We start from the raw sequence: 57671 nt of genomic DNA on the forward strand, positions 1-57671 counted from the left end.
GACGATGCGTTGCAGTTTTTGGCCCTCAGGATCGGTGAGTCTGCGGGCTTTGAGGGGTGCGGACACCGCGGCTCCCAGGATCGGCTGCTGGTGTTACGGTCAACCCTGACACCGATCACTCACCCAGGCGAACGTTCCCGGCCACGGCACTACGTGGTCGCGGTGACCGGCCCCAAGATGTACGAGGCCGGCGACGTGAACTGGACCTCCAACGGCGCCGAGGCGCGGGTTCAGGTCACCCATACCCAGACCTTCCAGTCGGTCTCGGTGGACGGCTCCACCCTGGAGTACGTGTCCACCACCGCCGATGGTGAGGTCGTGGACGCCTTCACCATCGACAAGGGCGAGGACGGCAAGTCGGTCACCGACGACCGTTGACCCGTCGGCGCCCATGATGTGCGCCGTGTGCCCGGTCCGGGTGGGTGCGTCGAGGGACGTCTCGGTTCTCCGTCCCGACGCGCCCGCCCGGACCTCGTCGGCCCCGTGAACCGGTGGCCGGCCCGGGCCTGGGTGGCCCCGGGCCGGCGATCCCGGCCCGGGGGTCGTCAGCCGACCAGGGCCTGCCAGGTGATGGGCCCGGCCTGGCCGTCGGAGACCAGACGGTTGGCGCTTTGGAAGTTGCTCACCGCGGTGTGCATGACGGGCCCGAAGTTGCCGTCGACCTCGACCCCGGCGCTTCGCTTGTTCATCACCGTTTGCAGGGCGCGCACGTGCGAGCCGTCGGCCACGCCCTCCTCCAGTTCGTAGACCAGATGCGGCCAGGTCAGGGGGCCGACCTGGCCGTCGTCGACCAGTCCCTGATCGCGTTGGAAGGCCTTGACCTCGGCCACGGAGACGGGCCCGTGATAGCCGTCGACCTCCAGTGAGCTTCCGCGCTGGTTCATCAGGTGCTGGATGGTGCGGACGCGGGCTCCGTTGGATTCGGGGTCGATGCTGGACCATCCTCCGCCCAGGTCGACTCCGCGCGCGGCCATGAACGGGACGGGGTCGGTGTGTGATCCCAAGGACCCGTTGTGGGTTTCGAAGTGCAGGTGGGGTCCGGTGACGTTGCCGGTGGCGCCCATGTCCGCTATGCGTTGCCCGGCCGAGACCGAGGCGTTCAGGGCGACGCGGTAGGCGCTCAGGTGGCCGTAGTAGGTATAGACGCCGCCTCCGTGGTCGAGAACGAGCGCCTCACCGGTGCGTCCGGGCAGGCCGCCACCCCAGGATCGACGGACGACGGTGCCCGCGGCTGCGGCGTAGGCGGCCGTTCCGGTGGAGTTGGTGACGTCCTGGCCCGCGTGGGGGCCGCCGCCGCGTGGGGCACCGTAGTGACCGCCGTTGGGAAAGTATCCGAGTGCGGGGTTGCACCAGGCACCGTTCATGGCCGAGGCCGCGTGGGCCGTGGCGCCGCCGAGGCCGGCCACGGCGACGGTCGCGCCCAGTCCGAGCCCGATGAGCGCGCGTCGGGACCATGGGGCAGGGGATGGGTCAGTACCGCTCGGAGCGGGGGTGGGGGCCGAGCAGGAACCGCACATATGGTCTCCACAAAGATTAGTTTCACATGTAGCATCTGTTGCGTTGGTTTCCTACATACGAGGGAGAATAAGGGCTTCGGACCCGCTTGAACAGGGGGTCACCGCTCCTTTCCTCCGACCCACCGCCCTTGTCCTGGCCGGTCCCCACGCGCCCCACCAAGGGCCATCTCCCCCGAGACCGATACGACACCGGCGCCCCCGCCGCGTGACACCCCCACCACCCCCGCAGGAGTCACAAGGTCAACTACCCGTGGCTGAAGCCCACGGGCTTGCGGGTAGGCGCCCATCTGGTGGATGGATCCTTCCTCCCGCGTCCGACACCCACTCATCTGGTGGGTGCTGGGGCGGTTGACTCGCGCCCCGCAGCCCACGCCGCCTGGCCTCGGTGGGCGAGGTTGCGTGCAGCGTTCACATCGGCGTGCAGCACCACACCACATTGGCGGCACATGAACCGGTTCCGGGTGGGCCGGTTGCGTCTGGAGGTGTGGTCGCACTCCGAGCAGGTCTGAGAGGTGTAGGCCGGATCCACGATCAGGACCGGCACCCCCGTCCTGCGAGCCTTGTAGGCGATGAAGTCCCGCAGTTGCGCGAAACTCCACGAATGCAGCATGGAACGCTGTTGCTTGGCCAGCCGTACCCGGCCACGGATGCCCCGAAGGTCTTCCAGGACGATGCCGTGATCGGTGCGTTCAGCCCGCTCCACGATGCGTTTGGAAATCGTGTGGTTCACATCCCGCGCCCGCCGTGCCTCCCGGCGGCGCAGACGCTTCAACACGCGTTTGGCGCTCTTGGTGTTCTTGGCCTGGAGTTTGGCGCGAAGCTCGTTCTGTTGCCTGCGCTGCCGGTTCAGGTGGCGTCCGGCGAAGCGGTCCCCGGTGGAGGTGGTGGCGATCTCCACGATCCCCAGATCCACCCCTACGAACCCCACCGGATCCGGGTTCTCCTCGGCCTCGGGCACCTCACAGGTGGCCGCAAGGAACCACTGCCCGTCCTGACAGAGCAGGTCGCTCTCACCCTGGCGACACTCGGCCAACAGCTTCAACTGATCAGGCGAAGAGGTGAAGCCCAGATTCTTCATCCGCCCCACCACGGTCCAGATCGAGACGGTGCGCGCGTCCATCTGCCAGGACAGACACCGATCATCGAAGGGTTGCGCCGCATCGGAGCGGAAACAGATCGGGGTGGACTCGATCCGCGCCCGCCGCGCAGAATCCTTCCGGCCCAGGTTTCCGGCTTTCAGGTTCGCGTGCCGGGTGGTGTAGGCGTCCGCGACCTTGCCCAGGACCCGCACCGTGGGCTGCGCCGACAACCCGAACCTGGCTTTCAGCTCGTGGTAGAGGGCCCTTTGCAGGGTGTACTTGTCGCGAGCCCCGGTGGTCTGAGCGATGCGGGAGGCGTGGTCGGCGGCCTCGTTACAGGCGTGCAGGGTCGCCTCAAGCGCCTGCGCCTGTTCCGGCGAAGGCAGCAACTTGACCCGCACCACCAGCTTCATCACCGAACACGCTAACCACCCCGACCAGGAGGTGGGGCCGAATCAGAGAACTTCTCCGCCTTTTCCCGGTCTTCGATGGCCGGGAAGAGTGTGCGGGGGTGTTTCCTCCCGGCCCTGAAGGACCGGGCTTCCACACCCAGAAATCAGGTGAACATGCATGGCCACGTCGGTGACCGCGTCCATGGTCCCCGCGAAGAACAGTCCCGCCATGAAGACGGCGGTGGAGGGCGCCAGACCGGCGGCGATCGACCCGAGACCGGTGAGGACGGTGCCCGCCACGGCCACGTTCGCCGACCCGAGCCGCCGTACCAGTACGGCGGCGACCAGGCCGGCCAGGAACGCCCCCGCCGGAAAGGCCGCCACGGCCACACCGTAGACGGCGTTGTCGATGCCGATGTCGGCCTTGATCTCGGGGAACCGGGGGACGAGGTTGGCGAACAGGGCACCGTTGGTCAGGAACAGAGCGGCGCCCGCGATCCGTGCCCTCCGGTCGACGCGGGCGGCCCGATTCCGTGTGTCGACGCTCACGGGTTCGAACCTATCCGCCGCACGCCCTCGCCGGTGGGACGGGGGCGTGCGGGGACAGGGCCGGTTCGGACCAAGGATCAGGTCAGCGCGGCGACCACCGCCTCCTCCCCATCCCACCGGGCACGCAGCCGCCACCTTCCTCGGGGCTCGGACTCCAGCACGTGCGGGAGCAGGATCCGATCGCCGGGCTCACCGACCTCGGGCTCCGCACCGGCTTCCCTGGTGATCAGCACCTTCTGTGGACGTTGCCCCACCCGACCGCCGTCCTTCCAGATCTCCAGTTCCGCCTGTTCCTGCACACCGTTCAGGGCCCGCCGGAAACAGTCGAGCGCCACCTCGTCGGCGGTGCCGTCGTAAACCCAGCGCCACCCCAGGACGGAGTGGTCCAGGGTGCCCACGAGGTGCTCCTCGTGATCGGTCAGGGGCGCGCCCCGGTAGGTCAACGGGAGGTGGTGCAGGCGGCCGGAGCGTCGCAGCAGGAACACCTCCACCCCGACCTCCCCCTTCGGGTCGTCGAACCGATAGGTGCCCAGGACCTCATCGGGTCCCTCTCCTGCCCACGGCCTACCATCCAGCCAAGAGCCGATCAGGGTCGGTTTGTCCGGTGTCAGAGTCGCGTCGTAGATGATCGCCATGGGGCCAGTATCCGCCCGAGACAGTCCGGCCGCACCCTCCGGTGCGCCACTTCCCCGGAAAGAGGCAGGGTTTCATCGTGGTGGGGAAGCCCTCGGGGCGTATGGCGGCTTCACCCGAGATCCGGTACTCCTTCCCCGGGACCGATTCTTCGTGGAGGTCGGCCTTCGATCGTTGTTCGGGGGTAGGGGTCCCGCTGTGCGCCCGAGCCGGCTCCGATGGCGGAGTGGCGCACCCGGGCCACGACACCTTTCATCCCTAGCGTTGAGGACATGACCCCGACCGAGAGAATCTACTCAGCTCTGCTCAGACGTGATCGGGAGAGCGAGTCCGAGCTGCCCGCCCCCGTGCGCGCCGACGTCGCGCGCAATGGGCTGCGCCTGGTGTCGGCCAACGCTCTGCAGTCCTCCGGTGACCAGACGGTCAACGCCTCGACCGTGCTGCCCTGGCTGTTCCACTCCTTGGGGGTGCCCACGGCGCTCGTGGGGTTGCTCGTGCCCATCCGCGAATCCGGTTCGATGCTGCCGCAGGCGTTGCTGACCCCGCTGATCCTGCGGGTGCGGTATCGCAAGTGGGTGTTCGTCCTCGGTGCCCTGGTCCAAGCGTTGTCGGTGGCGGTGATGGCGGCCACGGCCGCGCTCGCGCGGGGGCTCACCGCCGGTGTGGTCATCGTGGTGGCCCTGGCGTTCTTCTCCCTGGGCCGGTGTCTGTGCTCGATCTCCTCCAAGGACGTCCAAGGTCGCACCGTTCCCAGCGGGGAACGCGGCCAGATCAACGGGCTGGCCACCACCGCCGCCGGGCTCGTGGCCATCACCCTGGGGGTGGCGATCCGAGTGCTGGGTGGGGAGGACCTGGACGCCGGCCGGCTCGCCTGGGTCCTGGCCGGTGGCGCCGTCCTGTGGGTGGGTGTGGCCTGGGTCTACGCGGGGGTTCGGGAACCCGCCGACGCGTCGGCTTCGACGATCGAAGGATCGGGGAGGGCATCCGACGACGAGCCGGTGCGATGGCACGACTGGTTCGTCCAGACCCTTCGTCTGCTGCGCGATGACCGTTCCTTCCGACACTTCGTCACGGTGCGCGGTCTGTTGCTGGTCTCGGCGCTGAGCCCACCGTTCGTGGTCACCCTGGCCACCGACTCGGGCACCACCGGTCTGTCCGGGCTGGGCGGGTACGTCATCGCCTCCGGGGTCGCGGCCCTGGTGGGTGGTCGCCTGTCGGGCCGGCTCGCCGACTGGTCGAGCCGCAGACTGATGACGTTCGGTGCCGCGATCGCCTCGGCCATCATCCTCGTACTGGTGCTGGTGGTGTCGTTGCCCGGTTTCAGCGGGGAGAGCGCGTGGGGGTCGGCCGTGTTCATCGGGGCGTACTTCCTGCTCACGCTGACGCACACGGGAATCAGGGTGGGCCGCAAGACCTACGTCATCGACATGGCCGAAGGCGACCTGCGCACCACCTACGTTGCGGTGTCGAACTCGGCGATGGGACTGATCCTGCTGGTGGTCGGCGGTCTCAGCTCGCTGCTGACGCTCCTCGGCGTGGAGTGGACGCTGCTCTTCCTCGCCACCCTGGGTCTGGCCGGGGTGGTCGGCGGCGGCCGGCTCCCGGAGGTCTCCCGAGGGTCCCGAGGGTAGGGGCCGGCCAAGGTACGGCGAGGGCCGGTTGAGAGCGCGGCTCGCACGAATCCCGGGAACCCCTGAACCTCAGGAACGACTCCGCCTTTCCGCCAAGACCACCCATTATTCGATGCGTGGATCCGACGAAGAGGTGTCCGCCTACCGGAAACGCGATGTCAGGTCCGTGGTCGCAGGAGCGGCATCAACGGGCAGTGGGCCCCGACCATGCGGCACAAAAGCACCACCCCGGCCAGGGACACCACGACCGCCGCCGGGACCGGGCCGAAGGGATCCGGGAGTTCCTGCGTCAGCACGAGCACTCCCATGACCAGCACGAAACCCCCGAAGCCCTTACGCAGTGCGGCCTCGGGCACTCGGGAGGTAAGGAGCGAGCCCACGAGCGACCCCGCGACCGCGGCGGCGGTCACCATCGCCACCAATGCCCAGTCCGGGCTCACGCTCGTCAGGTAGCCGGTGAGTCCGGCGAAGGACTTCATCGCTATCACGAGCAGGGAGGTTCCCACCGCCGCCGGCATGGCCAAGCCACCGAGCAGGGCGAGCGCGGGCACGACGAGGAACCCTCCCCCGGCGCCGACGAGTCCGGTGATCGCCCCGACCGCCACACCGTCCAGGATGATCCGTCGCAGGGGAAGCGCTCCGGACTCCGCGTCCCGATCGGTGCCCCCGGCTCTGGCCCCGAGCATGGTCACGGCGGTGGCGACCATCATCAGGGCGAAGGCGATCATCAACAGGGTGCCCGGCAAGTACCCGCCCGCCAGGCCGCCGAGGAAGGCCCCCGCCATACCGGAGGCTCCGAACACCAGTCCGGTGCGCCAACGGACGTTGCCCGCCCGCGCGTGCGTGAACGTACTGACCAATGAGGTGACACCGACGACGAACAGGGACGCGACGATGGCCTCCTTGGGCTCCATCCCCGCGACGTAGGTCAACAGCGGGACCATCAGGATGGAACCGCCGCCTCCGAGCAGACCGAGCGCGAGCCCGACCACCACCGCGAGGCCCAGGACAAGGACGGGTTGGAACTCCATGTTCGACTTTCTTTTCGAGGACGGGCGACGTGGGCACGACCGACCACCGTCAAGGGAGCGGGGCGGTGCCATTCCCCCTGTCGGACGAGACAGCGGGTCCGGCACCGTCCCGGTCAGGGTGATCAACCGCTGATCGTCTCGGGGGCGGACCGGACTCGCCCCCATTCCGGCCGGTCCGAGTAACCTCCGTCGAGTTCGACGACGTGGTATCCGGCACGACGCAGCGCCCCGGCCGCCACCGAGCTACGCGCACCCGACCGGCAGTAGCTCACGATGGTGCCCTCGCTCGGCAGAGCATCGAGGTTCCACAGGATCCGACCGGCGCTGATCTGCATTGATCCCGGGATGTGTCCTTGGGCGTGTTCGGCCTTGTCGCGCACGTCCAGGACGAGCGCGACGTCGGCCTCGGCGAGCTCATCCGGGGTGACGCGTTCCGGCACGAACGTCGGCAGGCCCTCCATCGTCGTGGTATGACCGGCCACGTGGTCGATGCCGACACGGAGCAGGTGGTCGCGCACCTTCCGGGCGGCGTCCGCGTCGGACGTGAGCAACACCAGGGGCCGGGTCTCGGTCTCGGGGTCATAGGCCCAGGCCCCGAAGGTCGCGGCCTTGTCCGGGCCGGGGATGTTCAGCGCCCCGGCAATGGTTCCCCGGTGGACATCGGTGTGGGATCGGGTGTCGACGAGGACGACCTCGTCCTGGTCCAGGGACCGTCGAATCTCCTCGGCGCCGAGTTCGGGCGGCGGGGTGAGCGGGCCCAGGACCCGCGGTCCTTCCTTGTTCTGACGTTTCATCCGCGCGAAGTAGGCGTGGACGTCGGGTTGGCCGTCGAGCAGTTCCTCGACGAAGCCGTCCATGTCGTCTTCGCGCAGGTACGGACCCCACCAGGCGTTGAGCCGTTCGTAGCCGACCGTGGTGGCCGGGAGCGCGCCGAGGGCCTTACCGCAGGCACTGCCCGCGCCGTGCCCGGGCATGACCTGTACGTGGTCGGGCAGGGTCAAGAACACCTCGCGCAGACTGGTGAAGAGCAGACGTGCGCCCTCGAACCGGGTGTCGACCCCTCCGGCGGCCTCGTCGAGCAGGTCGGGGCGGCCCAGGTCCCCCGCGAAGACGAAGTCGCCGGAGAGCATGTAGCCCGGTTCCTGACTGAAGGCGCCATCGGTGACCAGGAACGACAGGTGTTCGGGTGTGTGTCCGGGTGTGTGGCGTGCCCGCACGGTGACGTTGCCGATGGTGATGGCGTCGCCGTCGCGGAGCCTCCGCGCCTCGAAGCCGTACTGCCAGTCCCGGCCGCCTTCTCCGGAGACGTAGACCGTGGCGCCGGTCGCCGCCGCGAGTTCACGGGTGCCGGAGAGGTAGTCGGCGTGGATGTGGGTCTCGGTCACGGCCACGATCCGCATGCCATGGGCTCGGGCCAGGTCGAGGTGGTCGTCGATGTCTCGGCGGGCATCGATCACGATGGCCTCTCCCCTGGCCTGACAACCGATGAAGTAGCCGGCCTGGGAGAGGTCGTTGTCGTAGACGCGTTCCAGCAACATGGTTACTCCTTGGACGAAGTGTTCGGTGTGGAGGGTTCGATGTGGCGTACTCGCGCGGGTCACATACTCCGGGGAGTATCCGGAAGACAGGGTTCGGCCCTGCCCACGACGCTCAGCGGCGAGCGCCGATCCGCGAGAGGGAGTCCTCGATGTCGACGTCGTTGTAGGGCTGGTTGTAGGGCAGGCGCGCCAGTGCCATGCCCATGGCACAGGTGTCGGTGATGGCGGCGAAGGCCAGTCCGGCACCGACGATCCCGGCGAGGGCCACCGCGGGGGGCCACACCAAGGAGGCGAGTACGGAGGTCAGGACGATGGTGCCGGCCACCAACCGAACCTGGCGTTCGAGCGCCCACTTCTGAGGGCCCCGAACGACGGGGGCACCCTGGGCCGCCCAGGCGTTCATGCCACCGTTCATCACGACCGTGTCGCTCAGCCCGGCCCCGGCCAGCTTGTCCCGGCATTGCCCGGCCCGACCTCCGGACTGACAGACCAGGACGAGGCGGCCGCCGGCCTCGGCGACGATGCGCTCCAGGTGCGCGTCCACGCGCCCCAGGGGCAGGTTGATCGCACCGGAGATGTGGGAACTCTCGTATTCGGCGGGGGTACGCACGTCCACGAGCAGGGTGTGCGGATCGGTTTCGATCAGGTCGCGCACGGCGCGCGGGTCGATGCCGTGGTCGCTCATGGTTTTCCTTCCGTCGTGGTGAATCCGATCCAGATACCCCGGGGAGTATCGGGAGAGCGGATGGGGACCTTGGTGCGGGACAGCGTCGGCCCACCGGGGCCTCCCCCATACCGGGGGGAGTATCCGAAAGCCAGGGATACACCCCGGCCGAGAACAGGTATGTCCCTACAGAGGTCGGCCGCACGGACGCGGACCCGTAAGGTCGTGCGCCCGCGCGGTGTCAGGCCAGGGCCAGGAAGAGCTTCTCCAGCTCCTCCTCGGTGAGCTCGGGTTCCTCACCCCGTTCGCGCGCGGTGTTGCAGTGCCGCATACCACTCGCGACGATCTTGAACCCGGCCCGGTCCAGGGCGCGGGAGACCGCCGCCAACTGCTGGAGGACGGCGGCGCAGTCCTCCCCCTCCTCCATCATGGAGATGACACCGGAGAGTTGGCCTTGGGCGCGCTTGAGTCGCGTGATCGCGTCGCCCACCATTTCAGGCTTCAATGCAGGTCTCCTTTCACCCTGTGGATGACAACATACCCCCGGGTGTATCCATTCCGCCACTCGGGTCACGCACGGCACCAAGGGGTCCACCCCGAGCCCACCTCGTCCTCGGTTCCCCGCCCACACGCGAGTCGACGCGCCGACACGGCGGGCTCACGCGGACCGGTGGCCACCGGTCGTCGTCGACTCGATGGCCACCACCCTGACGAAACGGGATCAGGGCCGGTCCGCCCCGACTCGTTCAGAGGACTCGTCCGAGGCCTTGGTGGGCTGCGGCCGCTCCAGTGCCGCGCCCTCGACATCGACGCCGGGCAGGATCCGGTCGAGCCACTTCGGGAGGTACCAGGCGGCGGGCCCGCACAGGTGCAGTAGGGCGGGCACCAACAGCAGTCGGACCACGAAGGCGTCGATGAGCACACCCACGGTCAACCCCAGTCCCAAGGGAGCCGACATCGGGTCCGGGCTGAACGCGAAACCCGCGAAGATCGACGCCATGATCAGCGCGGCCGCGACGACGACCGAACGTCCCGCGCGCAGACCCTGGCGGACCGCGAGCCGTGGGTCCGATCCCCGGGCATAGGCCTCGCGCATCCCCGAGGCGGTGAAGAGCTGATAATCCATGGCCAGCCCGAAGAGCACACCGACCGCGAGGACCGGCATGAAGGTGAGCACGGGCCCTGGATCACCGAAGGGGAAGAGCCCACCGAACCAGCCCCACTGGTACACCGCGACGACGGCTCCCATCGCCCCGGCGAAGGATCCTACGAAGCCGAGGGTGGCGATCACCGGCAACAACAGGGACCGGAACACCATGATCATCAGCACCAGGGACAGGGCGATGACCAACACCAGGTAGAGCGGTAGCGCGTCGGCGATGATGTCGGAGATGTCGATGTTGGCCGCGGGCCAACCGGCGACCGACAGCTCCGCGTCGTCCAGCCGGGTCCCCTCCAGCGGATCGCCGTCGCGGAACTCGTGCACCAGCGCTTCGGTGGATTCGGCGGTGGGGCCGTCCACGGGGATGATCTGGAAGGCCGCGACCGTCTTCTCGTCGTTGAGGGCGACCGGCATCACCGAAACGATGTCGGGGTGGCGCCCGAGTTCCTCAGCGATGTCGATCCGGTACTGTTCGGCGGTCTCGTCCCCAAGACCACCGGGAAGGTCCGCGACGGCGAGGAAGGGGCCGTTCCAGCCTGCTCCGAAGGCTTCCGCAGTGGCGTGGTAGGCCTGGTAGGGGGCGGTGTCCTCCGGTTGGGCGCTGTTGTCGGGAAGGCCCAGACGCAGGTCGAGGGTGGGCACCGCGAGCACGGCCAGTCCAAGCAGGCTCAGCGCCACGACACCGATCGCCTTGGGGGTGCTCATCGGCCGGTCGATCGCGATTTCGCGCGCGGGTGTCCCGCCGGCGACGGCGTCGTCCCGCACCTCCTCCAGGGCTCTGCGTTCCCTTCGTGCGAGGATCCGCGGGCCGGCCAGGGACAGCAGTGCCGGGGTCATCGTGATCGCCATGAGTACGGCGATGGCCACGCAGAACGCGCCCGCCGTCCCCATCATCCCGAGGAAGGGCAGGCCCGTGACGTTGAGCGCCAGCAGCGCGATGATGACCGTGGCTCCGGCGAACATCACCGCGTTGCCGGCAGTGCCGTTCGCCAGCGGAATGGAGTCCGCCACGCTCATGCCCTGTTTGAGCTGGGTGCGGTGCCGGTACAGGATGAACAGCGCGTAGTCGATGCCCACCGCCAGGCCCAGCATCAGACCGAGGGTCGGCGTGATGGCCATCATGTCCACGAACGCCGAGGCGGACACGGTCAGCAGCACGCCCACTCCGACGCCGAGCAGCGCGTTGAGCAGCGGAAGACCGACGCCGATGAACGTGCCCAGCATGACGAACAGTACGACGGTGGCCACCACGAGGCCGATGACCTCGACGATGCTCATCAGGTGCGGTTCTTGGACCGAGAGTTCCTCACCGGCGAGGAGCTCCACGCCGTCGATGTCGGCTTCGGTGAGCGTGTCGGTGAGTTCGTTGAGACGTTCAGGGTCGACGCCGTCGAGTTCACCGTCGAACCGCAGGGTGATGATGGCGGTGTCTCCGCTGTCGGAGACCAGCGCCGCGTCCTCGACGAGTTCCAGCATCGCCTCGGCGCGCTCCAACTCCGCGCCGCCTTCGGTGTGTTCACGCTCGGCCTGTTCCAGGTCCTGCTCGGCGGCCTCGATCTCGGTGAGGGCCTGGTCGAGCTCTTCTTGGCGCTGTTCGAACTCGGCTGCGGCGGCCTCGCGGGTGCCGTCGTCGCGGGCTTGCTCGATGGCCTCGTCGAGGTCTTCCTGCGCGCCTTCGATCTGTTCCCGCGCGGGTTCGGTCTCCTCTCGTGCGGTGTCGATCTCCGCTCGGGCGGAGTCGAGTTCCTCGCGTCCGGTGTCGATCTCGTCGTATCCGGCGGCGATGTCGGTCTCGGTGGCGAACGGGTCGGCGACCGTGGTGACGGGTTCGTGGTCTTCGAGTCGCTCCATCAGTTGCCTGAGAGCGCTTTCCTGATCCTCGGTGAACGGAGCCTCGTTCGTGGTTCGCACCACCACGTCGGCGCTGCCGCCGGCGAGTTCGGAGTCGGGGAACTCCTCGGCGACGCGGTCCGCCACCTCCAGTGTCTCCAGCTCCGGCAGGGATATCTCGGTGGTCAGCTGCCCGCCGAAGCCGGCAACGGCCGCGAAGGCCAGTAACAGCAGTGCGAACCACGAGGCGATGACGGTCTTGGCCCGGCGCGCGGCCAGGCGACCAAGACGATGGAGTAGTAGTGCCATGCCGGAAATATTAAACGCTACGTAGCGTATCGAATATCAGGGTTCACCCTGACAAACCCCTGAGAACGAGGCCCACGAGATCCTCACACCACTGCTCCGAGGGCCGGGCCCCGGCCAGGATCCGAATCGCCATGGTGTGACTGAGCGAGGCCGCCGCCGCCGAGAAGTCCTCCCTGGGCTCGATGGCACCGCTCTGGGCCGCGCTGTGCAGCCGTCGAACGAGGTGCCGGTCGTCCCACACCCCGACGTAGCCCTCGGTACTGCGTCCCACCGCGTCCAGGTCCGCCGAGAGCACCGCGCGCGCCAGGCTCATGTGACCGGGACCGAACGCCTCCTGTCGCAACCCCAACACCCAGGCGAGCAGATCGGCACGAAGATCTCCGGTGTCCACCACCTCCAGACCACCGACCCGAAGAAACCCGGAAAGGGTCGCCTCGCGCACGATCTCCGCCTTGGAGTTCCACCGCCGGTAGATCGTCGTCTTGGCCACCCCCGACTCGGCGGCGATCCCCTCGATCGTCAGATCGTCATAGGGCTTGGCCCCCACCAACCTCGCGGTCGCCTCCAGAACGGCCCGCCGCGAAGCCTCACTGCGCGGACGCCCACGCCGCACCTTCTCCTCAGTCATGCCCGTCATCCTAGAACCCGCCTCGGTTTCCGGTGGGGAACCGGATGGCACCCCGCCCACACCACCGGGCACGTGCGACCGGACCAGTACTCATCGATCGATCGCCCGGCCATCGTCTCCACCTCGGCCGGTTTCGAAGCCTGGGGCCTTGGCGCGTGAGTGTGCTCTCTACAGTGGCTCCAATGACGCGCACTCCCCTCTCACCACGGACCCTCGGCTCGGTGCTGACCGAAACTCTTCGGGCCACCCGCGAGTTCGACGACGCCCGTACCTGGTTGAACGAAGCGTTCAACGAGCCTATGGCTCCCGTGGCCGCGGAGGTATGGGCGCTCGACCGCGACCACGGTCACGTGTTGCTGATCCGACACCGTTGGCGCGGTTGGGTGCCTCCCGGCGGCAAGGTCGACCCGGGAGAGACACCGATCGAAGCGGCCGCTCGCGAACTCCTGGAGGAAACCGGCGTGGCCGGGGACCTCGATCCCGTGCCCGCCGCCGTCAGTGTGCGTTCCTACCGTTCGGACTGGGATCCCTCACTGGGATTCTCGTACGTGGCGAGCATCGACCGGGAGCTTCCCCTGGACGGAGAGGAGGGCCAACCGGCCGCTTGGATCCCGCTGGAGCAGGACTGGGAAACCGTCTTTCCCGAGGACCGGGACAGGATCCGCGAACACGTACGGTGGTCGGCTTCCCAGACCGGAAGCCGACAGCGCTAGCCAGAGGGTGTCGAGGGCTCAGGGGGACGCGTCGAATGTTTCGTGAGGATCTGGTTATGCTCACCCACGAAAAGTGGCCCGTCCCATGCCTGTTTCGGACGATCTCGGTCACCCGTACCTCGAAACGAAGGAGAGTCGTTGAGCTACGACGTGGTGGCCCTGGTCGGTGGACGCCCCAATGAACAGGCGATCGTCGACGCCTTGCAGTACGTCGACCCAGAGCTGCGCCTACATGTGCACGGAAACACCGACGTCCTACAGATTCGGGATCAGGAGGGCCGGCTGCTGGCCACCCTGGAACCGGGTCAAGAGGTGGAACGACCCGACGACGTGGTCCGCCTGCTCGGCGAGGACGTCGTCGCCGGTCTTCCGGAGACCTACTGGTGGGTGGAGACCCGTGCCCGTCCCGACGAACAGGGCCGTGAGGTCGCGCATCGGTTCTCCGACAGGCTCGCGCTGCGACTCGGCGGGGCGGTGTGGACCTCGGGCAGCGCCGACTTCGATCTGTGGGAGGAACCCGAACACCCGACCACCGAACGGACCGCCGAGCGGGCGCTCCTGGTCGCCCAGGACCGAGACGTGGTGCCGTTCTCCTCCTGGCTCAGCGACGCGGTGGCCACATACGGACGGGAGAAAACGCTACAGGTGCTCACCCCCGCCACCACACGGCTCACCTACGGAGCCCGCACCTTTCTGGCCGGCCCTTTGGGGCGCTGGGTCGTTCAGGGCGAGGATGGTGGACACTTCGACGGCCTCACCGGACTGGCCGTGCACTGGGACGAGACCTACGGTTTCCGGCCGGTCGAGGAACCGGTCGGGCCGAACTGGACCGAGAAGCACCCCGACGCGGCACCGGTCTCCGGGTTCCTCGCCGACTTCGCCGAAACATCGGGGACTCAGCTAGTGGTGGATGTGTCCGTTCTGCACCCAGACCCTTTCACCCCGGAGTTGGGTCGGGCCACGCAGATCATCACCGAGCACCTGACCGGAGCGAAACCATCGGTCTGGGGCCCCCACGAGCCCGCTCTCTTGGCCTGGGACCGTGCGCGGATCATCGAATCGGCTCTTCGCCGCAGGCCCCGACCATGGATTCTGTACCTGTCCGGACCACTGGATCAGGGTCCTGCGTTCTCGGGCCAGTTCCGTCTCTCCTGGCGCGGAAGTCGAGTCCTGGAGCGGATTTCGGTGGTCATCGGGTTCGAGAACGAGAACACGGTGCCTTTCGAGGAACTCCCCACCCTGGTGGAGACCTTGGCCGGGGAGGGGCTCTTGGGAGCGTTGCGGGTGCGCCGGCTTCCCGGTCGCCCCGACCTCACCTACGAACCGGTATGGACGGGACCCGCCGTTCCGGTCGGGCTCGCGATAGGACCTGACCACCTGCTCCGTATCGGGCCTGGCGCCGCCCAGGCCGGACCCATTCCGGGTGTGCTCCTTGGGGAGGGTGACAAGCAGGCGGTTTGGTATCCGGTGTTGGAGGACGCGAGCACCCCCTTGCGCGCACTGGATCTCGCCCAGCGGCAATCGGCCCACCTGTCCGCGTCGACCTGAGGAGAGGCGCGCCCGTTGCAGCCGGCTCGGCGCCCCTGACTCCACCGAAAACCACCAACGAGAAAAAGTGCCGTGCGTCACTTTTTTGAGGGTTTCAGCTTTCTCATCTGCATGTTCTGCGACGAATACCGGTGCGCTGTCTCTTCATTCGTAGCGATGCACCTTTCCCACGAACCATGGCCCTTCATGGAGAGTCACCCCCTATGTGCATACTGCTGAGGCAAGGCCACAGACCCCCGCGGGGTCGGTAAAGGACCGAGGAGGCTTCTGAATGAAATTCGAGATGGTCGAGCCTCCTGAGGGTGTCGACGACGGTGCCGCCTCCGGGTTTGCGCACCCCACGTCCACGGCTGAGCGTCTCAAGGAACCACAGCTCGCCAAGACCGGCAAGGAACGGCTCGGCACCAAACCCATCGGAAAGCGGATGGCCAAGGCCGTCGGCGGTGTCCGCACCTCGTTGAACCGCCTGAGAGCCCACGTCATTGAGCAGGACATGGTCGAGGCCGACCGTATCGCCGCCGGCCAGGTGGAGAGCGACCCCGGAGCGGAGTTCCACCCCCACCGCTTCACCCCTTCCCCCGGCAAGGAGGACCGATGAGCGAATGGAGCATCGACGTCTACGGGGTCTCACTGGTACTGACCGACCTCGGGGACCAGCTCGGTTTGGAAGGAGGAGGTTTCTCCTCCACCATCGACTCCACCTCGGACGGGATCGACATGGCGTTGTCCAATGCCAAGAGCCCACCGGTGGAATCCGCCCTATCCGGATTCTTCGAACACTTCAGCGGCGAAACCGACGCCATGTTCACACGGAGCCTGTCGTGCCTGCAAGGCGCCACCGATGCCACCACGGCCTACACCCAGGGCCAAGAGGACATGGCCGCCGAAGCACAACGTCAGGCGGGCACCACCGAAAACCTCGACCTTTGACCTCCCCCTGACCAACCCCACCCCCACCCCCACCCCCACCCCCGCTCCAGTTCCCCGGAAGGCTTCCTGGTGAGTTTCGAACCCACCGAGCCCCAGGACGGCGTGGACCCCAATCCGTTCACGCTGATCGACCCTGAGGCCATCCCCTATCCCCTGACCGACGTGTGGTCCCTCAACTACGCCGCTGAAACACTACGCAGCGGCGGGGAGGACATCGCCAGTGGGGCCGAGGACATGCGTTCCACCTGGCAGGGTCTTCAAGCCCACTACGAGGCCCCCGAGAGCGAGACGCTCTTCGCCAAGATGGACCCGGTCGTGGACCGTGGTGATGGCCTGGAAACCGACCTGTCCACCGTCGCCGGCGCGCTGGAGGATCTCGCCGAAGCCGCCAAGACAGCCCGAGGCGAGCTCAACACCCTCAGGATCGAGGCCCAGAGTCTTTGGAACCGCAACCACGACAACAAGCTGTGGTGGCTGGACAAGGACGACGAAACCGACGAGTGGGCCCTGCAGGAGAACCTCCGACTCAAGAGCGCGGTCAACGCAGCTTGGGCCACCTTCAACGAGGCCGAGAACGATTGCGCCACCCGGATCTCGAACCTCTTCGACGGACCCGCCTACGCCTCCCCCGACCAGGCGAGCGGAGATGGCGTTCTCGTCTACGGGTTGCCCACCGACGCCGGTGACGTCGACATGGATCCGCTGGACCCGGAACTGTCCTTCGATTACGTGAACAACACGGTGAACAACGTCGCGAACTGGGCGAGGGAAGAGTTCCATCCCGACCTGGCGAAGTTCGACAACCCTTACGGCCAAGCCGTGTGGGACACGGTGGTCACCGACGTGCTGTGGGGAACAGCAGTGGGGTTCCAGTCCAAACTCGGCTTCTGGCACCCCGACAACGGGTGGCGTTTCGATCTGACCGGCCGCAAGGACAACGCCAAGGCCGCCTGGATCGACGCGGGGATGGACACAGCCGCTCTGGTCGGTATCCACGACGAGCACGGTTGGTTGTGGGAACCAGGCGAAGGCGGGCAAGAAGGAGCCGGCGCCGGGTGGGACCGGTGGGTCGACAACATAGGAGACACCAAGGACGAGCTGATCGAAGGCCACACCGCCTGGTCCACCCGTGAGGACGGCGTCGCCTACTCCAACACCACCATCGCCACCAACGCGGTGATGATGACCGGTGGCCTACCGCTCAAGCTGGTCAAGATCGTGGTCGGGTCGGGGGTGGACATGCCCTCCGGGGATTCCGGCTCCGGCGGGTCCCCTGGCACTGGCTCTAGCGGAACCGGTTCAGAGAGCTCCGACGTTTTCAGGGCGCGTGGTGGGCCCGGGGCCGAGGGCTGGCCCAGCAGTCCTCTCCCCCAGGATCGTCCGGGGGGCACCACCTCGACCACCGAGCGCTTCGCCGACCAACTCGCGATAACGCAGGAATCGCTGCTGGACCCGAACCAGCACCGGCCCGCGCCATCCATCTCTCCTGACCGCCCCACTTCCGCTGACGGCCCGGCTCCACGGAATCCCCCTACCCCGAATCAGACGGAGAGCGGGCCCGCTCAGGAGGGGCGCCCTTCGCCTCAGCGTCCCGGCGACGATGACGCTCCTTCTCTCTCCGGAGAGGACGGTCAGAGCACGCCACGTCCGCAACGCGAGGACACGGGCGCCGGTACGTCGCACGGTCCTAGTCGGGAGACGGACGTTCCAGGGCCCTCCTCACACTCGGGACATGATTCCGAGTCGGAGGGGTCCAGCACTCACCGGAACGAGGAAAGTCCTCGGAGCCGCCATGACGACTCGGGCGACGGCCGAAATGACACCCGAACCCAGAACCACGACAATGATCAACCGGATCGAAGCCGTCCACGCGAGGAAACCGGGGGCCCCACACCCGCCACCGGAGGTGGCAACGACGGCAGCGGGCAAGGCGGTGGACCGCCCCTCCCACCGAGGAGCCCGGGAGACGACTCCCCTTCTGGGTCCGACCCGGGCCGACCCGAGGACGACGGAGGCGATCTCTTCGGTCCGAGTGAACCTTCCGCTCCAAGAGACTCCTCAGGTTCCGATGCCCGGCCGAGCTCGGAGAAGCCTTCAACCGATGCCCCGGTAAAGGTCGACAGTCGAGATCCTCGCTTCTTCACCAAGGAGGGGGCGCGGTTCGGCGACGACGTAACGCTGGACCCCGACACCCGGTACACGGTGTTGGAGGCGGACGGCAAACGTTCGATCGACTACATCACCGATAGCGACGGAAAGATCCGGGAGATTCGCGCCGACTCCCCCGCGTGGGGCGGAAGGAACCCGGAGTTCATGGACCCTCGGCCGGACATGACCTACGTAGTCGATGGGAACTACACTTTCCGCACGGACGAGTACGGAAGGACGGTCGAGGCAGAGGGCACCATTACCAGAGCAGAGAATCACCGCAACGAGACACAGCAAACACAGTCCGGACATGATGGGGAGCTGTACTTCGAACTCCTCAACGAACAGTACAGGAAGGACTTCTTTGAGACAGAAAAACGGTGGCCAGAACCGGGAGAGGTGCCGCAATATCAGCAAGTTGAATTTCAGGGAGGGCATCTCTTCGGCACACAGTTCTTCGGACCGGGAGAGCTTCTTAACATGCCTCCCATGCGCTTCGACATCAACCAAAATCGGACCAATACCGCATTCTCCGACCGACTCCCCGAAGAACTCGGGACGATCGACGGATCATTCTATAATTTGGAGCGCAGCTGGCGCGGACTACTGAAGCATGGGGACGAGTGGCACAACTTCAACAATCCGGATTTCAATAATGGAGAATGGAACGATGCGATTTCCTTAAAACCTGGAAAACCTGACATTCAGGCGAAGATCACTAGCGAGTTCGATCCCAGCATGCCTCGGATCGAGTACCCACCCAAATCTGGAAATTTCATCGACCCACCGCCCTCTGCCTTCAATGTGGAATGGAGCATTAATGGCGTTCCAATGGAACCTCAGCGATATAAAAATCTACCACCACTCGATTGACGCAAGGAATATCCTTTGGTAAGCAAGCATTTCAAACGAGGCCACCTTAACCACACTCAACAGCTCGATCTCATCAAGGAGATCTGCCAGTCCATTCTTTCGCGGGCACCACAAGGATGGAAAAAGGTAATTTATAGAAGTGACGCTGTGATTGACCACAGCTCTTCTAAATTTCAGGTGCACGATGCATACGAAAAAAACATAGCAGGCTGGGGACCCAACACTATCGGACCTTTGCTCGACAACTTGCGCGCAGGAATGTATCGAGAAGGCGAGGGAACCTGGTTTTCGATTAAATTCACAATCATTCGACCTGGAAATTTCCATGTCGAGTATAACTACGACGAAGATCCTCATATTCTCTTTCCCACCGCATGGGGATACACCAACGATCTCAAATATTTCCCCCGCGATGACGAACACATCCCCGATTGGCTCCAACAAAAACTCAGCGAGGAACCCCGTATGCAATCCGAGTGACCCTAGGAACGGAGATCGACCGCGAAGCGGCCTCCGACTCGACTACCACGAGAAACCTTCACCAAAAGGAGAATCAGGCCATGGAAAAACGATACTCAGATGCAGGAATTATCGAACTCACCGGAAATCAATTGGATCCACAAAAGCAACAAGAGCTTCTGGTAAAAATTGGCCGGAAGATGGTAGAAGAAGCATCGAACGACTGGGCTGAGATTGTTTACACTCGTGTCTCCGTAGCCGATCAGTCGTTCACCACCTACACGGTCAAGAACCAGAACGGGGACACCCTCGAATCGAGCGAACCAGTTGCGGTCAACCTGTTGTTCGAGGACTTGAGGGCGGGCCTCTACCGGGACGGAAAAGGAACATGGTTCTCGGTCCGCTACTCCGTCGCCCATCCCGGACGATTCTCCATCAAATACAACTATGAGGATCCTGAAATCCCGGGCCTCATCGGCCCAGCCTTCACCAACGACCTCAAATACTTCCCCCGCGACGAAGAACACATCCCCGCCTGGCTGCAACAAAAGCTCGGTGGAGAAGCGGACGGGTAGGAATTTTGGTACATACGGATTCACAGGGCGCCAAGGCGACCCGTCCCTCCCGCCTGGGCGAAATAGAACGCATCCTTCGCAGATGAGCTGAACAGGAATATCGAACGAACCGTAAAACTCATGCCTCGACCGCTGATCGCTCACGGATATTTCGCATCGTGACATCGGTTCGTTGACATCGAGTCGAAGACCCCACAGTTCCAACCGTGACGGCCACTGACACCCCACTCCCTAGCCCGACCATCACCCTCTCTGTAGGGCCTTGGCACGATGAAGTCGCGTGCGCTTACCTTGGGGCTGAGTACAGGTGGAGCTCGCACGCTCCTGCACCTGCCTGGCCTGGAGGAGAGAACATCAACACCACAACCGTCGTATCCGACCCCGCGGCGGAAGGGACTTCGCGATGACCGATCCAGAGGCTGACCCCGACACCCACGTGTGCGTCGATGGCGGCCTCCCGGGGCCGTGGGCCGAACGGGAGGGTGGAGCTCCCGTCGAGCTCATCACCGCCCGCGACGTGCCCCTGGGTGGACCGCGTGCCATGAACGTGCGCCGTACCCTGCCGCAACGGCAGCGTTCGTTGATCGGCGCGTGGTGCTTCATCGACCACTACGGGCCGGACGACGTGTCGGCCAGTGGTGGGATGGACGTGGCTCCGCACCCGCACACGGGCCTTCAGACGCTGAGCTGGCTGTTCCAAGGGACCGTCGCCCACATCGACTCCGGTGGCAACAGCGCCCACGTCCTTCCCGGTGAGATGAACCTGATGACGGCGGGTGCCGGCATCTGTCACTCCGAGACCTCTACCCCTGACACCCGCCGGCTCCATGGGGTGCAGCTCTGGATCGCCCTCCCCGAGGAGGCGCGCAACCGGCAGGGCCGGGAGTTCGAGCACTATGTCCCCGAGCCCGTCACCTTCGACGGCGGGTCCGCGCTCGTCTTCCTCGGTTCACTGCTGGGTTCACAGTCCCCGGTGAGCATGTACTCGCCGCTGGTGGGCGCCGAGATCAGGCTCGATCCCGGCGCGACCCTGGACCTGGCGGTCCAGTCCGGGTTCGAGCACGGCCTGCTGGTAGACACGGGCGAGGCCATCACACTGGAGGGCGTGCGCGTTCCCAAGGACGCCGTGGGCTACACCGGGGTGGGAAGCCAGAAGCTGCGTATCGCCAACGACGGCGACGAACCGGCCCGGCTCGTGCTCGTGGGAGGCGCCCCCTTCGCCGAGGAGCTCGTCATGTGGTGGAACTTCCTGGGCCGCACCACCGAGGAGATCCGGCGGTACCGGGAGGAATGGCAGGAGCGCGGCGAGCGGTTCGGGCGCGTCGAAGGCTACGTGGGGCACGGCGGCCCGGGAAAGAACCGCGATGGCATGGGATGGCTCCCGGCCCCCGACCTGCCCCAGGTTCGGATGCGGCCGAGGAAGAACCCGCCGCCCCACGCGCGGTCCCAGGACTGATCCACACCGCCGAACACCGATCCCACCGGGCCGGGGCGCCGTCGTGTGCGCCACCGACCGGCCCGGCAGCATCCCCAGAGAGGTCTTCACCTTGACCGAACCACAGACCGACAAGACCGGCGCCGTCGTGCATATCGCCCTTGACGAAACGCGCGCCATCAGCGCCTACACCGTGACCTTGGAAGACGGCACCCTCGCCGGCCGCGCCGACTTCGTCGACCCACCGGAGGGCGACGGTGAGCGCGTCTTCTTCCACACCGAGGTCTCACCGGAGTTCGGTGGACGGGGTCTGGCCGGACTCCTGCTGCGCGAGGCGCTGGCCGACAGCGTCCGCAGGAACATCACCGTCGTCCCCGTGTGCCCACTGTTCGCCAAGCACCTGAAGGAACACGGCGAGGAGTACACGGCCCAGGGCGGCAGGTTCCGCAAGCCCAGGCCCGCGGACCTGGCCCTGGTCCAGAAGACGACCGAGGAGCAGGCATGAGCGCGGAGCGTCCCTACATCGACAAGGAACACCCCACTGTGTACAAGGCGCTCGGCAAGGCGGCTGTGGCCTCCCGGGCCGCTTCGCACGAGGCGGGTCTGGGCGATGACACCATCGAGCTGATCAACGTCCGGGTTTCCCAGATCAACGGGTGCCCGACCTGCCTGAGCATCCACGTTCCCAAGGCCCGCAAGGCCGGGGTGAAGCAGAGTGTCCTGGACGTGCTGCCGTCCTGGCGTGAAGCCGGCGTGTTCACCGACATGCAAAAGGCCGCGCTGCTCCTGGCGGAGTCCCTCACCGTCATCGACCCCGCCGTCGACCGGCAGGAGATCAACGCCCGTGCGGCCGCCCACCTGACCACCGCACAGATCTCCGCGGTGGAGTGGACGACCGCGCTCATCAACGCGTTCAACCGGGTCTCGATCGCCAGTGGTCATCCCGTGATCACACGACAGGGAAAGCGATTTCCACCGCTGTAACGCCCTCCTCCCGAAAAAGCGCTACAGCGGTGGGTCCCCTTTTCCGGAAAGCCCACCTTCTCCAACAGGGTGACGTGCTCGGCACCCAAGGTTCGGAGCAAGGCGGTCACATCCGAACGAGGCTCCCGACACGGGGGTCTGCCGGCGCTCAGCAGCCCTGAGACGATTGCTGCCGCGCGCCTCTCCTATGGCAGGGAGGTCCGGACAGGTCGAGGACGGCTCCTCAGGCCTCCCACCTCCCTGACCTCCCTCCCGTATTCAGTGCGGTGACGGCGGCCGTTCCAGACCCAAATGGCCCCGAAGCGTGTCCGCCTCGTACTCGCGACGGAACAGCCCTCGCTGTTGCAGGACGGGAACCACATGGTCCACGAAGTCCTCGATCCCGCCCGGCAACGACGGCGGCATGAGGTTGAACCCGTCCGCGCCACCGTTCTCGTACCACCGGGTCATCCGATCGGCGATCTGCTCGGGCGTTCCGACCATGGTGCAGTGTCCGCCGCCGGCGGCCAGACGGCCCAGCAGTTGCCGCACCGTGGGCCGTTCGGAGTCGATGATGCGCAAGATGGTCTCGTAGCGTCCCTTGGGACCGGTGAACTCCTCCAGTGGCGGCAGCTCGGGAACCGGCGCGTCCAGCTCCCAATCGGAACAGTCCTGTTCGGTGAACAGCCCCAGCTGCTGCAATGACTCCTCGGTCGGCAGCAGTTCGTCCAGTTCACGTTGCTTGTCTTGGGCCTCCCGTTCGGTGGAACCGACGTAGGTGACCAGTCCGGGCATGATGGCGACGGACCCGGGGTCGCGGCCCGCCCGACGGATCCGCGCCTTGACGTCGCCGTAGTAGTCCTGGGCGCTGGGCAGGTCATAGGCCACGGAGTAGATGGCCTCGGCGCGGCGGGCCGCCAGCGTGCGTCCCTGTTCCGACGAACCCGCTTGGAACAGCACCGGGTTGCCCTGTACCGGGCGCGGCACGTTCAACGGACCGTCGACCTGGAAGTGCTCTCCCCGGTGGCCGATGGGGCGCACCAGGTCCGGGTCCGCGAAGACCCCCTCCCGGTCGTAGTGGAAGGCCTCGTCGCTCCAGGAGTCCCACAGCCCCAGCACCACCTCCACGAACTCCTCGGCTCGCGCGTAGCGCTCCTGGTGCGCGGGCATCCGCTCGTATCCGTGGTTACGGGCCTCGGTGTCGAACATGGACGTCACCACGTTCCAGCCCACTCGGCCTCCGCTGATGTGGTCCAGGGAGGCCAGCAGGCGTGCCGCGTGGAAAGGCGTGTAGAACGTGCTGGAGACGGTGCTGACCAGACCGATGTGCCGGGTGGCCCGGCTCATGGCCGCCAGAGCGGTCAACGGTTCGAGGAACCACCACGGGCCACCGGCGACGTCGCCCGTGGCGTGGCCGTCGGCGAAGAACACCGCGTCCAAGCGGCCGCGTTCGGCGGTGCGGGCCAGTTCTTCGAAGTAGGTGATGTCACCGATCCGTTCGGCCGGCGAGTCGGGGTGACGCCAGGCGGCCTTGTGGTGGCCACAGCCGAAGATGAACAGGTTGAGGTGCATCCGGCGATCGGGGGCCTGGTCAGGCGCGGAAGCGGCGGTCATCAGTTCATCACCAGCCCGCCGTCGACGACGAGGTTTTGACCGGTGACCGCGCGCGCCCAGGGAGAGGCGAAGTACAGGGCCGCGTCGGCGAACTCGGCCGGTGTGGTGACCCGGCGCAGCGGTGTGGAGGAGGCGATCATGTCGAAGACGCTCTCGGGGGTGGCGGAGCTGGCGTCGGTGGTGCGCAGCAGACCACCGGAGACCATGTTGACGGTGATGCCGTCGGGTCCCAGGTCGTGGGCGAGCGTGCGGGTCAGCGACAGCAGCGCCGCCTTGGCCGCTGTGTAGTCGTGGTAGGGGACGACCGGGTGCTGGAACAGGTTGGTGCCCACGTTGATGACCCGGCCGAACCCTTGGCCGCGCATGGAGGCCAGGGCCGCCTGGACGGTGTTCAGTGCGCCGTGGACGGTACCGCTGAACTGCTGGTCGAGGTGTTGTGGGGTGAGCGTGTCGGCGTGGGGTCGTGCGTCGCCGTTGAAGGAGAAGTCGGCGAGCGCGTTGTTGACGACGGTGGAGACGGAGGAGCCGAAATGGCCCTCTGCGGTCTGGACCATCGAGGCGACCTGTTCGGGGTCGCGTACGTCCGCTCGCACGGCCAGGGCGCGGTCGGGGTGGGTGGCGGCGAGCTCGCGAGCCGCTTCTGCGCTGTGGAGGTAGTTGATCACCACTCGGGCGCCTTGCCCCAGGAAGGCCTGGACCAGCCGGGACCCGAGCCCTCGGGCCCCGCCGGTGACGACGACCGTCTGTTGGTCGATGGGGAGTGCGGTGCGGGAAGAACTCATCGGTGGCCTTTCTGGCATGGGCGAAGGCGTCCCTTCGGCCACCGATACCACCGGCCATGTACGGACATCCCTTCGCCGGTATGACCCGGATCAGGTTCGACGGGTGTCATCTCAGCCCTGATCAGTGGATTCAGGGCACCCCGTGTCACTGCCGATCAAGGTAGCCCATAGGCACCCTCTCGGGCCACCGGCCGGTGCCGCGCTCGCCTCCCGCTCGGCGATCGCACCTTCGGGGAGCCGGCCGGTTGGTGCCCCTCCACGTCGACGGGCAAGGGAATGCTCCCGAGCACACGTCGACGCCCGGGTGGGGTGGTCCGGGCCCAGACTTCCGCTGCGGTCTCCAGGGCTTCTATTGGATCGCCACGTCCGTCAGACCATCGAAGGCGTCCAGGACCAACTCCTTGGTTCGGTAGGTTCCGAACCTGGCGATCTCGTTGTTCTTCAGGCCGCCCTTGGCCGTCTGGAAGGTCTCCAAGACATAGTCCACCTCCTGCCGGTCGAGCCCGTAGAGGCGGAAGCAGTAGGCGTCCAGTTCGGCGCGGATGGTCGCACGGCGTTCTTCGTCCCACGGGAAGGGTGGGCCTTCGTGGCCGAGGTCCCTGGCCAGAGGTTCCATGTCATGGGTGGTGTAGATGAGTTCGAGGACGCGAGGCACCAGGAAGCCGAGATGGGGTTCCAGCTGCTCGGGTGTGGGCACGGGAAGCTGTTTCCAGGTCATGAGGGACATGTGCGCGCCGTTGATCTTCTGGCGGCCGACGAAGTCGAAGACCAGGCAACTCTGAACGGCGCACAAGGCCGCGACCAGGTGCGGTCTCCGTTGCACGAACATGAGCGGGAAGGTGTGGCCGACGGCCACACGTGGCAGGAAGGCGGGAATCCCGGTTCGCTCATCATTCGATCGACAGATGTCACGCCAACCGTAGAGCCATTCTCTGTTCCACCCGACCTCCGACAGTCGCGTGGCCAGACCCGGTCTGGAACCATCCTCTCCGGGAACCCAGTAGCGCGGCATCGGCGCGTAAGCGGGGGCCCCTTCTCGATCTGGGCCGGTTGTCGCGGAGCTCCGGCCGTGGTGAAGCCATTCCACCGATGGTCGAAGTGGTGAGCCATCTTCGCTTCGTAGAGTGGCATCATTCGACGGCTTTCGCGCTCGAAGACGTTACCCCGTAGCTCCCACCCTTCCTTCTCCAGGCCCATCATGTCGCGGAAGAGACCGGAGTCATCGGTCATGTCAAACAGACGTTTGAACCTGATCGCCCATGGATTTCCGTCCCGTTGTCCCTCTTTCCAGAGCACCGGGATTCGACGGTAGATAGAGAGGGTGAGATCGGCGTCACGCCTGGACTGAAATAGGGGGATCGAACCCGTGTTGGGGCTGAGCAGGGCGATCTCGTCAGCGGTGAGTTCGAAGCTCCTACTTCCGTCGTCGAGATGGGCCGGCTCATGTAGGAAGAAGGCGTAGTCGGCCACAGGAACGGGGGCTTTGTCCCCGTGCAACGACAGCAAACTGAATCTCTGCCGTGCGTCGACCCCGGGGAACAGCTGCTTCAGATTCTCGAAGTCGTACAGGGAAGCGATCGACCGGTCACGGGTCAGGCTCGCGAAGAGTTCCTGGGCTCCGGCCCCGGTGGCGATGGACGTAGGGACGATCGCACCGATCCGGCCCTCGGGCTTGACGAGTGCGGTGAACAGCTCCACGAAGAGATGATCCACCTGAAGGGTGTTCACCCCTTTGACCGTGAGCCCCTTGGCACACGCGGGAAACCCCTCCGAACGCCCGGCGAAGTGCAGGGTGGATTTCACCTGACGGCGCGCCGACCGGTATCGCTCCGCTTCTTCGGGGTGGTCGCGCTGCCACTGTCCGATCGCCTCTCTACGAGCCAACCCGGCGATGCGGGCGAGCGAGGGTTCGACCACGCTGAAGTACTTCTTGTCCTCGAAGTCGAGCTTGTCCCAGGGCGGGTTCGACAGCACACAGTCGAACCCGCCCTGCCAGCCCAGAGCGCCATTGCCACCACTCCCTTCGTCGTCACAGACCCGAAAGATGTCGGGGAACTCCAGGTGCCAGTGGAAGAACCGATACCGCTCTCGAAGTCGCCTGATCTCGGCGTGGGTGGCCTCGGTCGCAGCGGCGTCCTCGGGGTCGAAGAGCCGGCGGAAGGTCTCGTCGGTCACCGGCCGGGGTGTGCCCGCCCTCTTCTCCCAGAGGAAGGTGGCGCACCAGGCGTCGGCGATGTGCACGTCCCTGCGGTAGTCGGCAGACGTACGCCAGGCCCGGTAGACCTGTTCCTGCTCTCGGACGTCCCGCAGGCTTCCCACCTGGATCGTGTAGAGCCCGTTGAGCCCCTCCGCGTAGGTGGTGTTGCCGACCTTGACCGCGTTGGACTCGGTGTCGAACAGCGCACCCTGACCGACACGTTCGAGTGTGTTGGTCCTTCCCAGTGACTCCACGACTTTGCGGTCGTCACCTTCCACCGGGGCGAAGGCCGCGTCGGGGATACCGGCCCGTATCTGCGCGGGAGTCGCTCCATGAGGGCGTTTCCACATTTGAGGTGGGGGTCGAGCAGGTCGAGTGGTCTGCCCGGCGCCATGCCCTCCAGCCACAGCGCCATCTTGGCCACGTCCAGGGCCATGGGATTGAGGTCGACTCCGTACAGACAACGTGCGACCACCGTGTGCAACGCCTGGCGGTAGGCCTCCTCCCCCGGTTCGGGCGTGCCCTCTCGGACGGCCGCGACCCGTTTGGCGATGCGTTGGCCGGCGGCCACCAGAAAGTGACCGGATCCGCACGCGGGGTCGCACACCGTGACGGACAGGAGCATCTCCGCGATGGTGTCCGCGGGGTCGAGTTCGTCGAACTCGGCGGCCTTGTCCTCCCCTCGTTTGACGGCCTCGTCGAGCACCGGTTCGAGAGAGGAGTCCAGTAGGCGGGAAATGAGGGAGGACGGGGTGTAGTACGAACCCGTCATTTTGCGCGTGTTCCCCGCCCGGTGGACCAGGTGGAAGGAGTGATCGCCGGGCCGATATTGAGGCAGGCATTCCAGCAGGGACTCATAGACCGCGCCCAACTCCCGGGAGGAAAGGGTACGGAAGGAGACCGGTCGCCAACGTCGGGTTCCGAAGTCCCGTACCCGCGACAGTCGGCGAATCGCGCGCGACAGGACCTGGTTGCTCAAGGACGCGTCATCAAGGCAACCATCCTCTTCGGTGCGGGTGAAGAGTCCACCCAGGCCCACCAGACCGAGTTCGGGACGACCGGTCTCCAGCCCGAGGGAGTCCAAGACGATGCGCAGACTCGTATGCAGGTCCCGGTGGGGGCCTCCACCTCCGCCCCTGTCGGCCACCCGTCGTAGTCGGGCGAAGGAGAAGTAGTCGGCGTAGCGCCCACGGGTGAGCCGATCGGTGTTCGTGGGGTGGAGGAGGTCGCGTTCCTCCACGACGACAAGGAAGAGTACCCGGAACACCATGCGTAGAAGGGCGGTGTGGAGTTCATCGACACGGACGGGGTGTCGCAGGTGGTGGTTGTCCGGGTGTCGCAGGAACCCGGTCCCGAGGATGACCAGGGCTTCCTCGACGTTCTGTCGTAGGGCGTCCAAGGCCTGGACGCCCGAACGCAACGCCTCGTCGCGCCAGCGTTCCATCAAGCAGGTGGACGGTGGTTCATCGTCCAGGACCTCGAATCTGGAAGCATGGAGGAGTCTCCACAGGGCGATGAACTCGTGGACCGGTTCGCCGTCGAGGATCTCCTCCAGATCGACGGACAGGTAGGCGGCTCCGGCCAGCGAGGTGGAGTCGCGTAGCAATCGCAACTCCCGGCCATTGGTCACCAGGCCCCACAAGTGGGCACCCGCACGGTTGAGGGCCTCCTGCGTCTGGGACTGCGGAGAAGCGGATCCGTCACGGCCACGCCTGTCGAGTTCGGTGTCCCAGGGCACCACCGTGATCAACAGGTGCTGGTAGCGGTGGGTCACCGGGAAGACGCGGCCTCGGTCGTCGTCGGCCGAGATTCCGGGAATTCGCAATCCGGCGAGACGCCCGAACCCCAGAGCGACGAACAACGGTTCGATCCAGCCCCGCAGCGCGGAACGCGTGGGATCGCCCGGCAACCGTCCTTCCACGTCGCGACCGGGCAACGTGCGCCGCAGCACCCACCAGGCACCGCGCAGTTCCTGCCACAGCCGCTCGGCCTCGTCCTCGACCGCCCGGGTGCCGATGATCCCGTAGTCGGACGGCCGTGCGCCCTCGACGTCGCGGCCGTCGAAGATCCGTAAGAGCATGTCCGCGGGCATGACCCCGCCGACGTCACGTATCGCGGACAGGTTCGGAGGCAGGGGCGCAGGGGGCATCGACGTGTCCTTACGCGGGGGGCGACAATCGAAGGTGCATCCACACCTGAATCCACAAGACCATTCGCACGTGCGAAAAAGGAAGACTCGAAGGTCACGTTTAGCAATTCACTGACCTTTTCCCATTTCCCTAAACCCACATCCGCAGATCTCTTTCGACTCAACCATCGAACGCATCACACTGGCACCACGAGAAACACAGGGAACTGGAAGTTTCGTATCGGCACTTTCTCCTCTGGAGACCAGTCATGAGGGCGACCAAGGGTTCCAAGACGTCTGAACACGGTTCTCCGGCTTTTGCGAGCATCACACCCGTCTCCTGGCAGCTCGCTCCGTGTCCGGCCAGAACCCAGAAGAGGCCCACCCGCCCCTCTTCTGGCCGGTTGCGGCCAACATCGGTCGTTCCACCACCGATACACCATCTTTCGGATGGGTCGCCGTCCCACAGCTGATATCAACGATGGGTAACGTTCCACGGGCAGATCGTGTCCGTGCACTTCGAAACGGAAAGCGGGAGCTGTGGCCAGGGGCGACCAGGAACGCGCACGTGTCGTGGACTTCTGGCGGGCGGTCGAGCTGTTCGAACCCCAAAAGGTGGACCGCCCCGACCTCAGAGGCGACACCCCGGTCTACGAGGTGGAGGCCGGGCTTCCCCTGCCCTGGCAGAAGGGGCATCCCCTCCAGAACAGGCGCCCACCGCGCAACACCGTCTGGCGGCACACCGTCTACCTTGGCGTCTTCTCCACCAAGGAGACCCACACCATTCTCGACCAGGTCTTCGGGGCCGACCCACGCCAGGTGGAGTCCCGAGTCGGCTCGGAGACCGCGCTCGGCGCCTTCGAAGTGGACGAACACGGACAGGCCCTGCTCGGTGCCCAGACCGTTTCCACCTGTGGCTGGGCCATCGGTAGGACCTTAGGTCCCGGGCCGAGGAGCAAGGACTGGTTGGAGGGGTTCGCGACCGCCGAGGAGCGCTTCGAGACCCTGTACGAATGGTTGGTCGCCGAGCCCGGCCCCGCCCCCACCCGAGCACTGCTCGCCCTGGTGGACGGCGGCCTGGTCACGGCTCCCCTGTTCGAGCTCTGGGAGGCCGTTCGTGCTTCGCTGAGCGTGTCGGCCGAGGTCGCCGGTTCCCTCGCAGTGGAGATGGAGGGGGTCGAGGCCGAATTCTTGGCTTCCGCGGAGACTTCGGCGGAAGCGTCCGGTGAAGTGTCCGCAGGGGCGTCGACGGAGAGCGCCCCACGTTCCTCCACCACTCGTTCCCTGGGACATGACGAGTTGAAGGCCCTGCAACGGGTCCTGGCATCGCTGCTCTCGGTACAGGGGCGTTTGGAACTCGGGATGCGGATCCGCAGTTATCCGGTCTCGCTTTCACGGGCTCAGGAGGAAGCCCAGCGCCAAGAGGCCCTTCTGGCCCGGCATCGTGGGGACACCGACACGGGTCCGGCCGAGGACGAGGAGGTGGAGCCACCGGACACCCCGTTGTTGAACAGCTTCATCGCCGATGACCTGGCCAAGGTCGCCGGGGCGGTGCGAGCGGGCGACCTTGGCCCCGCTCTGCGCTCCTATCTCTCCTCCTCCAAGGAGGTGTCCGGAATCTCCCGCGAGGACATCCGGGCGGAGGGCGACGCCGCGACGGAAAGGGTTTTCCCTGAACTGACCCCGGCCGGTCGCTGGCCCGCCAAGGACACCCATCCCTTGGCCCTGAGCCAGCAGATCGCGATCAACAGCGTTGTGGAGCGCTTGGGCGAGCGCCCCGGTCTCTTCGCCGTCAACGGCCCTCCCGGGACCGGGAAGACGACGTTGCTGCGCGACCTGATCGCCCACGTGATCGTGGAGCGGGCCCGGGTGTTGTCCGGCTTCGACAAACCATGGGAGGCCTTCACCAAGGAATGGGACGGTTGGGAGACCTCCCGAGGGCGTACCGCCTTTCCCCGTCTACGACCGGAACTGACCGGTTTCGAGATCGTCGTCGCCTCGACCAACAACGGTGCGGTCGACAACGTCACCACCGAGATCCCGGGCCGGGAGGCCATCGACGAACGTTGGGCGCACACGGACTACTTCGCGGCCACCGCCACCAACATGCTCGATGGCGACAAGAAGGCGTGGGGGACGCTGGCCGCGCAGCTGGGCAACGCGCGCAACCGGCGCAACTTCGTCAAACGCTTCTGGTGGGGAAACCACCCCGATGGTTCCACAGGCGAGCATGGCATGCAGGACCTGATCAAGGGGCTCGATCAGGCGAGCCGTGGCGGTCAAGGCGCGGTCGTTCGGAACTGGCGCGCGGCGATCGACGGGTTCACCCGCGCCTTGCGCGAGCGGGACCGGTTGGTCAGCTCCCGTGCCTCGGTGGCCCGCGAACTGAGGCGGCTCCCCGAAATGAGGCGAAGCCTCCAGCGCACCGAAAGGGCACTGCGACTGCGGGACGAGGAGCGGAGCAGCGCGGTTCGTAGGCTGGCGCAGAGCGAACTCGACCTGGTCGAACCCCGGAAGAAACGCGAGTCGGCCGAGGGTGAGCGGACCGCGCATTGGGAGTTCAAGCCGGGTTTTTGGGACGTCCTGTTCTCCTTGGGCCGCAGGCTGAGGGAATGGCAAAGGCGCGACGACGACCTCCTGCGCGAGGTCGAGCGTCATCGCGGCGTCGAAGCGGAGCGCAAGGCGGCGGCCGATCGGGCCAAGGACGAGGTGAACCGGTGCGAGCGGAGCCTCTCCCTCGCCCACCAGGAACTCGAGGAGCATCGGCGGCGGTCGGCCGCCACCGAGAAGGTCGTGGCCCAGGCCCGAAAAGAGTGGCCCGACCATGTTCCCTTCGCTGATCCCGCCCCCGACGAACAAGAGCGTGAACGCGGTGCCCCCTGGAGCGACCCTGAGCTGACACGCGCCCGCACCGAGGTGTTCCTGGCCGCCTTGGAGGTGCACAAGGCGTTCCTGCACGCGGTGCCCAAGAAGATGGCGGCGAACCTACGGGCCGCGGTGCGGGTGCTCTCCGGGGAGGCTGGTGGTGCCCCGGCCGAACTGGTCCGTGACGCCCTTCGCAGCCTCTTCCTGGTGGTCCCGGTGGTCTCCTCGACCTTCGCCTCCTATTCCCGGCTCTTCGAGGCCTTCGGTTCCCAGTCCCTGGGATGGCTGTTGGTCGACGAGGCCGGTCAGGCCACCCCACAGCAGGTGGTGGGCGCGCTGTGGCGGACCCGGCGCGCGGTGATCGTCGGGGACCCGCTCCAGTTGGAGCCGGTGACCTCGCTGTCGTTGCCCGCCCAACAGCACCTACGCGCGCACTTCGGTGTGGAGGAACGGTGGTTGCCCGCCCGCACCTCGGTGCAGGCGCTGGCGGATGCGGTGACTCCGCTCGGCACCCTGCTCGAACGCGCGGAGGAGGAACCCCTGTGGGTGGGGGCGCCCTTGCGTGTGCACCGCAGGTGTGACGACCCGATGTTCACCATCTCCAACCTGGTCGCTTACGACGGGATGATGGTGTACGGGACCCCTCCACGCGCGGACCTGGACCTGCCTCGGAGTCAGTGGGTGAACGTTCCCGCGCCGGGGCCGGGTTCACCCGACCACTGGCGGCCCGCCGAGGGCGAGGCGCTGGAGTGGCTGTTGGGTGGTCTCCAGCGCCGCGGGTATCCGATGGAGGACGTGTTCGTGCTGGCGCCCTTCCGCGCGGTGGCCACGCAGGTGGGCCGGATCGCACGACGGTTCGGGGTGCCCGTCAAGCGCAGCGGCACCATCCACACCTCTCAGGGCAAGGAGGCCGGCGTGGTGGTGTTCGTGCTGGGTGGCTCCCCCGATCGAGAAGGGGCCATGGAGTGGGCGGCCAAGACGCCGAACCTGCTGAACGTGGCCGCCAGCCGTGCCAAGCGCAGGCTCTACGTGATCGGCGACCACGCCGCGTGGGCCGACCGGCACCACTTCCAGACCTTGGGACGTCACCTGCCTCGGCGAGAAGCACAGAACCGGGGGTGAGCACTGAGGTGCCCGTCTCCACGCGGCTTCCTCGAAGGGACCGAAGAAGGTGGCCTTCGAGGAAGCCACGTGGGTGACCGTCAAGGCCCCGGTTTTTCCGACTCGGGCGTCAGTCCAGGTCCAGACCCAGTTCCCGAAACCTTTCCTGGAACCTCCGGTCGGCCTGGGCGCTCTGTTCCAGCAGATGGGTCAGGGGGAGCCCGTAACGTTCGCTCCACTGACGGACCGTGTCCGCGAGCGCTCGCTGACGGTGTCCGACCAGCTCGTCGATCTGTCCACTCAGGGGTTCGACGAACCGGACACGTACGTACTCCAGCAGTTCACGACGATCCTCGTGGAAATGGTCGTTGACCTCGTAGGCATGATCCGCCCACACCTGGGCGAGGGCACCGGCGAGTTCGTATTCGTCCAGCACACCCGCTTCGGTGAGCTCGGTGCAGAAACCATCGACCAGCTTCTGCCTGAAGGCGCCGAGGGTGGGGCGTGCGGTGGGCGGATGCGCCTGGTGAACGATGTCCGGCCAGGAGTGTCGAAGCCTCTCGACGAGGTCCCCGACCACAGGACCGGCCAGGGTGGAGAGCTGTTTCATCACCCCGGCGAACCCGTCGGTGCTCTGAGGGAACAGGTAACCGTGGGAGTCTCGTTCGAAGAATCGCTCAGGGGGCTGCCCGAACGCGGCGAATCGCGCCCGAACCGGCTCGACCTCTTCGGGAGGAACCCCTCCACTGACCATGGCTCGAAGGTCGGGAGATTGCCGCGCCGGCGGATCGATGTATCGGCGGATGTTCAGGTCGTGCGCGTTCGAGGCGATCTCCTCGTACGGCACCAGCCGGGAGAAGCCCGGTAGTTCGGCTCGCCACTGGAAGACCCTTGTGATCTTCTCGATGTGGCGCGGTTCCAACCGGTTCTGGTTACGCCCCTTCTCCACTTCCCGCTCGGCGTTGATCAACAGCACGTCGGCTGATTCCCCGGGGTCTTGGACGGGACTTCGAAGCACGATCAGGCAGGAGGGGATCGCCGTTCCCTGGAAGAGGTTGGGCCCGATTCCGACGATGGCCTCGATCTCTCCGCGCTCCAGGAGTGCACGGCGGATACGCTCCTCCGGTCCCCCGCGGAACAGGGGGCCATGGGGCATCGCCATGATGACGCGTCCCCCCGGTCTGATCGAGGCCCGCATCTGCTGGAGCATCATCAGTTCGGATTTGGATCCCGAGGTGTGGCCGAGGAAACCTGGTGGGGTCCGGTAGCTCTCCTGCTCGTAGTGGAGGGAGAAGGGAGGGTTGGACAGAATCCTGTCGAAGCTCCGACCTTCGTCATCGGTCGGGCGCCATGTGCTGAGCGCGTCCTCATGCCGGATGAGACCCGGGTCGGTGTCGTGCAGGAGGAGGTTGACCCTGGCCAAGAACGCGCTCGCCTGGTTCACCTCGGATCCACTGATGGGTGTCTCACCGCGTTCCGGGGCGCCCACGTGGTGCAAGGCGGCGATGAGGGTCCCGCCTTGCCCCGCGTAGAAGTCGCCCACGACCATCCCGAGTCGGAGTTCGGCCAGCCGGACCATGAGTTCGTTCACCGAACGTGGTGTCGAGAACTCGTCTCCCCGAATCCCCTGGCGTTCGCTCAGCAGGCTCAGGAAACGGTCGAAGATCTCCCCGACCAGGTACCGTCCCTCCCGTTCGGGCAGACGCAGCAACAGACGGTGAACGGCCCGTGCGGCCTCGGTCAACCTTTCCGAGGGGAAATCGCGGAAGGGCCTCTCGCTGGCGAAGAGTTCGCGACGGTTCGCCGCCTCCAGCCAGTCATCCCATTGCCTCTGTAGGCCCCCGGGCCGTTCCCGCGAGGGTGGTGACGGGGCTTCGATCGCTTTTGCCAGTCGGCTCCGCGGCGTGCTCGTGTCCCCAAGGAACTGGTCGCTCTCCGGCTCCATGTCCGTTCCCAGAACGAGCAGCGCCGCCACCACCCCGGCGGTTTCGCCGAGGCTTCCAGCGGCCAGCTTCTCGGCGATGCGCAGCAATTCGTCGGATTCTCGGACCACCACGGCCGGCTCACTCATGAGGGCTTCCCTTCGAGTAGCGCCTCGAAAACGGAGGGGCGCAGGGCTTTCATACGTTCCACGACGGCGAGCCTGGCCGCGATGGCCCCGTCCATGTCGGTGAGGGTCGCCACGATCCTCTCCTGCTGTGCGGCTTCGGGTACCGCGATCTCCAAGTCGCGCAGCGCGGTGGCGTTGAACGACGGGATGGTGCTGGACAGCGCGGGTCCCTTCAGGCGTTCCAGGGTTCGTGGCTGTGACAGGTAGGCGGCCAGGTAGGAGGGGTGGACTTGGCTGGAGGGTTTGATCCGTACCCGCAGGCAGGAGGAGCCGTAGACCCATCCCCGTTGGTCCGATTCGATGACGGCGAGACGTCCCAGGGCCCCTTGCCTGACGACGAGCAGGTCCCCTTCCTCCAACCGATAGGCCTCAAGGGGTTTCGTTTCCCGTTCGGGAACCCTGCGCACGTTGCGCGAATCGACCCGTTGGGCCTCGGTGAAGTCGGCGGGGGTGATGACGGGAAGCCCTCGGGGATGGTCACCGAGTTCCTTGAGACGGGCCCCGGAGGGACCGGCCTTGACCTCGGCGACCGCGCCGAGAGGAGTGCGCTTGGGGGGCACCGCTCCTACTGGCCGCATGGGTTCTCCTCTGTCTGATCTGTTCGGGGGTGGCCCCCGTGGGGGCGGGGGCGCCCGCCGAGGCGCCCCCGAGTGGTCAAGCCTGACAGGTTCGGCACCCGTAGAAGTGTTCGGCCGTGTCGGCGAAGAACTTCTTGGCCTTGGCCTTCATCGTCGCCGGGGCGTTCCGCGCGAAGTACAGGGCCGCCGCGGCCAAGAGGGCGCCCAGCTCCTCACTGTCGTAGCCGAAGGGCACGATGATCACGAGGATCACGATGACGAATCCGAACAGGGCCGGACCGGTCTTCCTCAGCCGGGATCCGGCCTTGTTCTGGCGCTCCTGGTCGTCGTGTTCGTCGTGTTCGTCGGGGGTGTTGAGCAACTGCTCTCCAAAACGTTCGTGATGATCACTGACGCCGTCCGCACCCTCCCTTAGGCTCCGACCCTTACGGGCGGGTGCGGTCTGTCCGTCGAACGGGCTCCGGTGCGGGTCCTGACACCGTGACTTCGAGCCGGCCAACGGTTTCGAGTACGCCCCCAAGCTAGCACAAACAGATTGTCAAACCTAGGTTGGCTGAGAAGCACACAGGAGGAGAGGGCATCCAGTGCAAACCAAAAATCCAGACATGCGGAACACAGCACCACATATCTCCTGCCCCATCGACTGGACAAGAGAAATCGCCACGAGTATTCATTTATTACCGACAGAATCAGCGGCAACAATGTGACTCAAGTCACTATCAGGAACTCCCCATAGAGGCCTCGACCGCACGCCCGGAGAAGAGTGGAGTCCTCATCCCACGAGGCATTAGCAAAGGCAGCTTCGCCACAACTCATCGCGGGTGCCCAGACAACCTGGATGGTGACCACTCATGCGGGGCGCGCGATGGGACTACGGCCTTCCTCCACGCACGGGCGCCCGACCACGTTCACGAAACCGAACGCAGTAGCGGCGGCGTGAGCATCGAGGACCCTCCTTTGCGGTACAGGGCCGCCGGCCGCCCCGCCGGCTGGGCGCGTTGCTCTCCCGTGGGGTCCACGAACCCCTCCGCCTTGGTGACCTTGCGTCGGAAGTTGCTGGGATCCAGCTCACGCCCCCAGATCACCTCGTAGACCGCCCGCAACTCGCTGAGCGTGAACGGTTCAGGACAGAAGACCGTGGCGACGGTGGTGTACTCCAGCTTCTCCCGAACACGCTCCAGAGCGTCACCGAGGATTCGGTCGTGGTCGAAGGCCAAGGAGGTGGACACCGCGACGAGCTCCTCCACCGGCACCCAACGGGCATGCGCCGCATCGCTTCCCCCCACTGCCTCGGGCAGGTCCGCCCCCAAGGCCAGGTAGGCGATGGTGACGACCCGCCCCCGCGGGTCACGACCGGGATCGCCGAAGGCACCGAGTTGTTCCAGGTGAAGCCGAGAGCCGTCGACCCCGGTCTCCTCCAAGAGTTCGCGCCGAGCACCTTGGTCGAGGGTCTCCTGTCTTCGGACCCTCCCGCCGGGCAACGCCGAGTGCCCTTGGAACGGCTCCTCCCCTCGCTCGATCAACAGAACCATCAACGCTCCGTTCCTGATGGTGAAGATGGCCAGATCCACCGTGACCAGGGACAACCCCACGTCAACGGCTCGCGCCAAGCGCTCGTCCACTGCGACCCCCCTTAAAGGTCATCTTGACTTTAACCATCCGATCCACTTATGGTCATCCCGACCTTAACTGGATCGGCACAGGAGAAGTGCATGTCCATCACCGATCACGTCTCTCCATCCCCTGTTTTTCGCCCTCCTCCGGAACAGGAGGAACCGACCGGGGCCACCCGTCACCTCTGTACCGGTGTGCACATCGACGAGGACTTCCGAGACCTCGTCATCAAACAGGTATGTACGGCCCCTTCACGACGCGCGGCCCCCTCCTACGAATTCGACCTCGTTCCGGTGATGCGCCACGCGTGGTTGTCCCTGCACCTGACCTCGTTGTCGAGGTCGGGATTGCTCACCGCCCTCGCCACGCCCTACTTCTGGGGATTCACGGTGACGACCCTGTTGGTCGCCGGTGGATACGTACTTCTCGTACTCCTGGACCACGCCTGGCGGATCTCCAAGGAGCTCACACGGCCCGAAGAGCCCTTGCTGACGAAGAAGAGGCGAAAGCGTCGACCGAAGTTGCCTTCCAGGTCCAGCTGGAAGTACGGGGAGGAGAGCAAACGTCTCAAGAACACTGGCGCGTTCGCCCTGGTCCTTGCCCTCGCCATGGTGGTCCTGGCCTTCTCCCATCCCATTCAGGGAACGCTGGCCCTCTACCTGGGCTGCGCCGTCGCCCTCCTCACCGCGATCGTCGGCGGTCTGCGCCAGGCGTGCATCAACCACGCTCACAAAGCCACCGCTCTCAGGCCCAAACGCCTCTCCCATCGGGAGAAGGTCGTCGACGAGCAGCAGAAGCATCCCTGTGTGGTCTACCAACGCCCCGCCCACAAGAAGGACGGCGAGGACGAGGACGCGGGCGTGTTCACGCTCTTCGGTGAGGAATCACCCTTCATCGGAGCGGGAGAACTGATCCACCAGTGGAATCCACCCATGAGCGTCCAACTCCTGCGCAAGGGAAGCGACGACAAGCCCTTACACGAACGGGAGCACCGGCACCCGCCCTTCAAGCCGCACGAACTGATGGACCACCTGCGCGCGGCTGTCGCCGACCTTCGCGACGACCATGAGAACGTCCGTCTTCCGGCGCAGGTACGCGACCGTATCTACGTCTCCCATTCGGACGTGTCCACTGACCGCTCCATCCTGCGGGAATCGGTGGATCCGGTCGCGATGCGCCGGATCATCGACCGACAGGACTCCGCGCACCAGCACTTCCTCGAAGTGAGCGTCCCCGACGCGGGGGGAGAGCTGGTCGCAACGGTACTGCTCCAGGTAAGGGTGCGTGGCCGAACGCTGAGCCTGGCGTTCGCGGCCTGCGCACTGACCCGTAATCCGGACGACTTCCGTAAAGCGGAAGAGTTCGGCCAGCACGGAAAACGGGCCATCGTCAGTGCCGCTTGGCACGACCTGTTCCGGCTCCCCCGCCACATCCGTTCACTGGGACGCATCACCCGTTACCCGTTCTACCTGGCCAAGGCCCTCTCCGGCCTCCTACACCGGGCCTTGGTGCTCCGCGGCATCGACTTCACCCTCGTTCCTCGCCGCAATATCGGGATCGGCAGTCGAATCAGCGTTCGCCAGGAATTGGCGGAGGACTGGAGCAAGGTCCAACTCGACAAGACCACGCTTCTCGGCCACATCAAGAACGTCGAACAGCGGCTGCTCAAAGCCACCAGCGACTTCCTCGACTCTCACGGTGTCGACATCTCCGACTTCGATGATCGCGCGCTACAGATCATCAACAGCGGCATCGTCAACATGGGCGGAACCAACGACTTCACCAACACCGCGGTCGGCGACCAGGCGCACCAGCAGACGCAGAGCCCTCCTTCCACCCCCAATGCCTCACAGAACGGGAAAGCCGCATGAGCCTCCACCAACCTCCGAACAACAGTGGCATCGTCAACATGGGCGGAACCAACAGCTTCACCAACACCGCGGTCGGCGACCAGGCGAAGATGATCACGCCCTCGGACCCCACACGGCCCTTGCAGGTACGCACCTCCTCGGCGCACTCCGAGTCCGACCAGCGGAAGGACGTCGGAATCGTCACGATCCTGCCCGTGGAGACACGAGCGATCCTCGACGAACTGGGACTGGAGCGGCCCCGCAAACAAGAAGGCCTGTTCTTCAGCGCCGGTGACGTCTCCACCGAAAGTGGTAAGGCGAGCGTGGTGGCCACCCAGACCCTCGGTCCCGGGCAACGTTCGGTGATGTCGGCACTAGACCATCTGCGCCACCATTTCTCCCCACGTCTGTGGGTCCTGGTCGGCATCGGAGGCGGACTTGGGAACTCCCCCAGCCGCGCCGGCGGTGGCCGTATCGGTGACGTCATCGTCTCGACCCGAATCGTCTACTACGACTCACGCAAGATCACGGCCGGCGACCGCGTTCAGCGCCGTGGTGAGGAACGGCAGGCACCGGCACGCGTCGTCCACGCGGCGAACGCCTACTTCACCGACCGGGGAGAGCCGGCGGTGATCCGCGGCCGTGTCAACGGGCACCGTAAGCGCAGCTTCGAGGTCCACCATGGCCTGATCGGTTCGGGGGAGGCCGTGATCGCCCACGAAGACGCCGAAGAGCGGCAGTGGCTGAAGCACTACAACGACAAGGTCATGGCCGTGGACATGGAGTCGGGCGGGCTCAGCCAGTTCTGGCAGGAGAACTCGGTGCGCGGTGAAGGCAACCCGGACTGGGTCGTGGTTCGGGGCATCTCGGACGGAGCGGACGCGCAGAAGGACGACGACGCCCATGCTCTGGCCGCGCACAACGCGGCGCACGTCGTCCACGAACTACTCCCGTATCTACTCTGACCCGCTCTGGTCGCCAGCGATCCGAACAAGGGAAGTGATCACATGGTCGCGTTCGTCCTCGGCGTGCTCAGTTCGATCCTGGCCACGATGATCCTCGTCCTCGTGGGGTGGATACGATCCTCCCGCCCTCGTTGGTGGCTGGTGGCCCTACTCGCCCGGCTGACCGGAACCGGTGTGCACCGCGTGTACCGACGGCAGTCGTCGGCGGAGAAGGATGTGACTCGGGATCTGGCGCGGGCTCGCTGGGTGAGGGTGTTGACCGGCCGGGGCAACACCCTCACCAGGGACGTTTTCACGCCGTTGTGGTCGGATACCACCGGCCGGGTCGAATCCGTGCGGGTTCTGCTGCCCGATCCCGACGCGGTTCCCGGCGAATGGCTGGCGCTTCGGGCCGCGGAGCTGGAACCCATCGACCCGGGGTTCACCCCCGATCTGCTGAGAAACCAGATCCGCGCCAACACCTCCTATCTGAGCTCCGTGGCGAAGGGCCGGGAGGGGATCGAACTCCGCCGATTCGATCTGCCTCATCTGTACCGCGTCATCGTCACGGACCAGGCCGCCTACATCACCTTCTACGACCGGGGTAGGCACGGGCGGCACTCCCCCTGCCTGTACGTGCGTGCTCCGGGTGTGCTCTACGAGGCCGCCCTCCATTTCTTCTCCACCACCTGGGCCGGTGCACAGGCGGTACCGACGGAGCAGAGCCCCGACACGGGAGCACCGAACAGCTGAACAACCGGCCAGAGGAGGAGAGGAATCACGGCCCTCAGTCCAGATGACCGCGTACCGCTTCACGGATCTTGTCGGCGTGGAGGTAGATCTCGTCGATCGATCCCAGCGGATGGCGGGTCTCGTTCTTCTCCGCGTCGAAGGTGCCGAGGTACTTCTTCGACTTGGCGTTGAAGTGCAAACGCGCGATCGGCTTACGGTTGTTGTCGTCCAGCAGGATCGCGAAGTAGCTCTTGGAGTCCCGTTGTGCGATCCGCTGGGGTTTGACCTCGCTGCACGCGATCGCCTTGACGACCTGGTATCCCTCCAGCTCCTCCAGGGTGGTCTCGATCCCGGTGCCTCGGACCAGGTCCTCCTCGGCGACCTCCGCGCTGTCGACCGACACCGAATCGGACTGGGGACGTGTCGTCTCCAAGGCCTTCTTCAGCCGGATGTTGACCTGGTCGTCGAGGAAGGTGGACGCGGCCTCTTGGACCAGCGGGGTGAACTGCTCGCGCGCCCGCTTGGTGAAGGATCCGTCATAGACGCGGCCGGCGAAGAACTTGACCCACTCGTCCTCGGGCTCCTGGAACTGTTCCGCCAAAGTGCGTTTGATCGCGCCGATGTACTTGAGCTTCTCGGCGGCGTCGATCACCGAATTCAGGTCGAAGGACGACTTGGTGAGTTTGCGCAGCTCGGGCAGGAGGCTCTCGTCGACGTCACCGAGGTCGAGCACCATGAACGGCCTGGAGTCCATCCGGTTCGGTGCGTCGAGGTCGGTGTAGAACTGGTATTCGACGCCGTTGGTGAGGACGGCGATCCGCGCGTTGGTGACGGAGAAGTACCGGTACAGCTGTGAGGCGTTCTCGATCGTCAGAGTCCCGTTCGACTTCTTGCATTCGATGAGCATCTGTACTTCGTTGTCGCGCATGATGGCGTAGTCGACCTTCTCCCCCTTCTTCACCCCCACATCGGCGGTGAACTCGGGGACCACCTCACGCGGATCGAAGACGTCGTATCCGAGGACCGTCGCGATGAAGGGCATGACGAAGGCGGTCTTGGCCGCCTCTTCGGTCTGAGTCATCTCCCGCTGGTTCTGCACCTTGGTGCTGAGAGCGGAGACCTTCTCGGAGAATTCCATAGCGACCTTCCTACGAAGTTCGGCCGGAGAACCAGGCAATCGGAAAGATCGATGTCAGAGGCAGGGCCTGTTCTCACGACGAGGCCGCAGGGACATGCGGATTCAGGACAGGCTTCGCCTCTGGGGGCATTCCACCCACCCCGGTAAACCGGGAGGGCTTCTCCATCGTCTTGATCATCAAGGACATCGATCACTTCACAGTTAGCACAATACACGGGTTACTTGTGAATATAGTTAACGATTAAATCTCGGTGCGGACAAGGCGCACTCTGGCCCACTGACCTTCGACGACACGTCCCGCAGTGGTGTCGCAGGGGAGGGCGTCCACCCGGGACGAACAACCATGGTCGGCATCGGACCACGGGTTCAAGGACCGCCCGAGACTCAGACCCGGTTCCACTCACCGCAGCCGCTCGTCTCGAAGGCCATGTCCGAACCGCTGATGGTCACGATCTGACGGCCACCGCCGAAGTTGTTGGCGATGATCGAATCCAAGGAACCGTCGGTTCCGGACAGTCTCGCCCAATAACAGCTCGCGGTGTCCCCAGAGCGGTAGGTCCCCGGTGAGATCTCGTCGTTGACGAGGAAGGTCCCGGAGCCGGGGAAGCGGTTCTCCTCCGCTTCGGTCTCCAGGTCGGTGACCTCGCCCTCCCTGGTGTCCAGGTCCTCTTCTCGCTGGTCCAGCTCTTCGGAGCGTTCGTCCAGATCGCCTTCACGGTCGTCGAGCTCACCCTCTCGGGTGTCCATCCCTTCTTCCCGGTCGTCCAATCCGTCCTCGCGTTCGTCCAGCTCCCGGAAGGGGCGTTCGAGCTGTTCCACCTCTTCGCGCAGCCCACTGATGGTGTCCTGGTAGTCCAGTTCCTTCTCCAGAGCCTGTTCCAGGTCGGATCCGGCCGACTCGTGCCGTTCGGACAACTCCAGGTAGACCGGCGTGCGCTCCGGCGCTCGCGACGACCACCCCAGGAGGGCTCCCGCGCCGAGCGCCCCGACCACGATCAGCACCAGGGGCAGCGACGGCTTTCTACGGCCGCCCTCCCGCAGCTGGTCGAGTGCACCGTCCTCCGTGCGCACCGAATCATCGGACATGGCAGATCACCGCTTTCCCGGTGCCGTCCGCACCGAATTCCGAACCGGAAAGGACTCTTGACTCACTCGGACGAGGGATTGCGAACCAGAGCCTCAACGTCGAAGGCCCACGGCCCGGCTCAGTCCAGGTCGACGCGGACCCCATCGGCGAAACCGCCCTGTCCGTTGACCAGCATGTGGTCGACCTCGAAGTCGACCGGCACGTCGTAGGCGAGCACGCCGGTCTCTTCGGAACCGGGGTTGGTGTCGAAGCCGAACAGCGTGGAGGCCCACAGCTCATACCGGTACATGGAACCGGCCTCGTCCATGAGGACCTGGTCTCGTTCACCGAACGACCGCGGCTCACCGCTGATGTTCTTCACCGTCAACTCAACGGTGACCCACTGCCCCGAGGGCTCCTCGGCGAAGAACTCGTCGAGCTGCGCGGTGGGGACGTCGTACTCGATCGCGTGCACGATGATCTCCCAGTCTCCGTGCTCGATGCTCTCTCCCAGGCTCGGGTGCGTTTCCTCGGGCTGCGCATCTTCCGCGCCCTCGTCTTCCGTCTCGCCTCCACCGCCCTCGTCGTCGGTACCGGTCGGGGCGTCGGCCACCGTGGTGTCACCCCCGTCATCGGTGGTGGACACCAGCGCTCCGAGGAAGAGCAGAGCGAAGAAACCCATCACGCCCATGCCCAAGCACCCGAGGCATCCGAGGCCGAACTTGGCACCGGTGGACATGCCCGGTCGGGGACCGGGAGCGGGTCGACCGTGGGGGTAGTGGCCGTAACTCATGGGATCACTCCGGTCTGGTGGATGTGGATACCGGCGGAGTCGACTCCGCCGAGGGCCGGGCGGCGCGGAGAAGACCCCTGCATCGCTTCACGCAATATACACTAAGCGTGTGTGAATATAGTTAACACCATAGCGTTCACATCTGACATCAACTCAAGGAGTCCCCATGCGCAGTCGCCTCGCCCTCGCCACCGCCGCCCTCGGCCTGCTCCTGACCGGCTGCGATGAGAACGAGACCGTACGTCTGGAACCTCCCTCCCCTTCCGCCGCGCCGGCGGCCATTACCCCCGCGACCTCCCTGCCCTCCACCCCCATTGGCCATCGGGGCGCGTGAACGGCCTGGCCCACACCAACAGGCGCTCTCGATGGCATCAGGGCGAGAGCGCGGCGCGGACAGAGCGTCCGACCCATGCCCGCGACTCGGGGCACCCCAGGAAGGTGAGTCACGAATGCGTTCGGCAGCCCTCGATTCCAGCGATGGAAGTGTGATCGGAATTACAATTCCTGGCGCTCTTTCGGGTAAACCGATATGCCGAATCGAAGTTTTTCGATCTCCCTGGGGAACTCTGGCACGATGACGCCCCGTCCCCGCAGCGGGGTCGCACCAAGCTCGACGAAGAGCGGCCATGACCTGCGGAATCCGACCCGCGATACGCGCGACGCCGGATAGAATACAAAGCACCATGTCCAAGCCGGTTGCTCTGCCCGCTCCATACCGGCCCCTGCAAGGAGATCACTGTGAACAAAACCGGGTGGATCGTGGCTACCGCGATCGGCGTGGTCGCATTGTTGTTCGGTTTCTGCATCGGATGGTTCGGAAACCAGGCCTACATCCGTTCTCAATTCGAGTCCGCGTTCGAGGACTTCGCGGAAGATACCGAAGTGCCCGTCGAGGAGACGGACATGGAGGCGATGGAGGAATACGAGGAAGAGCCCTCGGAAGTACCCGCCGGGCCTCCGGAAGGCGAGCCGAGCGACGGTGTGTTCGACTACGAGGTCACCGATTCGCGCACTTCGGCCACCTACAACGATGAGTCGTGTGGTGAGCAGCACTCCGCGTCGGGCGAGTACCACGTGCTCACCATCAGGGCGCAGAACGTGGGGTCGGCGCCGGCCTACCCGCCGTCGGATTCCTGGGAAGGGGCGTACGCGTACTCCGAAGACGGCACCCAGTACTCCACGGACGACAACATCTGCGCCTTCGCGGACGAGACCAACCCCGGCAACAGCACCGAGTACGAGCTGGTGTTCGACGTTCCCGAGAACACCGAACTCTCCGTGATCGACCTGTCAGCGGAATCGGCACCCGAGGTAGCCGTGGTGGAGGTTCCCTGACGGGGCTTCGCGGGCACCGTTCGACACCTTCCCCGGCAACTGGTGACCGACCCGGGCGAGACATTCGACGGAGTCGCGCCGGCCTCGTTCCCCGAGCCGCCTGAAACCGGCCCGAGTGACCACCGAATCTCCACTGTCAGTGCCTACCCGTATACAACGAGTGTGCTTGTTCGCTCCCGGCCGGCCATGGTCCGGCCGGCGCAACGTGGAGGTTCGATGACATCCGAAGTCTGGTCCCCGGCTCTGCCCGTCGGGGGTCTACCCCTGGAGAAGCTGTGCGTCACCGGTTCCGGTAAGGACCTGGAGATGCGCATCCTCCCTGTCCGGGGGCCTCTTCTGAGGTTGCCGCTGGAGAAGGTGAACGCCACCGTTTCCAAGGAGGTCGCGCTGGAGATCACCCGTCTCGACGACGTCTCACTCGAACTTGCCTACGAGACGCCGCGACTCCTCCTGAGCCGGTTGCGCGTCCGTTGGAACGAGGACGTGATGCCGGGTGTCGAAGAGGAACTGCGAGCACTCTTCGAGGGCTTGGAGAAGGACGGTCGCAGCCGACGTGAGCTGTTCTGCTGCGTCGCTGTCGAGTTCACCCTGACCACCGCCCCGAACAGCGTGCCGGAACGGTCGACGTAGCGAAACCGGCCGCTACCGCCTCGGCCTGGCCTGGCCCAAGGAACACGTGCCCTGGGTGCTTCCGGTCGATCCTGTCGGAAGCACCCGGTCCGATTCGGGCGGGCAGGGCAACGTCCTGTCTCTGTGGCGGCATCGCCTCATGGCCGAGACCCGGGCATGAAATCCCCATCGGCGGCGTGCTGGAGGGCGGGTCACCCGGAGACGCCGCACTCAAGGTCGATGAAGAGACGGAACGGCGCCCGGATTCCAGGGCTCTCGGGCCAGGGTGCTCGGTCGGCTCACACCACCTCGATGCGCTCATCCCGTAGTCGGGCCCGGATGCGCGAGACGAACCACGCCGCAGCGGCCGAGGCCAGCAGACAGTAGGTGCCCAGGGTCATGATCTGGGCCGGGTAACCGACGCCGGCGTCGATCAGCAGCCCGGTGACACCGGGACCCGCGGCGGAACCCAACACCAGGACCGCCACGATGATCGACCGGATGGAGCCCAGGTGCTCCACCCCGTACACCTCAGGCCACACCGCCCCGAACAGGCTCAGGGACAACCCGTTCGTGATCCCGTACAGCAGCATGAACAGCACGACGCTCCACGGCCCTTCCGCCGCCGCCAGGACGAGCAATCCCAGGCCGAGGGGGACCAGGTAGAAGGGGACGAGCCGCAGTGCGGTGAGGCGGTCGACGATGACACCTCCCACCAGGTTGAACACCACGGTCGTGACCGCGTACACCGACAGGGCCGAGGCGAACAGGGCCGGGGACCACCCACGCAGTTCGGTCAGGTACGCCTGGTGGAAGAACACGGTGTTACCGACCAGGGCCGGCGCGGCCATGGCCGCGAGCAGCAGGTAGAAGTAGGGGTCGCGCAGGGTCTGACGTCGTGTCCAGCCGCGGACCACGGTCATCGGTCGGCCATCGACCGCGCCGGTCTGCGTGCGCCTCCAACGCATGAGAACGGACATCGGCCACGCCAGCAACAGGAGCAGCGCGGCCACGATCCACCACGCCTCCCGCCATCCGGCGACGGCCAAGAGGGCGACGATCGCGAGCGGCAGGACGGCCTCACCGACGTTCAACCCCAGGGTGGCCACCGAAGTGGCACGTCCACGTTCCCGGTCGAACCACCGTCCGGTGAGGGTGAAGGAGGTATGGGTCATCATGCCCTGCCCGAACAGTCGCAGGATGAACAGGGCCAGGAAGAGGATCCACACCTGAGTGGCCAGCGCCATGATCGCGGCGCCCAACGCCAGCATCAGCGTGAGCGCGGGAACGATCCGCCCAGCGCCGTGACGGTCCACCACCTTGCCCAGTTGGGTCATCGTCAGGGCGCCGGCCAGGGTCGCGATCATGAACAGGGAACTGAACTGGCCATGGGTGAGGTCGAGGTCCTGGCGAATGTCGGCGGAGAAGAGGGAGACGAAGAAGGTCTGGCCGAAGGCGGAGAACAGGAAGAGGACGAAGCAGCCCAGCAGCGGTCGCCGGTTGGTGGCCAGGAAGGACAGGTAGGCGCGCATGTCAGACCAGTATCCGATCGGTCGAAGCCATGGCGAACACGGCGTGGTTGTCGTGCCATTTCACGTCGCGATGGGCCGCCATCATCTGGAGGTCCCGCCAGTGCCGAGAGAGCACCCCGCCCTCGACATGGGCCGCGGTGCCGAACGCACTCCGGTTCGGCGGAACTTTCCGCCAGAGTCGGCTGCGCGGCGTGTGTGCGGCCGTTGTCCGTCCGGGTGTCCGGACACGGTCAGTCCCACCAGAAGTTCCAAAGGGGACGTTCGATCAAGGCTTCGGCGTAGGCTCTCAGTCGGTGCGGAGGGTTCTGCAGGATGTTGTCCGGGCAGAACGCGAAGTGTTCGGCCGCCACGCGCAGAGCCTGATCGATGTCGGTGGGTGGGGCGGCCACACTCAGGGTCAGGGTGTCGAACCCCAAGCCCAGAACTCTCGCGCCGAAGCGGCGCTCCCAGTCGGCCACCACGCAGGCGAACACGGCCGTGTCATTGTCGTAGTTGAGCGGCCCCGTCCATCCGGACTCGGTCATCGCCTCGGCCCCCGACCTGGCCCGGACCAGCCCCAGTCTGCAGCCGTGCCTGTACTCCACGAGGAGTTCGGCGTATTCGCACGCCCTCTGCTCAGCGGCTCCTCGCTGAACGCCATGGGCGGGCGCCCGGCCCGGCCAGAGCCCGAACGGCGCGGTCTCCAGTGACTCCGGAGGGGCAACACCGTCCTTGACGTGAGCGTGCTCGTTCCACCACGTGGTGAACAGTTCCTCCGGGTCATGCTCAGTGAGACGGGAGAACCCCGAGACGGTCAACTCCTGTGACTCCCATGGTCGATCGGGTTCGTGGTGACGCCCATCCAGCAACAAGGGCCACAGACCGAAACGGGGGTGTTCGGCGAGCACCCGAGACCACAGGCCCGATGAAACCGGAGCGTCACTCAGCCATAGGACCGGCTCCCCCTGAGCCGAGGACACCATACGGCCGGCGGGAAGCTGGAGGGATCGTGCTTCTGGGAGTTCCATGGTCGTCGACTGTAGGGCCCCCTGCGACAGTCCCCTGGGTGCGGAGAAGAACCACCCGGCCCCGTATGGCAGCGCGACCCCGTTGGAAACAGACCAAGGGCCGAGGCTTCTAGGATTGGGCGCTGATCGACACCGAGGTCGTTCTCGCTCTGGTTCAGGGGCTGGACGTATTGGGCATGAGCCGGTTCCGCTTCCTGGTGAATAGCCGCGAAGCGTTCCGCGGTCTTCTGAAGGTGTTCGGCATCGCCGGGGAGAACGGCGACGGGGGTCCTGGCGACATTGGAATAATTCGACGGGGAGGGGGCGGCTTCCGTCTCCAAGGTGTCGGCCGAAGAGCGCGGTCGATGACTTCGTGGGACCTTGGGAACGGCTTAGGGGAAGTGGCGAAGGACAGACCATGATGGGTGTGGTGGGACGGGCCCGGCTGTCCGCGGTGGTGCGCACCAGGGCTCGTTCAAGTTCCTGAAGGGTCGGGTTCGTAACTGATCCCGAAGAACGGCAGAGCTCGTTCGGGTAGGTCCCGGATCGCGCGGGTGGTCTTGGCGATGTTGTCCGCCCGCAGAGTGTGGAGCACACCGTTGGCCAGGTTCCTCAAGGCCGCCAACGCTCGGGGCGCGTTGCCAGCGTGGACGGTGCAGGCGTCCTCGGCGAAGGTGACATCGCGGATGTGATGGCTGGAGTTCTCGATCGCCCATTGCCCCCGCAGGTAGGCGGCGAGCTCGGCCGGTGTGGCCTGGTGGGCGTCCAGGCTGGTGAGAGCGTAGACGGTCTCGCGGGTCTGCTTCTTGCCCCTTTGCCGACGGCGGCGGTGAACCCTGATGGCCAGCTTGGCGTGGGGGAAGGCGATACCGCCGAGGCTGTCAGCGATGGCCATGACCTTGATCGAGCGGGACTCGACTCGTCCGTGCCCGGTCTCGGATCGGGTGTGGGCGATGGTGGCCTGTGACCAGGGCAGACCCGAGATCTGCTGGTGGGCGAGGGGCTGGTTGGTCTTGATCACCGCGATGTAGTGGGCTTTCTTGGTGCCTGCGAGCCAGCTCAGGTGGTCCTTGACCGTGTGCAGGGCATCGAAGGTGACCACGCACCCGGCCAGGTCCAGGTCACGCAGCAGGGGTCGACAGTGCCGGGTCTCGCCTGTCTTGGCGCCCACCTCGGTCTGGGCGAGGGTGATGGGGCGGTGGTGGGTGATGGCGGAAAGCAGGTGGCGGCAGCGTTGCCCCAGGCGGGCTGAGCCCTTGAGTGCTTTGCCGTCCAGGGCGATCGCGGGCCGCCTCGGGGTGTCCTCGCTCTCGGTCGCCTCAGCGGTGGCCTGGTGTTGGTCGGCGAGGTAGGCACCGATGGCGGCATCGAGCGCGTCACCGTCGATGCGTGCCAGAACGCGGTCGATGGTGGGTGCCGAAGGTGAGCGACGCCAGGCCAGGGGGTGGGGTCGTGCCCCGAGCGCTGCCAGGAGAGTGGGGTGTGCGCGTTGGCCCCACTCGGCGAGTTCGTCGATGCTCTTGGCGCCGGAGATGGTGGCGCACGCGCACACGAGCAGGATGCAGGTCAAGGGGTGCCGGCGTCCCCGTGGGGAGCGTGGGTCGGGAACGGTGTCCAGGTAGGGGCGCAGGTCGGTGATGGAGTCGGGGTCCAGGGGGCCGAGTTTGGCGAGCACGGGCGGGATCGGGGAGGATAGGTGGGCAGGCACGGCAGACTTTCGTGATCATGTGGCTTAGACACCTTCATGATCTCGGGTTCCGTGCCTGCTTTTGTGTGTATCGTTCCAGGTCAAATCGGATGAACTGCGTGATCCAGGAACTTGAACGAGCCCTGGGTGCGCACGGCGCTGTTTCTTCCTTTGGCCGGCCGCGGGCTGTCTTCGGGCACGAATCATTTCACGGCCGATGCCCCTCGGGAACCGGACCACCCGCAACGGGTCAAGCGGATGAGTTGACTATGGGAGGTCCCGGAAGGGGATCGGCTCATCGACACCGTTTCGGTACCTGTCGGTCTTGCCGCTCCCCTGAGAGGACGGCTTCGTCGTGTTGGCAGGGGAACAGGTGGGGAGTTGTGGCGGTACCGCGTAGTGGAGGCTGCCCGCGCGGCGTACGCATCGCATTCGGGAGACTATCCGGCCATCGAAGTCGAGCCCCCGAGGAAGGATTCGCGTTGGTCGAACTCGAACCACTCACGGACGAGGTGCTGCGAGAGGTCGAATCGAAGGGGTTCAGCGGCGGTGACATCGGGATCGATAAGGGCTCCTTCAGCCAGAACGTGGCCGGTGGTGTGAGGGCCGCCGGTGATCCTGGCGGACGGTTTCCCCACCCACGGGTACGAAGATCGAGATCAGCAGATGCAGGCGTGGTTTCACGGGTGGAGACACGATGCGGCACTCGAAACCGTTCCCGAGGAGGTGATGATGTCGGCCCTGCCCAGCCTCACCCACGGGCTGTCGTACAGGGAGTGCTCTACGTGCACTACACATCGATCCCTGTGTCTTCGGATCGTGATCCTTACGGGGTACATCGGGCGACTAGCTCAGAGCACACCCTGCAACTCTCGTCGCAGCGCGTCCCACATCCCTAGGTCCGGCTCCTTCCCCTGCTCTTCTCTCGTCTGGAATGACGCCTCCAACCGGGTAAGGGCCTCGGCGAGTCGCGGTGGAAGCCGGAAGGAGTCACGCAGTGCCCGCGCTCCGGCTTGGAGCAGAGAGTCGATGGGATCCTCCCTGAGGATCATCACCGTGTACTCGTCCTCGTGCGCTTCGAAGGTCAAGGTGGGAACCACCTCGGACAGAAGGTCCGCCAGCATGTGAACCTCGCCGTGGTCCACTCCTTCCACCCCCGAGACGACGACGTAGACACCGCTCTCCTCCTGCGCCACCTCGACCTCCGCCGACTCGTCGTCGACACGGATTCGAGCGATCAATTCCCGTAGCGCCCCGGCCTGGCGTGACGTGATCGTCGCCGGCCCCTCTCGGTGACCCGCGTCGGAGAAGTCCACCTCCGGCGCGGGCTTCGCGCCTTCGGTCTTCGCCAACGGCAAGCGTCCCACCGAGGCGTATTGGCCGAATGAGGCCGAAACCCTGCCCAGGGAGGCGAGTGCGGCAATCATCGTCCTGACCTCCTTCTGTTCGGCGGAGGTCATGGTGGTGAGGTCCAGTAGGGTGAGCAGCCGCCGTGACATACGCCGCGAAGCCGGAGTCGGCACCGGTTTCATCGACATCAGGAGTGTGCGGTAGAGCCGGGCCACCCTGGTGAGTTCGGCCTCCTCGACGTGGCCGTGCAGTTCGTCGACCTGTTCTGCCCAAGCCGCGAAGGTGTCGATGTCCCCCCGCCCCAGATGATCGATTCCCAGGTGCCCACGCCGAACGAGATAGTCGCGGTCTCGCTTGTCCGGTTCCTCCCGTGGCCCCGAGAGCTGGGCCGCGATCAACACCTCGGCCACCGGGGTCTCGGTCTCGGACAGCTCCCATGGGTCGGCGGAACGAACCTTCTCCGCGATACGCAGGGTCCTCTCGGTGAGGGTGGCCAGTATTCGATGCCGGGTCTTGGGGAGCACGAGCGGGCCTTGCAATATGGCCCTATGCTCCCTCCATCCGAGCACCAGGGACGTGGTGTGGAAAGAGGATTCGGCTTGGGCCGGTTCACTCTTGAGTTCACCGGTCAACCCGAACAACGTGTTCATCCTCCGCCTCCAGGAAACCGGATCGGGCATGAGGTCATGAACATCGAAGAACGCGGAGAGATCTGTGTCGACCAAATCGGAAGGCCGTGGCCACGAGCGCCAACAGGCGCCGATGAGAGCCTTGGCCGCGGTCTGTTCGGCCTTGGGCCGAGCGGCCCCGTCCCCGGTGAGCACCAGACGGTCGGCTCCGACTTCGACCAGGAAACGTCTCCAGTCCCCGGCGGGGACGGGACCTACCTGGATCTCGTCCTCGTCCGGGGTGATGGTCCTCTCCAGGAGTCTCCTGCTGTGTCTGTGTGTGCGCAACAGATGGCCGATGGTGCTCCCCTGATGGGCGAGCATCCCATTGTCCTTCTGTCCCGAGGCCAGCAGAAGCGACCGGTTCTGTTCGGCCCAGGAAGCATCGGTGAGGGCCTGCACCACCCACCCCTCCCCTCGACCACCCGGTACGAGGGTCTTGTGGACGCCGCACAGGCCCTCCTGCCACTCCTCGGGAAGACGTCTATAGTTCCGCGGTGTGATCGGTGGGGAATCCACGCTGCGGGGTGTCACACCTTTCACGATCTTCTTGGAAAGGGAGGACACGTCGGTTCTGGCGGCATAGGACTTGGCGGCCATTTTTCTAGCCACCTCCCTGTCTCTATGAGCCCCCTCGCCACGAACACCGTTCGCGTCGGTGAAAGTAATGCGAAAAACGGAATTCCGCTTGTCATCGAACTCGACCCGATAGCCTTCCCGCACCCCCTCGGACTGGAATCTCTTGCTCCATCCCGAGTCGAGGTCTCGTGTCATGGCGTCGTCCACGAGGGAACGGACGGCGCGGTACTCACCCAAGAGCGCGAGGACTCCCAGCAGCTGGAGCGCCACACGTGCATGCGCACGGCTTTTCTCGATGGCGCTCAGGGAGACACCTTTCTCCAGAACCGCGTGGGAACGGATTTGAGGCCACTCCTCCATTCTCGCGATGGCGGCGTCCTCGGTCTGTCTGGACCAGTCACGTAGAACGGAGGCACCGATGGCAATGAAATCCCGGTTGAAAGAGTCCAGCAGGCAGGCCGCGAGCCAGCGCTCACCGAGCCGCCGCAGGACCACGAGAGTTCGAACGTGCGAGGCCTCGGGACCCCGCATCTGGCGGACACGGTTCTCGTCCATCATGGCGAAGGACACCCATCCTCTATCCTTCGCCTGTTTTCCTCCCGACCACCCGTTCTTCGACAGCCAACCGAGCATTTCGGGAGGCGGTGAGCTACGTTCCAACAGCTCGTCCGGTATGTGCTTGAGCTTTCCCTTACCGAGGCCGACGTCGGCGACGCCCGGCACATCGATCCGGTCGGGTACGGCGAGAACCGGCCTTGCCTCGGGCACCGGTACGGCCTCGGGCTCGGGTGGGGAGAGCTTCGGCGAGGTGGTCTCGGGCGTTGCGGATACCGGTGTGGATTTGGACGACGCGGGCACCGGTTCGGGTTTTGGTGGTTCGGTATCGACCGGGGTGAGGCCTTGGGCCCGTACGCTCCATCGTTCAGGTGCGCTGCGGTCCAGGTCGGCCCAGGCGGGGCCGGTGATCCGGTGCGGTGCACCGATGGCCAGGCCACTCACCGGTTCGGGCAGCCATAGATGTCCGGCCCGTCGCTGTTGTTGTCGAGCCTGAAAATACACGGCCAGACGGTGCGCATGCTTCGGTGATTCGATTCCGTGGCGGCCGCTGCTGTGTTCTCCCTTGGGGTAGGCGATCAGGTCACGATGATCCAGGGGCAGCCCGAAGATCTCGGGGGATGGTGTCTTCCTCTCACCGGTCGGTTTCAGCACGGGCATGTGCGGGGTGGTCAACCCTCGTTCGGTGAGGACGCAGTCTCTCAGTGGCGTCCACCGGGTCTCCCCCCTCGGAGTCATGGTGCCGATCTCGGTCCGGTAGCGCCCCGTGGGCGTGCCCAGACGTGCCCTCAGCACGTACCGCTGCTGCTTCACCATTCGTGGGGGCGGGATCGCCCGTGGCCCGAAGAGTCGGGTCCGCCACGCGTGCTCGCCCTTCTCCTCCTGCAAACCCGGACTGAACTCGACCGAGACAAGGCCCCGATCGGTGGTGAGGACCGCCTGCCGACAGGTGTCTCCCTCCGCGAAGTCTCCGCGCAGATCCACCTCGGGGGTGCGCCGTCCCTGAGCGACCAGCCAGTTTTCCAGGTCCCGGGTCAGGTACAGATGGTCGGCGCTGGCGCTGTCGGTGTACCTACGCCGACACACGTGCCGTTCGGGAAACTCGGGGTAATGGGCGAAGTGGGGGATGCGCACCTTGCCCACACGGGTGGACAGTTTTTTACCGCACCCGCCCAACCACACACCGCACCAGAAACTTCGGTGGGCGTGGTCGGCCCTGAATCGGACGGCCTCGAAACGAGTCTCCGGCATCTGAACCGGGTCACGAGAGCGCGCCGTTCCCACCACGGCGGTCTGAACCTTGCGTGTGTCCCCGACGTTCACCGCTGTGCCTCCTAGAACCAGCGCTACACGGCAGGACGCCGTTCCTTGAACACCCACATCCCGGCGATCTCCTCAGCTCCGAGTAGCCGCCCCGAAGCGGCAAGCCACCCGTGGTGATCGACGTGTTCCTTGAAACCGTCGTTGCTGACCACGATTCCGTTCTTCCGACGGGCGACCTCCAAGAGGAAGACGTCGGCACCGCCCACGGTCCTGGCCGGGACCCGGTGCAACGCTCCGTTGTCGATCTCCCGATCCACTTCGGCTTTTTCCTCATCTGCGACCACATGTCGGAAGTTCGCGTCGACGACCACCACGACCTCGGCGCCTGGGTGCTCGGCGCGCAACTCCTCCAGCGCCGAGTACAGCCGAGCCAGACTGGCACGCCCCCGGCCTTCGTAGGCGAGGTTGGAACCGTCCACCACGAACGGTCCGGCAGGAGAAGGAACAGCGGTGGTCGCGAGCTTCGGTTTCGGTGCGGCGGCCTTGGCCACGTCTTTGGGATTCGGGGCGGGTTCGACAACCGTCTCCATGGGCGGTGTTCTCTCGGTTTCAGGTAAACGCGGTCTGGTCTCCATGAACTCCCGCAGACTCGCCGCGCTCACCCCGACTCCCGTAGTGGACAGACCGAAGGCGTTGATCTCCCGGTCGACCAGGACGGCTCCGTCCCGGTCCATCACGGCACGTACCCCGAGGAGGCCGCTGATGTCGTAGGTGTAGGTGAGGGTGAAGGTCGCCTTCTCCGGATCCTCGAACGGTGGCAGGTCGATGGGGAGCTTGGTCAGGCAGATGTTGGACTTGTTGTCCGCCCCCTCTTCGGACATGACCGGGTCGGCGGGGTCGCCTTCCCAGATCTCGACGGTGATGCGCTTTTGTCCGGCGTCGTTGGGGCGGTAGTTCTTCTCCTGTTCACGCGGAAGGGTGGCGTTGCGCGGGATGATCGGGCTGAAGGACCGCACCTCTTTTCCGGGGCCCAGTTTGCGGGTAGACACCGTTCCCAGCGCGTGCGTGGTGCCCACCGCGAGATCGATGTCGACGTCGCCGTTGTTGATGGCGGCGGCGACCGCGGCGCCCTGGGCGACGGAGGTCATGGGGTCACAGAACTCGTTGGAAACCAGACTCTCCCCCACGATGTCACCGACTCTCTGCCGAACGAGTGGGATCTGGCTACTGCCACCGATCATCAGTACCGAATCGATGTCCTCGATCACCATGTCCAGGTCGGCCAGACACTGCCGGAGCGGTTCCACCGCCCGCTCCACCACCGGGCGGATGGCCGACTCGAATTCCTCTCGGGTGATCTCGACGTTGCTCCGTCCTCCGGGGATGGGAACGGCGACCACGGTTTCGGTGGACAGGCGGATCTTGGCCAATTCGATCTCGCGGTCGAACGCGGTCCGCTCGGCCAACCCTTTCGGGCGTCTTCCGGCCTTTTGGATGACCAGACGTTCCAAAGCGATATCGAGTTCCAGACCACCCAGTCGAGGCACACCGCGTGCGGCTCGTTCCTCGAACAACCCACCATCGCCCTCCGCCTCCATGAGTGTGACATCGAGGGTGCCACCACCCCAGTCGAAGGTGAGGATGTTCTCCAGTCCGGCGTCACCGATCCGATGCTTGTAGTGAAGGGCGGCGGCGGTCGGTTCGTTGATGAGCGAGTCGACCCGGATACCCGCTTCCCTGGCCGCGGCCCGGGTGCGGAATCGGGCGGCGCCCGCGGAGTTGGCCGGCACCGTGACCACGGCGGTGTTCAGTTCGAGGAAGTGTTCCTCCTCGGCGCGGTGGCGCATCGTACGGAAGATACCGGAGGCCACGGTGGAGGCCGGCCAGGAGCGGTGGCCGACCTGGATCTCGCCATCACCGGCCAGAAGCCGTTTGGCGGCAGGGGTGAACTGCTCGGAACGGAGTTTGGCCTCCCATCCGAACAGTACGTTTTTACGTACCGAACTCACACCGACCATAGAGGGGAAGAGAGAAGCGAAGGCCGGGTAGTTCCAGGCGTCGAGGTTGGTGCTGTCCAGCGCGATGACCTCGGCCTTCTCGCCGTTCCAGTGAGCGAGCACCGAGTTGGTCGTACCGAAATCGATTCCGAAGGTCATGCCGATCCCTTCCTCTTCTTCCCACCCGATTTCGGCACCCGGAAGACGATCTCCCCCGCGAGCACCAGGCGACCACTGATCTCGTCGACGAAGGCCGGTACCAGCACTCTGGCCTCGGTATCAGGACCGGACTGGCCGGAGACCACCCGGAACAAGGAAAGGTCCTCGATGTCGGTGACCTTCTTCAGGCCACTGCTGCGGCAAAAGTCCAGGATCCGTCGGGTCAGGACACGGGGGTCACCTTCACCCCGTTGTTTCTCCACGTCCTGGAGAAGCTGGGCCAGTTGTGAAAGGTGGGTCTGCCTGGCACGCATGTTCTCCACCAGGGTGCGTCGGGCGATCTCTCGCGCCTCCGATGGGGAAAGCGGATCATCCGAATGCTCACGGAACACGTCGACCAGGCTCGCGGCGAGCGGAGCGATGAGCTTCTTGGGTTCCATACCGACGGCGACGACGCTCATCAGGTACTCACGTTCTTCGCCTGTCAGGTCCGCGAGGATCCGTCCGAGCTTTTCATCGATGTCCTCGTTGAACCCCTCATCACCGATCATCCCGTCCTCCTTGAGACCGTTTCCTGAAGAAATGAGGTGAGCGCGTCCATGCGTAGCCGCTCTCGCTCCTGTTCCGACACCGGTTCGGTCCTGCGCGGCAACGGCCGGGCTTGAGACACCAAACGTGTGGAGACCTTGGGCGTGGGGAAGAGCCGGTCCGGGAAAATAGGCAGGACGTACAAGGGGTGGCTCCCCGCGTTTCCGGTCGCCTCCATGTCCCGGATGAAGTCACGGGCCTTGTTGATGTCGGAGAGTTCCTCAGGCCGTCCCTGGAGCGTGCG

47 protein-coding genes, 1 pseudogene and 1 riboswitch (1 of these 49 running past the window's edge) are annotated in these 57671 nt (G+C 65.7%); of the genes and pseudogenes, 19 read left to right on the forward strand and 29 right to left on the reverse strand.

Going from position 1 to position 57671, the window contains the following annotated elements; translation table 11 throughout:
• Window positions 1-150 precede the first annotated feature (150 nt).
• A pseudogene (locus ABZ717_RS09875) lies at window positions 151-378 on the forward strand (metallophosphoesterase); the annotation flags it as partial.
• Window positions 379-545: 167 nt separating this feature from the next.
• Here the strand turns inward: ABZ717_RS09875 and ABZ717_RS09880 are convergent.
• From ABZ717_RS09880 to ABZ717_RS09895, 4 genes are all read right to left on the reverse strand, one after another.
• Window positions 546-1517, reverse strand: a complete 972-nt coding sequence (locus ABZ717_RS09880; RefSeq protein WP_358507821.1) for a peptidoglycan-binding protein — start codon at window positions 1515-1517, stop codon at window positions 546-548.
• Window positions 1518-1842: 325 nt separating this feature from the next.
• Window positions 1843-3009 (reverse strand): transposase, encoded by a 1167-nt coding sequence (locus tag ABZ717_RS09885; protein ID WP_358507822.1) that lies wholly within the window; start codon window positions 3007-3009, stop codon window positions 1843-1845.
• Window positions 3010-3051: 42 nt separating this feature from the next.
• Window positions 3052-3537: an MFS transporter gene (locus ABZ717_RS09890; RefSeq protein ID WP_358507823.1), complete on the reverse strand. Its 486-nt coding sequence runs from the start codon at window positions 3535-3537 to the stop codon at window positions 3052-3054.
• Window positions 3538-3614: 77 nt separating this feature from the next.
• Window positions 3615-4172, reverse strand: coding sequence for a hypothetical protein (locus tag ABZ717_RS09895; protein WP_358507825.1), 558 nt, complete (start codon window positions 4170-4172; stop codon window positions 3615-3617).
• 270 nt (window positions 4173-4442) lie between these two features.
• Between ABZ717_RS09895 and ABZ717_RS09900 the strand changes: the two genes are divergently transcribed.
• Window positions 4443-5801 carry an MFS transporter gene (locus ABZ717_RS09900; RefSeq protein WP_358507827.1) on the forward strand — a complete coding sequence of 453 codons (1359 nt, stop codon included), beginning with the start codon at window positions 4443-4445 and terminating at the stop codon, window positions 5799-5801.
• Between the two features lie 158 nt (window positions 5802-5959).
• On the opposite strand, the gene ABZ717_RS09905 is transcribed toward ABZ717_RS09900, so the two are convergent.
• The 6 genes from ABZ717_RS09905 to ABZ717_RS09930 form a co-directional block, all read right to left on the reverse strand.
• A complete protein-coding gene (locus tag ABZ717_RS09905; protein ID WP_358507829.1) occupies window positions 5960-6832 on the reverse strand; it encodes a sulfite exporter TauE/SafE family protein in 873 nt (290 codons plus the stop codon).
• A gap of 122 nt (window positions 6833-6954) precedes the next feature.
• A complete protein-coding gene (locus ABZ717_RS09910) occupies window positions 6955-8370 on the reverse strand; it encodes an MBL fold metallo-hydrolase (RefSeq protein ID WP_358507831.1) in 1416 nt (471 codons plus the stop codon).
• A 112-nt stretch (window positions 8371-8482) separates the two neighbouring features.
• Window positions 8483-9055 (reverse strand): rhodanese-like domain-containing protein, encoded by a 573-nt coding sequence (locus ABZ717_RS09915; RefSeq protein WP_358507833.1) that lies wholly within the window; start codon window positions 9053-9055, stop codon window positions 8483-8485.
• Window positions 9056-9275: 220 nt separating this feature from the next.
• Window positions 9276-9527 (reverse strand): metal-sensitive transcriptional regulator, encoded by a 252-nt coding sequence (locus ABZ717_RS09920; RefSeq protein WP_358507974.1) that lies wholly within the window; start codon window positions 9525-9527, stop codon window positions 9276-9278.
• A 228-nt stretch (window positions 9528-9755) separates the two neighbouring features.
• On the reverse strand, window positions 9756-12335 hold the full coding sequence (locus ABZ717_RS09925) for an MMPL family transporter (protein ID WP_358507835.1): 2580 nt from the start codon (window positions 12333-12335) through the stop codon (window positions 9756-9758).
• A 43-nt stretch (window positions 12336-12378) separates the two neighbouring features.
• A complete protein-coding gene (locus ABZ717_RS09930; RefSeq protein ID WP_358507837.1) occupies window positions 12379-12963 on the reverse strand; it encodes a TetR/AcrR family transcriptional regulator in 585 nt (194 codons plus the stop codon).
• Window positions 12964-13145: 182 nt separating this feature from the next.
• Here ABZ717_RS09930 and ABZ717_RS09935 point away from each other — a divergent pair, with 182 nt between their 5' ends.
• From ABZ717_RS09935 to ABZ717_RS09980, 10 genes are all read left to right on the forward strand, one after another.
• Window positions 13146-13676, forward strand: a complete 531-nt coding sequence (locus ABZ717_RS09935) for an NUDIX hydrolase (protein WP_358507838.1) — start codon at window positions 13146-13148, stop codon at window positions 13674-13676.
• A gap of 138 nt (window positions 13677-13814) precedes the next feature.
• Window positions 13815-15224 carry a DUF6177 family protein gene (locus ABZ717_RS09940; protein WP_358507840.1) on the forward strand — a complete coding sequence of 470 codons (1410 nt, stop codon included), beginning with the start codon at window positions 13815-13817 and terminating at the stop codon, window positions 15222-15224.
• Window positions 15225-15495: 271 nt separating this feature from the next.
• A complete protein-coding gene (locus tag ABZ717_RS09945) occupies window positions 15496-15822 on the forward strand; it encodes a cell envelope biogenesis protein TolA (protein WP_358507842.1) in 327 nt (108 codons plus the stop codon).
• Entirely contained in the window at window positions 15819-16154 is a 336-nt protein-coding gene (locus ABZ717_RS09950) for a DUF6507 family protein (protein ID WP_358507844.1), read from the forward strand. The genes ABZ717_RS09945 and ABZ717_RS09950 overlap by 4 nt, the downstream gene beginning before the upstream one ends.
• 69 nt (window positions 16155-16223) lie before the next feature.
• A complete protein-coding gene (locus ABZ717_RS09955) occupies window positions 16224-19175 on the forward strand; it encodes a hypothetical protein (protein WP_358507845.1) in 2952 nt (983 codons plus the stop codon).
• 15 nt (window positions 19176-19190) lie between these two features.
• Entirely contained in the window at window positions 19191-19655 is a 465-nt protein-coding gene (locus ABZ717_RS09960; RefSeq protein WP_358507847.1) for a hypothetical protein, read from the forward strand.
• A gap of 80 nt (window positions 19656-19735) precedes the next feature.
• The gene (locus tag ABZ717_RS09965) at window positions 19736-20209 is read left to right on the forward strand and encodes a hypothetical protein (RefSeq protein WP_358507849.1); all 474 of its coding nucleotides are present in this window, start codon (window positions 19736-19738) and stop codon (window positions 20207-20209) included.
• A gap of 403 nt (window positions 20210-20612) precedes the next feature.
• Window positions 20613-21665: a pirin family protein gene (locus ABZ717_RS09970; RefSeq protein WP_358507851.1), complete on the forward strand. Its 1053-nt coding sequence runs from the start codon at window positions 20613-20615 to the stop codon at window positions 21663-21665.
• Between the two features lie 91 nt (window positions 21666-21756).
• Window positions 21757-22149, forward strand: coding sequence for a GNAT family N-acetyltransferase (locus ABZ717_RS09975; RefSeq protein WP_358507852.1), 393 nt, complete (start codon window positions 21757-21759; stop codon window positions 22147-22149).
• The gene (locus ABZ717_RS09980) at window positions 22146-22628 is read left to right on the forward strand and encodes a carboxymuconolactone decarboxylase family protein (protein ID WP_358507854.1); all 483 of its coding nucleotides are present in this window, start codon (window positions 22146-22148) and stop codon (window positions 22626-22628) included. The genes ABZ717_RS09975 and ABZ717_RS09980 overlap by 4 nt, the downstream gene beginning before the upstream one ends.
• Window positions 22629-22886: 258 nt before the next feature.
• Here the strand turns inward: ABZ717_RS09980 and ABZ717_RS09985 are convergent, their stop codons facing one another.
• The 5 genes from ABZ717_RS09985 to ABZ717_RS10005 all read right to left on the reverse strand — a co-directional run bounded on the left by ABZ717_RS09985 (window position 22887) and on the right by ABZ717_RS10005 (window position 29349).
• Window positions 22887-24221: an LLM class flavin-dependent oxidoreductase gene (locus tag ABZ717_RS09985; protein ID WP_358507856.1), complete on the reverse strand. Its 1335-nt coding sequence runs from the start codon at window positions 24219-24221 to the stop codon at window positions 22887-22889.
• The gene (locus tag ABZ717_RS09990) at window positions 24221-25003 is read right to left on the reverse strand and encodes a 3-oxoacyl-ACP reductase (RefSeq protein WP_358507858.1); all 783 of its coding nucleotides are present in this window, start codon (window positions 25001-25003) and stop codon (window positions 24221-24223) included. The genes ABZ717_RS09985 and ABZ717_RS09990 overlap by 1 nt, the downstream gene beginning before the upstream one ends.
• Before the next feature lie 50 nt (window positions 25004-25053).
• Window positions 25054-25156: riboswitch (TPP riboswitch) on the reverse strand.
• A gap of 196 nt (window positions 25157-25352) precedes the next feature.
• Window positions 25353-25721, reverse strand: coding sequence for a hypothetical protein (locus tag ABZ717_RS09995; RefSeq protein ID WP_358507860.1), 369 nt, complete (start codon window positions 25719-25721; stop codon window positions 25353-25355).
• Window positions 25718-27178, reverse strand: coding sequence for a hypothetical protein (locus tag ABZ717_RS10000; RefSeq protein ID WP_358507861.1), 1461 nt, complete (start codon window positions 27176-27178; stop codon window positions 25718-25720). Before ABZ717_RS10000 ends, ABZ717_RS09995 begins: the two co-directional genes overlap by 4 nt.
• The gene (locus ABZ717_RS10005; RefSeq protein ID WP_358507863.1) at window positions 27175-29349 is read right to left on the reverse strand and encodes a DNA methyltransferase; all 2175 of its coding nucleotides are present in this window, start codon (window positions 29347-29349) and stop codon (window positions 27175-27177) included. The genes ABZ717_RS10000 and ABZ717_RS10005 overlap by 4 nt, the downstream gene beginning before the upstream one ends.
• Before the next feature lie 519 nt (window positions 29350-29868).
• On the opposite strand from ABZ717_RS10005, the gene ABZ717_RS10010 reads away from it, so the two are divergent.
• Window positions 29869-33315, forward strand: coding sequence for an AAA domain-containing protein (locus ABZ717_RS10010; protein WP_358507865.1), 3447 nt, complete (start codon window positions 29869-29871; stop codon window positions 33313-33315).
• A gap of 109 nt (window positions 33316-33424) precedes the next feature.
• Here the strand turns inward: ABZ717_RS10010 and ABZ717_RS10015 are convergent, their stop codons facing one another.
• The 4 genes from ABZ717_RS10015 to ABZ717_RS10030 form a co-directional block, all read right to left on the reverse strand.
• Window positions 33425-35365, reverse strand: a complete 1941-nt coding sequence (locus tag ABZ717_RS10015; protein ID WP_358507867.1) for an N-6 DNA methylase — start codon at window positions 35363-35365, stop codon at window positions 33425-33427.
• Window positions 35362-35982 (reverse strand): restriction endonuclease subunit S, encoded by a 621-nt coding sequence (locus ABZ717_RS10020; RefSeq protein WP_358507868.1) that lies wholly within the window; start codon window positions 35980-35982, stop codon window positions 35362-35364. The genes ABZ717_RS10015 and ABZ717_RS10020 overlap by 4 nt, the downstream gene beginning before the upstream one ends.
• 76 nt (window positions 35983-36058) lie before the next feature.
• Window positions 36059-36343 (reverse strand): hypothetical protein, encoded by a 285-nt coding sequence (locus ABZ717_RS10025; protein ID WP_358507870.1) that lies wholly within the window; start codon window positions 36341-36343, stop codon window positions 36059-36061.
• A 547-nt stretch (window positions 36344-36890) separates the two neighbouring features.
• The gene (locus ABZ717_RS10030) at window positions 36891-37604 is read right to left on the reverse strand and encodes an NUDIX domain-containing protein (protein WP_358507872.1); all 714 of its coding nucleotides are present in this window, start codon (window positions 37602-37604) and stop codon (window positions 36891-36893) included.
• 90 nt (window positions 37605-37694) lie between these two features.
• Here ABZ717_RS10030 and ABZ717_RS10035 point away from each other — a divergent pair, with 90 nt between their 5' ends.
• The 3 genes from ABZ717_RS10035 to ABZ717_RS10045 are packed head-to-tail and all read left to right on the forward strand — an operon-like array spanning window position 37695 to window position 41143.
• Entirely contained in the window at window positions 37695-39467 is a 1773-nt protein-coding gene (locus ABZ717_RS10035; RefSeq protein WP_358507874.1) for a hypothetical protein, read from the forward strand.
• Window positions 39464-40411 (forward strand): hypothetical protein, encoded by a 948-nt coding sequence (locus ABZ717_RS10040; RefSeq protein WP_358507876.1) that lies wholly within the window; start codon window positions 39464-39466, stop codon window positions 40409-40411. Before ABZ717_RS10035 ends, ABZ717_RS10040 begins: the two co-directional genes overlap by 4 nt.
• 42 nt (window positions 40412-40453) lie before the next feature.
• Window positions 40454-41143, forward strand: a complete 690-nt coding sequence (locus ABZ717_RS10045; RefSeq protein WP_358507878.1) for a hypothetical protein — start codon at window positions 40454-40456, stop codon at window positions 41141-41143.
• A 34-nt stretch (window positions 41144-41177) separates the two neighbouring features.
• Here the strand turns inward: ABZ717_RS10045 and ABZ717_RS10050 are convergent, their stop codons facing one another.
• The 3 genes from ABZ717_RS10050 to ABZ717_RS10060 all read right to left on the reverse strand — a co-directional run bounded on the left by ABZ717_RS10050 (window position 41178) and on the right by ABZ717_RS10060 (window position 44017).
• Window positions 41178-42260 (reverse strand): type I restriction endonuclease, encoded by a 1083-nt coding sequence (locus tag ABZ717_RS10050; protein ID WP_358507880.1) that lies wholly within the window; start codon window positions 42258-42260, stop codon window positions 41178-41180.
• A 384-nt stretch (window positions 42261-42644) separates the two neighbouring features.
• Entirely contained in the window at window positions 42645-43346 is a 702-nt protein-coding gene (locus ABZ717_RS10055; protein ID WP_358507882.1) for a hypothetical protein, read from the reverse strand.
• 119 nt (window positions 43347-43465) lie between these two features.
• Window positions 43466-44017 (reverse strand): DUF4352 domain-containing protein, encoded by a 552-nt coding sequence (locus ABZ717_RS10060; protein WP_358507884.1) that lies wholly within the window; start codon window positions 44015-44017, stop codon window positions 43466-43468.
• 268 nt (window positions 44018-44285) lie between these two features.
• Here ABZ717_RS10060 and ABZ717_RS10065 point away from each other — a divergent pair, with 268 nt between their 5' ends.
• From ABZ717_RS10065 to ABZ717_RS10075, 3 genes are all read left to right on the forward strand, one after another.
• Window positions 44286-44453, forward strand: coding sequence for a hypothetical protein (locus ABZ717_RS10065; protein WP_358507886.1), 168 nt, complete (start codon window positions 44286-44288; stop codon window positions 44451-44453).
• Between the two features lie 404 nt (window positions 44454-44857).
• Window positions 44858-45454 carry a hypothetical protein gene (locus ABZ717_RS10070; RefSeq protein WP_358507887.1) on the forward strand — a complete coding sequence of 199 codons (597 nt, stop codon included), beginning with the start codon at window positions 44858-44860 and terminating at the stop codon, window positions 45452-45454.
• A 216-nt stretch (window positions 45455-45670) separates the two neighbouring features.
• Complete coding sequence (locus tag ABZ717_RS10075; protein ID WP_358507889.1) at window positions 45671-46084, forward strand: hypothetical protein; 414 nt, start codon at window positions 45671-45673, stop codon at window positions 46082-46084.
• A 278-nt stretch (window positions 46085-46362) separates the two neighbouring features.
• On the opposite strand, the gene ABZ717_RS10080 is transcribed toward ABZ717_RS10075, so the two are convergent.
• The 7 genes from ABZ717_RS10080 to ABZ717_RS10110 form a co-directional block, all read right to left on the reverse strand.
• Window positions 46363-47595 (reverse strand): MFS transporter, encoded by a 1233-nt coding sequence (locus ABZ717_RS10080; protein ID WP_358507891.1) that lies wholly within the window; start codon window positions 47593-47595, stop codon window positions 46363-46365.
• 230 nt (window positions 47596-47825) lie between these two features.
• Complete coding sequence (locus tag ABZ717_RS10085; protein ID WP_358507893.1) at window positions 47826-48602, reverse strand: DUF4253 domain-containing protein; 777 nt, start codon at window positions 48600-48602, stop codon at window positions 47826-47828.
• A gap of 454 nt (window positions 48603-49056) precedes the next feature.
• A complete protein-coding gene (locus tag ABZ717_RS10090; protein ID WP_358507895.1) occupies window positions 49057-50256 on the reverse strand; it encodes an ISAs1 family transposase in 1200 nt (399 codons plus the stop codon).
• A gap of 863 nt (window positions 50257-51119) precedes the next feature.
• Entirely contained in the window at window positions 51120-54671 is a 3552-nt protein-coding gene (locus ABZ717_RS10095; RefSeq protein WP_358507897.1) for a competence protein CoiA family protein, read from the reverse strand.
• A gap of 95 nt (window positions 54672-54766) precedes the next feature.
• The gene (locus tag ABZ717_RS10100; protein WP_358507899.1) at window positions 54767-56839 is read right to left on the reverse strand and encodes an Hsp70 family protein; all 2073 of its coding nucleotides are present in this window, start codon (window positions 56837-56839) and stop codon (window positions 54767-54769) included.
• The gene (locus ABZ717_RS10105) at window positions 56836-57390 is read right to left on the reverse strand and encodes a hypothetical protein (RefSeq protein ID WP_358507901.1); all 555 of its coding nucleotides are present in this window, start codon (window positions 57388-57390) and stop codon (window positions 56836-56838) included. Before ABZ717_RS10105 ends, ABZ717_RS10100 begins: the two co-directional genes overlap by 4 nt.
• On the reverse strand, window positions 57387-57671 hold the 3' end of the coding sequence (locus tag ABZ717_RS10110) for a hypothetical protein (protein ID WP_358507903.1). Its footprint extends 1323 nt past the window's final position; the window shows 285 of its 1608 coding nt (coding positions 1324-1608); the start codon falls outside the window, past its right edge; it ends in the stop codon at window positions 57387-57389. The genes ABZ717_RS10105 and ABZ717_RS10110 overlap by 4 nt, the downstream gene beginning before the upstream one ends.

Source organism: Nocardiopsis sp. NPDC006832 (assembly GCF_040635885.1).
Classification (GTDB): Bacteria; Actinomycetota; Actinomycetes; order Streptosporangiales; family Streptosporangiaceae; genus Nocardiopsis.

Bases quoted from the DNA above. Each gene is read 5' to 3' on its own strand.
- ABZ717_RS09880 (WP_358507821.1), bottom strand. From the start codon at position 1,517: ATGTGCGGTTCCTGCTCGGCCCCCACCCCCGCTCCGAGCGGTACTGAC.
- ABZ717_RS09885 (WP_358507822.1), bottom strand. From the start codon at position 3,009: ATGAAGCTGGTGGTGCGGGTCAAGTTGCTGCCTTCGCCGGAACAGGCG.
- ABZ717_RS09895 (WP_358507825.1), bottom strand. From the start codon at position 4,172: ATGGCGATCATCTACGACGCGACTCTGACACCGGACAAACCGACCCTG.
- ABZ717_RS09900 (WP_358507827.1), top strand. From the start codon at position 4,443: ATGACCCCGACCGAGAGAATCTACTCAGCTCTGCTCAGACGTGATCGG.
- ABZ717_RS09905 (WP_358507829.1), bottom strand. From the start codon at position 6,832: ATGGAGTTCCAACCCGTCCTTGTCCTGGGCCTCGCGGTGGTGGTCGGG.
- ABZ717_RS09910 (WP_358507831.1), bottom strand. From the start codon at position 8,370: ATGTTGCTGGAACGCGTCTACGACAACGACCTCTCCCAGGCCGGCTAC.
- ABZ717_RS09915 (WP_358507833.1), bottom strand. From the start codon at position 9,055: ATGAGCGACCACGGCATCGACCCGCGCGCCGTGCGCGACCTGATCGAA.
- ABZ717_RS09920 (WP_358507974.1), bottom strand. From the start codon at position 9,527: ATGGTGGGCGACGCGATCACGCGACTCAAGCGCGCCCAAGGCCAACTC.
- ABZ717_RS09925 (WP_358507835.1), bottom strand. From the start codon at position 12,335: ATGGCACTACTACTCCATCGTCTTGGTCGCCTGGCCGCGCGCCGGGCC.
- ABZ717_RS09930 (WP_358507837.1), bottom strand. From the start codon at position 12,963: ATGACTGAGGAGAAGGTGCGGCGTGGGCGTCCGCGCAGTGAGGCTTCG.
- ABZ717_RS09935 (WP_358507838.1), top strand. From the start codon at position 13,146: ATGACGCGCACTCCCCTCTCACCACGGACCCTCGGCTCGGTGCTGACC.
- ABZ717_RS09945 (WP_358507842.1), top strand. From the start codon at position 15,496: ATGAAATTCGAGATGGTCGAGCCTCCTGAGGGTGTCGACGACGGTGCC.
- ABZ717_RS09950 (WP_358507844.1), top strand. From the start codon at position 15,819: ATGAGCGAATGGAGCATCGACGTCTACGGGGTCTCACTGGTACTGACC.
- ABZ717_RS09965 (WP_358507849.1), top strand. From the start codon at position 19,736: ATGGAAAAACGATACTCAGATGCAGGAATTATCGAACTCACCGGAAAT.
- ABZ717_RS09970 (WP_358507851.1), top strand. From the start codon at position 20,613: ATGACCGATCCAGAGGCTGACCCCGACACCCACGTGTGCGTCGATGGC.
- ABZ717_RS09980 (WP_358507854.1), top strand. From the start codon at position 22,146: ATGAGCGCGGAGCGTCCCTACATCGACAAGGAACACCCCACTGTGTAC.
- ABZ717_RS09985 (WP_358507856.1), bottom strand. From the start codon at position 24,221: ATGACCGCCGCTTCCGCGCCTGACCAGGCCCCCGATCGCCGGATGCAC.
- ABZ717_RS09990 (WP_358507858.1), bottom strand. From the start codon at position 25,003: ATGAGTTCTTCCCGCACCGCACTCCCCATCGACCAACAGACGGTCGTC.
- ABZ717_RS09995 (WP_358507860.1), bottom strand. From the start codon at position 25,721: ATGACCTGGAAACAGCTTCCCGTGCCCACACCCGAGCAGCTGGAACCC.
- ABZ717_RS10005 (WP_358507863.1), bottom strand. From the start codon at position 29,349: ATGCCCCCTGCGCCCCTGCCTCCGAACCTGTCCGCGATACGTGACGTC.
- ABZ717_RS10015 (WP_358507867.1), bottom strand. From the start codon at position 35,365: ATGAGTGAGCCGGCCGTGGTGGTCCGAGAATCCGACGAATTGCTGCGC.
- ABZ717_RS10020 (WP_358507868.1), bottom strand. From the start codon at position 35,982: ATGCGGCCAGTAGGAGCGGTGCCCCCCAAGCGCACTCCTCTCGGCGCG.
- ABZ717_RS10035 (WP_358507874.1), top strand. From the start codon at position 37,695: ATGTCCATCACCGATCACGTCTCTCCATCCCCTGTTTTTCGCCCTCCT.
- ABZ717_RS10040 (WP_358507876.1), top strand. From the start codon at position 39,464: ATGAGCCTCCACCAACCTCCGAACAACAGTGGCATCGTCAACATGGGC.
- ABZ717_RS10045 (WP_358507878.1), top strand. From the start codon at position 40,454: ATGGTCGCGTTCGTCCTCGGCGTGCTCAGTTCGATCCTGGCCACGATG.
- ABZ717_RS10050 (WP_358507880.1), bottom strand. From the start codon at position 42,260: ATGGAATTCTCCGAGAAGGTCTCCGCTCTCAGCACCAAGGTGCAGAAC.
- ABZ717_RS10055 (WP_358507882.1), bottom strand. From the start codon at position 43,346: ATGTCCGATGATTCGGTGCGCACGGAGGACGGTGCACTCGACCAGCTG.
- ABZ717_RS10060 (WP_358507884.1), bottom strand. From the start codon at position 44,017: ATGGGCGTGATGGGTTTCTTCGCTCTGCTCTTCCTCGGAGCGCTGGTG.
- ABZ717_RS10065 (WP_358507886.1), top strand. From the start codon at position 44,286: ATGCGCAGTCGCCTCGCCCTCGCCACCGCCGCCCTCGGCCTGCTCCTG.
- ABZ717_RS10075 (WP_358507889.1), top strand. From the start codon at position 45,671: ATGACATCCGAAGTCTGGTCCCCGGCTCTGCCCGTCGGGGGTCTACCC.
- ABZ717_RS10080 (WP_358507891.1), bottom strand. From the start codon at position 47,595: ATGCGCGCCTACCTGTCCTTCCTGGCCACCAACCGGCGACCGCTGCTG.
- ABZ717_RS10085 (WP_358507893.1), bottom strand. From the start codon at position 48,602: ATGGAACTCCCAGAAGCACGATCCCTCCAGCTTCCCGCCGGCCGTATG.
- ABZ717_RS10095 (WP_358507897.1), bottom strand. From the start codon at position 54,671: ATGCCGGAGACTCGTTTCGAGGCCGTCCGATTCAGGGCCGACCACGCC.
- ABZ717_RS10100 (WP_358507899.1), bottom strand. From the start codon at position 56,839: ATGACCTTCGGAATCGATTTCGGTACGACCAACTCGGTGCTCGCTCAC.
- ABZ717_RS10105 (WP_358507901.1), bottom strand. From the start codon at position 57,390: ATGATCGGTGATGAGGGGTTCAACGAGGACATCGATGAAAAGCTCGGA.